The sequence below is a fragment of the Mesorhizobium sp. WSM4976 genome (assembly GCF_029625685.1).
In the GTDB taxonomy this organism is placed as follows: Bacteria; Pseudomonadota; Alphaproteobacteria; order Rhizobiales; family Rhizobiaceae; genus Mesorhizobium.
Genome location: NZ_JARTVT010000014.1, coordinates 110,348 through 167,195, shown reverse-complemented (window position 1 = coordinate 167,195; position 56,848 = coordinate 110,348). Strand labels below are relative to the sequence as shown.

57 protein-coding genes, 1 tRNA gene and 2 pseudogenes (2 of these 60 cut by a window edge) are annotated in these 56,848 nt (G+C 60.6%); 30 read left to right on the top strand and 30 right to left on the bottom strand.

Annotation, left to right across the window (positions count from 1 at the left end):
- The 6 genes from P9272_RS18855 to P9272_RS18830 form a co-directional block, all read right to left on the bottom strand.
- Positions 1–1,453, bottom strand: partial view of an ABC transporter substrate-binding protein gene (locus P9272_RS18855; protein ID WP_278161689.1) — the 5' portion only. The gene continues 188 nt to the left of window position 1, outside the view; the window shows 1,453 of its 1,641 coding nt (coding positions 1–1,453); it begins with the start codon at positions 1,451–1,453; its stop codon lies off the left edge, out of view.
- Between the two features lie 297 nt (positions 1,454–1,750).
- Complete coding sequence (locus tag P9272_RS18850) at positions 1,751–2,722, bottom strand: alpha/beta hydrolase (RefSeq protein ID WP_278161688.1); 972 nt, start codon at positions 2,720–2,722, stop codon at positions 1,751–1,753.
- Positions 2,723–2,727: 5 nt separating this feature from the next.
- Positions 2,728–3,405, bottom strand: coding sequence for an isochorismatase family protein (locus P9272_RS18845; RefSeq protein ID WP_128259381.1), 678 nt, complete (start codon positions 3,403–3,405; stop codon positions 2,728–2,730).
- A gap of 27 nt (positions 3,406–3,432) precedes the next feature.
- Positions 3,433–4,731, bottom strand: a complete 1,299-nt coding sequence (locus P9272_RS18840) for a Xaa-Pro peptidase family protein (protein ID WP_128259380.1) — start codon at positions 4,729–4,731, stop codon at positions 3,433–3,435.
- Positions 4,732–4,882: 151 nt separating this feature from the next.
- Positions 4,883–5,860 (bottom strand): GlxA family transcriptional regulator, encoded by a 978-nt coding sequence (locus P9272_RS18835; protein WP_128259379.1) that lies wholly within the window; start codon positions 5,858–5,860, stop codon positions 4,883–4,885.
- Between the two features lie 94 nt (positions 5,861–5,954).
- Positions 5,955–6,251 carry an NUDIX domain-containing protein gene (locus P9272_RS18830; protein WP_278161687.1) on the bottom strand — a complete coding sequence of 99 codons (297 nt, stop codon included), beginning with the start codon at positions 6,249–6,251 and terminating at the stop codon, positions 5,955–5,957.
- A gap of 123 nt (positions 6,252–6,374) precedes the next feature.
- On the opposite strand from P9272_RS18830, the gene P9272_RS18825 reads away from it, so the two are divergent.
- A complete protein-coding gene (locus P9272_RS18825) occupies positions 6,375–6,884 on the top strand; it encodes a GAF domain-containing protein (RefSeq protein WP_128259378.1) in 510 nt (169 codons plus the stop codon).
- Between the two features lie 20 nt (positions 6,885–6,904).
- Here the strand turns inward: P9272_RS18825 and P9272_RS18820 are convergent, their stop codons facing one another.
- Positions 6,905–7,966, bottom strand: a complete 1,062-nt coding sequence (locus P9272_RS18820) for a YeiH family protein (RefSeq protein ID WP_278161686.1) — start codon at positions 7,964–7,966, stop codon at positions 6,905–6,907.
- A gap of 364 nt (positions 7,967–8,330) precedes the next feature.
- Between P9272_RS18820 and P9272_RS18815 the strand changes: the two genes are divergently transcribed.
- From P9272_RS18815 to P9272_RS18800, 4 genes are all read left to right on the top strand, one after another.
- Entirely contained in the window at positions 8,331–8,798 is a 468-nt protein-coding gene (locus P9272_RS18815; protein WP_128259377.1) for a GNAT family N-acetyltransferase, read from the top strand.
- A gap of 20 nt (positions 8,799–8,818) precedes the next feature.
- On the top strand, positions 8,819–9,202 hold the full coding sequence (locus P9272_RS18810; RefSeq protein WP_278161684.1) for an ACT domain-containing protein: 384 nt from the start codon (positions 8,819–8,821) through the stop codon (positions 9,200–9,202).
- 164 nt (positions 9,203–9,366) lie between these two features.
- Entirely contained in the window at positions 9,367–10,800 is a 1,434-nt protein-coding gene (locus tag P9272_RS18805; RefSeq protein WP_278161683.1) for an aldehyde dehydrogenase family protein, read from the top strand.
- A gap of 243 nt (positions 10,801–11,043) precedes the next feature.
- Complete coding sequence (locus P9272_RS18800) at positions 11,044–11,802, top strand: TylF/MycF family methyltransferase (RefSeq protein ID WP_278161682.1); 759 nt, start codon at positions 11,044–11,046, stop codon at positions 11,800–11,802.
- Between the two features lie 420 nt (positions 11,803–12,222).
- Here the strand turns inward: P9272_RS18800 and P9272_RS18795 are convergent, their stop codons facing one another.
- From P9272_RS18795 to P9272_RS18770, 6 genes and pseudogenes are all read right to left on the bottom strand, one after another.
- Positions 12,223–12,456 (bottom strand): hypothetical protein, encoded by a 234-nt coding sequence (locus P9272_RS18795; protein ID WP_278161681.1) that lies wholly within the window; start codon positions 12,454–12,456, stop codon positions 12,223–12,225.
- A gap of 625 nt (positions 12,457–13,081) precedes the next feature.
- Positions 13,082–13,355: pseudogene (locus P9272_RS18790) on the bottom strand (ABC transporter ATP-binding protein); the annotation flags it as partial.
- A gap of 177 nt (positions 13,356–13,532) precedes the next feature.
- Positions 13,533–13,853, bottom strand: a complete 321-nt coding sequence (locus P9272_RS18785; RefSeq protein ID WP_278161680.1) for a transporter substrate-binding domain-containing protein — start codon at positions 13,851–13,853, stop codon at positions 13,533–13,535.
- Positions 13,828–14,454: an amino acid ABC transporter substrate-binding protein gene (locus P9272_RS18780; protein ID WP_278161679.1), complete on the bottom strand. Its 627-nt coding sequence runs from the start codon at positions 14,452–14,454 to the stop codon at positions 13,828–13,830. The genes P9272_RS18785 and P9272_RS18780 overlap by 26 nt, the downstream gene beginning before the upstream one ends.
- A gap of 188 nt (positions 14,455–14,642) precedes the next feature.
- Positions 14,643–15,614, bottom strand: a complete 972-nt coding sequence (locus tag P9272_RS18775; RefSeq protein ID WP_278161678.1) for an ornithine cyclodeaminase family protein — start codon at positions 15,612–15,614, stop codon at positions 14,643–14,645.
- Complete coding sequence (locus tag P9272_RS18770; protein WP_278161677.1) at positions 15,608–16,426, bottom strand: glucose 1-dehydrogenase; 819 nt, start codon at positions 16,424–16,426, stop codon at positions 15,608–15,610. The genes P9272_RS18775 and P9272_RS18770 overlap by 7 nt, the downstream gene beginning before the upstream one ends.
- 213 nt (positions 16,427–16,639) lie before the next feature.
- On the opposite strand from P9272_RS18770, the gene P9272_RS18765 reads away from it, so the two are divergent.
- The 5 genes from P9272_RS18765 (at position 16,640) to ugpC (ending at position 21,910) form a co-directional block, all read left to right on the top strand.
- Entirely contained in the window at positions 16,640–17,515 is an 876-nt protein-coding gene (locus tag P9272_RS18765) for an NAD(P)-dependent oxidoreductase (protein ID WP_278161676.1), read from the top strand.
- 303 nt (positions 17,516–17,818) lie between these two features.
- Complete coding sequence (locus P9272_RS18760; RefSeq protein ID WP_347404057.1) at positions 17,819–19,000, top strand: sugar ABC transporter substrate-binding protein; 1,182 nt, start codon at positions 17,819–17,821, stop codon at positions 18,998–19,000.
- 80 nt (positions 19,001–19,080) lie between these two features.
- Positions 19,081–19,992, top strand: a complete 912-nt coding sequence (locus P9272_RS18755) for a sugar ABC transporter permease (RefSeq protein ID WP_278161675.1) — start codon at positions 19,081–19,083, stop codon at positions 19,990–19,992.
- On the top strand, positions 19,982–20,812 hold the full coding sequence (locus P9272_RS18750; protein WP_128259369.1) for a carbohydrate ABC transporter permease: 831 nt from the start codon (positions 19,982–19,984) through the stop codon (positions 20,810–20,812). The genes P9272_RS18755 and P9272_RS18750 overlap by 11 nt, the downstream gene beginning before the upstream one ends.
- A gap of 27 nt (positions 20,813–20,839) precedes the next feature.
- Entirely contained in the window at positions 20,840–21,910 is a 1,071-nt protein-coding gene (gene ugpC / locus P9272_RS18745) for a sn-glycerol-3-phosphate ABC transporter ATP-binding protein UgpC (protein WP_278161674.1), read from the top strand.
- Positions 21,911–22,035: 125 nt separating this feature from the next.
- Here the strand turns inward: ugpC and P9272_RS18740 are convergent, their stop codons facing one another.
- The 8 genes and pseudogenes from P9272_RS18740 to P9272_RS18705 form a co-directional block, all read right to left on the bottom strand.
- On the bottom strand, positions 22,036–22,284 hold the full coding sequence (locus P9272_RS18740) for a hypothetical protein (protein WP_278161673.1): 249 nt from the start codon (positions 22,282–22,284) through the stop codon (positions 22,036–22,038).
- A 69-nt stretch (positions 22,285–22,353) separates the two neighbouring features.
- On the bottom strand, positions 22,354–23,940 hold the full coding sequence (locus P9272_RS18735; protein ID WP_278161708.1) for an IS66 family transposase: 1,587 nt from the start codon (positions 23,938–23,940) through the stop codon (positions 22,354–22,356).
- 92 nt (positions 23,941–24,032) lie between these two features.
- Complete coding sequence (gene tnpB / locus P9272_RS18730) at positions 24,033–24,380, bottom strand: IS66 family insertion sequence element accessory protein TnpB (RefSeq protein WP_278161672.1); 348 nt, start codon at positions 24,378–24,380, stop codon at positions 24,033–24,035.
- 230 nt (positions 24,381–24,610) lie between these two features.
- Positions 24,611–24,763 (bottom strand): annotated as a pseudogene (locus tag P9272_RS18725) (transposase); the annotation flags it as partial.
- Between the two features lie 248 nt (positions 24,764–25,011).
- Positions 25,012–26,196, bottom strand: a complete 1,185-nt coding sequence (locus P9272_RS18720) for an alanine racemase (protein ID WP_278161671.1) — start codon at positions 26,194–26,196, stop codon at positions 25,012–25,014.
- Positions 26,181–27,701, bottom strand: coding sequence for a M81 family metallopeptidase (locus tag P9272_RS18715; RefSeq protein WP_128259366.1), 1,521 nt, complete (start codon positions 27,699–27,701; stop codon positions 26,181–26,183). The genes P9272_RS18720 and P9272_RS18715 overlap by 16 nt, the downstream gene beginning before the upstream one ends.
- Before the next feature lie 93 nt (positions 27,702–27,794).
- A complete protein-coding gene (locus P9272_RS18710; protein ID WP_278161670.1) occupies positions 27,795–28,730 on the bottom strand; it encodes a LysR family transcriptional regulator in 936 nt (311 codons plus the stop codon).
- Positions 28,731–28,852: 122 nt separating this feature from the next.
- Positions 28,853–30,295, bottom strand: a complete 1,443-nt coding sequence (locus P9272_RS18705) for an aldehyde dehydrogenase family protein (RefSeq protein ID WP_278161669.1) — start codon at positions 30,293–30,295, stop codon at positions 28,853–28,855.
- Positions 30,296–30,757: 462 nt separating this feature from the next.
- Here P9272_RS18705 and P9272_RS18700 point away from each other — a divergent pair, with 462 nt between their 5' ends.
- The gene (locus P9272_RS18700; RefSeq protein ID WP_278161668.1) at positions 30,758–31,540 is read left to right on the top strand and encodes an SDR family NAD(P)-dependent oxidoreductase; all 783 of its coding nucleotides are present in this window, start codon (positions 30,758–30,760) and stop codon (positions 31,538–31,540) included.
- A gap of 53 nt (positions 31,541–31,593) precedes the next feature.
- Positions 31,594–32,676, top strand: a complete 1,083-nt coding sequence (locus P9272_RS18695) for a tartrate dehydrogenase (protein WP_128259362.1) — start codon at positions 31,594–31,596, stop codon at positions 32,674–32,676.
- Between the two features lie 271 nt (positions 32,677–32,947).
- Here the strand turns inward: P9272_RS18695 and P9272_RS18690 are convergent, their stop codons facing one another.
- Positions 32,948–33,628: a GntR family transcriptional regulator gene (locus tag P9272_RS18690; protein ID WP_128259361.1), complete on the bottom strand. Its 681-nt coding sequence runs from the start codon at positions 33,626–33,628 to the stop codon at positions 32,948–32,950.
- A gap of 188 nt (positions 33,629–33,816) precedes the next feature.
- Here P9272_RS18690 and P9272_RS18685 point away from each other — a divergent pair, with 188 nt between their 5' ends.
- From P9272_RS18685 to P9272_RS18650, 8 genes are all read left to right on the top strand, one after another.
- Positions 33,817–34,947 (top strand): sugar ABC transporter substrate-binding protein, encoded by a 1,131-nt coding sequence (locus P9272_RS18685; protein ID WP_278161667.1) that lies wholly within the window; start codon positions 33,817–33,819, stop codon positions 34,945–34,947.
- Positions 34,948–35,018: 71 nt separating this feature from the next.
- On the top strand, positions 35,019–36,551 hold the full coding sequence (locus tag P9272_RS18680; protein ID WP_278161666.1) for a sugar ABC transporter ATP-binding protein: 1,533 nt from the start codon (positions 35,019–35,021) through the stop codon (positions 36,549–36,551).
- Positions 36,551–38,620: an ABC transporter permease gene (locus P9272_RS18675; RefSeq protein ID WP_278161665.1), complete on the top strand. Its 2,070-nt coding sequence runs from the start codon at positions 36,551–36,553 to the stop codon at positions 38,618–38,620. The genes P9272_RS18680 and P9272_RS18675 overlap by 1 nt, the downstream gene beginning before the upstream one ends.
- A 25-nt stretch (positions 38,621–38,645) precedes the next feature.
- Complete coding sequence (locus tag P9272_RS18670; RefSeq protein WP_278161664.1) at positions 38,646–39,452, top strand: SDR family oxidoreductase; 807 nt, start codon at positions 38,646–38,648, stop codon at positions 39,450–39,452.
- Positions 39,453–39,505: 53 nt separating this feature from the next.
- Complete coding sequence (locus tag P9272_RS18665) at positions 39,506–40,453, top strand: 3-hydroxyacyl-CoA dehydrogenase (protein WP_128259356.1); 948 nt, start codon at positions 39,506–39,508, stop codon at positions 40,451–40,453.
- Between the two features lie 44 nt (positions 40,454–40,497).
- Positions 40,498–41,424 carry a 3-keto-5-aminohexanoate cleavage protein gene (locus tag P9272_RS18660; protein WP_128259472.1) on the top strand — a complete coding sequence of 309 codons (927 nt, stop codon included), beginning with the start codon at positions 40,498–40,500 and terminating at the stop codon, positions 41,422–41,424.
- Between the two features lie 10 nt (positions 41,425–41,434).
- A complete protein-coding gene (locus P9272_RS18655) occupies positions 41,435–42,307 on the top strand; it encodes an SMP-30/gluconolactonase/LRE family protein (RefSeq protein ID WP_278161663.1) in 873 nt (290 codons plus the stop codon).
- A gap of 29 nt (positions 42,308–42,336) precedes the next feature.
- Complete coding sequence (locus P9272_RS18650) at positions 42,337–43,215, top strand: SMP-30/gluconolactonase/LRE family protein (RefSeq protein WP_278161662.1); 879 nt, start codon at positions 42,337–42,339, stop codon at positions 43,213–43,215.
- A 331-nt stretch (positions 43,216–43,546) separates the two neighbouring features.
- Here the strand turns inward: P9272_RS18650 and P9272_RS18645 are convergent.
- The 4 genes from P9272_RS18645 to P9272_RS18630 form a co-directional block, all read right to left on the bottom strand.
- Positions 43,547–43,620: transfer RNA gene (locus P9272_RS18645), tRNA-Gln, on the bottom strand.
- 45 nt (positions 43,621–43,665) lie between these two features.
- Positions 43,666–44,748, bottom strand: coding sequence for a tyrosine-type recombinase/integrase (locus P9272_RS18640; protein WP_278161661.1), 1,083 nt, complete (start codon positions 44,746–44,748; stop codon positions 43,666–43,668).
- Positions 44,749–44,975: 227 nt separating this feature from the next.
- On the bottom strand, positions 44,976–45,665 hold the full coding sequence (locus P9272_RS18635) for a hypothetical protein (protein WP_278161660.1): 690 nt from the start codon (positions 45,663–45,665) through the stop codon (positions 44,976–44,978).
- Positions 45,662–46,177 carry a hypothetical protein gene (locus P9272_RS18630; protein WP_278161659.1) on the bottom strand — a complete coding sequence of 172 codons (516 nt, stop codon included), beginning with the start codon at positions 46,175–46,177 and terminating at the stop codon, positions 45,662–45,664. Before P9272_RS18630 ends, P9272_RS18635 begins: the two co-directional genes overlap by 4 nt.
- A 165-nt stretch (positions 46,178–46,342) precedes the next feature.
- On the opposite strand from P9272_RS18630, the gene P9272_RS18625 reads away from it, so the two are divergent.
- The 3 genes from P9272_RS18625 to P9272_RS18615 all read left to right on the top strand — a co-directional run bounded on the left by P9272_RS18625 (position 46,343) and on the right by P9272_RS18615 (position 49,333).
- On the top strand, positions 46,343–46,675 hold the full coding sequence (locus P9272_RS18625) for a hypothetical protein (RefSeq protein WP_278161658.1): 333 nt from the start codon (positions 46,343–46,345) through the stop codon (positions 46,673–46,675).
- A gap of 170 nt (positions 46,676–46,845) precedes the next feature.
- The gene (locus P9272_RS18620) at positions 46,846–47,097 is read left to right on the top strand and encodes a hypothetical protein (RefSeq protein ID WP_278161657.1); all 252 of its coding nucleotides are present in this window, start codon (positions 46,846–46,848) and stop codon (positions 47,095–47,097) included.
- Between the two features lie 400 nt (positions 47,098–47,497).
- Positions 47,498–49,333 (top strand): hypothetical protein, encoded by a 1,836-nt coding sequence (locus P9272_RS18615; RefSeq protein ID WP_278161656.1) that lies wholly within the window; start codon positions 47,498–47,500, stop codon positions 49,331–49,333.
- 520 nt (positions 49,334–49,853) lie between these two features.
- Here the strand turns inward: P9272_RS18615 and P9272_RS18610 are convergent.
- Both P9272_RS18610 and P9272_RS18605 read right to left on the bottom strand, forming a co-directional pair.
- Positions 49,854–50,609, bottom strand: coding sequence for an outer membrane protein (locus tag P9272_RS18610; protein WP_278161655.1), 756 nt, complete (start codon positions 50,607–50,609; stop codon positions 49,854–49,856).
- A gap of 45 nt (positions 50,610–50,654) precedes the next feature.
- Entirely contained in the window at positions 50,655–50,849 is a 195-nt protein-coding gene (locus P9272_RS18605) for a hypothetical protein (protein WP_095818283.1), read from the bottom strand.
- 111 nt (positions 50,850–50,960) lie between these two features.
- On the opposite strand from P9272_RS18605, the gene P9272_RS18600 reads away from it, so the two are divergent.
- Positions 50,961–51,395, top strand: a complete 435-nt coding sequence (locus tag P9272_RS18600; RefSeq protein ID WP_278161654.1) for a hypothetical protein — start codon at positions 50,961–50,963, stop codon at positions 51,393–51,395.
- A 331-nt stretch (positions 51,396–51,726) separates the two neighbouring features.
- Here the strand turns inward: P9272_RS18600 and P9272_RS18595 are convergent, their stop codons facing one another.
- Complete coding sequence (locus P9272_RS18595; protein WP_278161653.1) at positions 51,727–53,253, bottom strand: hypothetical protein; 1,527 nt, start codon at positions 53,251–53,253, stop codon at positions 51,727–51,729.
- Positions 53,254–54,330: 1,077 nt separating this feature from the next.
- On the opposite strand from P9272_RS18595, the gene P9272_RS18590 reads away from it, so the two are divergent.
- Positions 54,331–54,705 (top strand): hypothetical protein, encoded by a 375-nt coding sequence (locus P9272_RS18590; RefSeq protein WP_278161652.1) that lies wholly within the window; start codon positions 54,331–54,333, stop codon positions 54,703–54,705.
- A gap of 175 nt (positions 54,706–54,880) precedes the next feature.
- Here P9272_RS18590 and P9272_RS18585 read toward each other — a convergent pair whose 3' ends face one another.
- The gene (locus P9272_RS18585) at positions 54,881–55,585 is read right to left on the bottom strand and encodes a helix-turn-helix domain-containing protein (RefSeq protein WP_278161651.1); all 705 of its coding nucleotides are present in this window, start codon (positions 55,583–55,585) and stop codon (positions 54,881–54,883) included.
- 83 nt (positions 55,586–55,668) lie between these two features.
- Between P9272_RS18585 and P9272_RS18580 the strand changes: the two genes are divergently transcribed.
- The 5 genes in view from P9272_RS18580 to P9272_RS18560 are tightly spaced (at most 57 nt apart) and all read left to right on the top strand, a layout consistent with a single transcriptional unit that may run on beyond the window.
- Entirely contained in the window at positions 55,669–55,914 is a 246-nt protein-coding gene (locus P9272_RS18580) for a Cro/CI family transcriptional regulator (RefSeq protein WP_278161650.1), read from the top strand.
- Positions 55,911–56,120, top strand: a complete 210-nt coding sequence (locus P9272_RS18575) for a hypothetical protein (protein ID WP_278161649.1) — start codon at positions 55,911–55,913, stop codon at positions 56,118–56,120. The genes P9272_RS18580 and P9272_RS18575 overlap by 4 nt, the downstream gene beginning before the upstream one ends.
- A 57-nt stretch (positions 56,121–56,177) precedes the next feature.
- Positions 56,178–56,471 carry a hypothetical protein gene (locus P9272_RS18570; RefSeq protein WP_278161648.1) on the top strand — a complete coding sequence of 98 codons (294 nt, stop codon included), beginning with the start codon at positions 56,178–56,180 and terminating at the stop codon, positions 56,469–56,471.
- Positions 56,464–56,694, top strand: a complete 231-nt coding sequence (locus P9272_RS18565) for a hypothetical protein (RefSeq protein ID WP_278161647.1) — start codon at positions 56,464–56,466, stop codon at positions 56,692–56,694. The genes P9272_RS18570 and P9272_RS18565 overlap by 8 nt, the downstream gene beginning before the upstream one ends.
- Positions 56,691–56,848 carry the start of a DNA methyltransferase gene (locus P9272_RS18560; protein WP_278161646.1) on the top strand. 550 nt of this gene lie beyond the right edge of the window, so only the first 158 of its 708 coding nucleotides appear in the window; its start codon is at positions 56,691–56,693; its stop codon lies beyond the right edge, outside the window. Before P9272_RS18565 ends, P9272_RS18560 begins: the two co-directional genes overlap by 4 nt.

Sequence of the window (56,848 nt, the reverse complement as noted above, 5' to 3'; positions counted from 1 at the left end):
GCGCTTTGTCGAGAAGCTCGTCGAACTCCTTGTTCGAATAGGCGCTTTCGTTCCAGGCCGCGCCCGATTTATAGGCCAAGGCCAGCACCTGAACGCCGAGTGGGCGGCCGAGCCATTCGGTGCAGGAATAGGGGAACTTGCTCCAGTCGTTCCAGAAGGTCGCGGCCGGCAGCACTGTGCGCTTGATCTTGAAGCCCGCCTCGCGGATCTGCGCCGCGATCGCATCCGCGGTGCTCTTTTGCCATTCGATGTCGACGGAGATCAGCTCATATTCGTGGTCGGCCTTGCCGGATTCCGAAATCAGCTTCTTGGCTTGGTCGACATCGCGCACCGCAGGGCCGATATCGGCGAATTCCGGATGCATGGGGCCGACATGGTGGTTGTCGGCGGGTTTTCCGCGGCCGTCGAGCCCGAGCTTCAGCACCGCCGAATTGTCGACGGCAAGCTGTGCCGCGCGTCGTACCTTGACGTCATCATATGGTGCGTTGGAGACATTGAAGCGCGCGACGATGGTCGAGCCGGTGGCGATCTCCGAGTTCTGCAGGCCCATCTTATCCGTCTGCGACACTGCGTCCGACGCGGTCTCGTGGTCGGTGTCGATCTCGCCGGATTCGAAGGCCGACAACGTGGCGTTGGGGTCGGAGCCGTAGTCGACCCATTTGATGCCGTCGAGATGGAACTCGCCCTTCCACCAGGGCTTGTCCTTGCGCTTCACCTCAGCGCCCGTCTCGGCATCCCAACTCACCAACTCGCAAGGGCCGGTGGTGATCGCCAACGCTTTCTTCGGGTCGGCATCGCCTTCATAGGAGCGGTGCATGATCAGCGCCGGATAGTCGGCCATGCCGGCGACCAGCGAGATGTCGGGCTTGGGCAGGTTGAGCTTGACGGTGTAGTCGTCGACTTTCTGGATGCCGCCCTCGACCGGCTTCTTGGTGTCGGCGTTGACCAGCGCGCCCATGCGCGCCGCGACAGAATTGCCGGCCACGGAAGCATCACACCAGCGGTTGAGGTTGTGGATCACGTCGTCTGCGTTGAATATGTCGCCATTCGACCAGGTGATGCCCTTGCGCACGTGCAGCGTGATGGTCCTGGCGTCGTCGCTGGTCTCCCAGCTTTCCAACAGCCAGGGCTCGAAGGAGAAGTCGGTGTTCCAGCGCACCAGATATTCATTGCACTGGCGCGCGACATTCGACATCTCGACACCGTCGAAGGTGCGCGGATCCTTGAACCCCTTGACGTTCATCGCGACCCGCAGCACGCCGCCCTTTTTTGGCTCGGCGGCGCGGGCAGGCGAGGGGGCGATCCCGCCCAGCGCCATTGCGCCGGCGGCGCTGACTCCGAAGCCGGCCATAAGGGCGAGATATTCGCGCCGGCTGATCGCGCCCTTCTTGAAATCGTCGGCGATCGGCTCCGCACGCGGGTGCAGTTTCCTGTCGGTCAGCATGAATTTCATCGTCGTTCCCTCTGTTGTTGGCGTACGTTGCCCGCGCGGCGGTCTGTTGGGGCAAGGACTTGCACGAAGCCAACGATCGCCCCGGGATCGCCAGGCGCGGGGGCGGATGCGACCGCGGGGCGCCGTTGCCTGTGAGGAATGATAGGTCCGCTTTCCGCGGCGAAATGTTTGATTTTCCGCAGTTCTTGTGCGCTGTTCCGCAGACTGAAGTTGACTCAGACGGCACTGACAGGCTCCTGTCTCTCTTGGGGAGAGGTCAGCCATGCGAAGCGGAAGCCGGGTGAGGGGGAGCGCTATTCAATACGGCCACTCGCCCCGTCCGAGCGCGCCGATGTCGGCGACAATCCGCCCAAACGCCTCCGCCGCGCGCGGTACCGTCGGGCGTGCCCGAAGAAAACTGTGCACCAGCCGCGGCTCCTCGCGCCACCGCGCTTGTCCGCCCGCGGCAAGGATGCGGTCGCGATAGCTCTCGCCGTCCGACGACAGCGGATCGCATTCGGCGGTAACGATGATCGTCGGCGGCAGGCCGGAAAAATCGCCGTCCCGGAGCGGCGAAAAGGTGGGATCGTCGAGCGACTGCCCGGGCGCGGAACGGACGCGTCGATAGAAGTCGATATCGGCGAGCGTGAGCAGCGGTGCTTCGGCATGTTCGATATATGACCGCCCGCTCTCGTCGCCGCCCAGGCCGGGGTAGATCAACATCTGGCCCAACGCGTGCCGGGGATGGCGGCGCGTCGCCTGCGCCACGGCCGCGGCCAAATTGCCGCCGGCGCTCTCGCCGCAAAGTAAGATCGGCAGCGTGCTGGTCGCGGCAACCCATTCGAACATAGCCAGCACGTCGTCGAAGGAAGCTGGATGCAGATGCTCTGGCGCCAGCCGATAGTCGGCAGAGACCACCTCGAATCCAGTTCCGGCGCAGATCTCGGCACAGATGTCGTCATGGCTGTCGAGGTCGCCTAGTACGAAGCCGCCGCCGTGATAATAGACGACGACCGCCGCCGCCGGCTTGCCCGCCATGAGATAGCGGCGGATCGGGATCGGATGCGCCGCCGTAGCGACGATGCCGTCACTGCTGGTCACACCTTCAGGACGCCCCTGGTGAAATGCGGCGCACATCCGGTTGTAGACCGTACGCTGCTTGGGGATGGGGGCGGCCACGATCTCGGGCGGGTACCAACTGTTGACCTTGTCGATATAGTCCCACAGCTCCGGATCGAGCCGGTCGGCATATTTGCCTTGGTTCGCCGGATCGCTCGGGTTGCTGGCCACGGACGTCAGAGCTCGGCGTAAAGTTGCGCCGCATTCTCGAAGGTGAAACGCAGCGGTACCGAGCCCTCGACCTGCCAGACATTGACCGTGTCGCCGGCCATCAGCCGGCAGGCGTCGAGCGTGTTGGTGACGGCGCCGCCATAGAGGCGGTTGGCGAGGTTGAGGATGCCGGTCTGGTGCATGGCCGCACTTGCGCTGCCGCATGCATCCTTGACCAGCAGCACGCGGAAGCCGCGGGCCACCGCGTCCTTCACCGTGGCGTCGATGCAGGCCTCGGTCCAGACGCCGGCAATCACCAGCCACTCGATGCCGGATGCCTTGAGCTTGTCGCCGAAATCGTTCTTGCCGAAGGCGCTGGCTTCCTGTTTGACCAGCATGGCTTCGCCGTTTCGCGGCGCCACTTCGTGGCAGATCGCGGTCAGCGGATCGTCCTTGTCGGAAAAGGCAGACTTGCCGCTCTCGTCGACGGGATGGAACGGCCGCGCCTCGGCGAGGTCGACGATATAGGCCCAGTGGTAAAGGGGCACGAAATTGCGCCGCGCCGCCTCCTGTAGGCGCCGCACATTGGCGAGGATGTCGTCGAACCCCTCGACCAGATAGCGCTTGTCCTTACGATGCTCCTCCTGGAGATCGATGAACACCGCGGCCACCGTGCCGCGCCGGATGGAAATGGGCGTCTTCATGTGGAATGTGCTGTCGATGCGTCGAGGCTAATTGTCAAGAAACTCGTCTTCATACGGAAAGCGCGAGAGCAGTTCCGTACCGGTCTCGGTGATCAGGATCTCGTCCTCGAGCTTGACGCCCTCGCGGCCGCCTTTCTCGCCGATATAGCTTTCCACGCTGACTACCATGCCCGGCACCATGATGCCGTCGCGGCCATAGGTCTCATAGTCCATCGCGTGTGCGATGAAGGGCGTCTCGCCATGCATGCCGACGCCGTGCATGACCGAGGTGTAGCGCTGGTCTACAAAACGGTCCGGGATTTTCCATGCCTTCTCGGCGATCTCGCGGAAAGCCATGCCGGGCTTCACGATCCCGATATTGTGCTGCACCTGGTCGTGCGCCATGCGGTAGAGCGACTTCTGGTACGGCGTCGGCTTGCCCGGGCCGCAGCGGAAGGTGCGCGAGAAGTCGGAATAATAGCCGTAGCAGCCGATCGTATCGGTATCGAGCGCCACCAGTTCGCCCGGCCTGATCTTGCGCCCGCTCGCCTCGTTGAACCAGGGATTGGTGCGCTGCCCGGAGGTGAGCAGGCGGGTCTCGATGAACTCGCCGCCCTGGCGGATCACCTCGTGATACATGATGGCGAAGAGCTCGTTTTCTGAAACGCCGGGCTTGATCGCCTCGCGCACCGCCGCGACCGCGGCTTCGGCGCCTGCCATCGACGCTTGCAGGCACTTCACTTCCTCTAGCGTCTTCACCGCGCGCACGGCGAGGATCTCGCCCTGGCAGTCCTTCACCTCACAGCCGCGCTTTTCGAGCGCAAGCGCCTGGAGGTGGCTGCAGCGGTCGAGGCCAAGCTTCATCGAGCCGCCGCCATGCTTCTTCAGAAGCTCGGTGATCTCGTCGGCGAAGGGTCCCGCGGTCTCGTCGTCACGGCCGGAGACAGACGACCAGACCAACTTGGATGGCCGCGCCTCGTCGATCGTGTCGAGCACCATCGAGACATGGTAGCTCTGCGGATATTCGAAGAGCACGATCGGCCCTTCCGTAGGGATGAAGAAATAGCGGGTCGAGTTGCGCAGGAAATAGCCGAACATGTTGCGCGAGCCGGTGGCGTAGCGCTGGTTGTAGGGGTCGAACAGGACGACGCCGCCATAGCCCGCCTCGCGCATCCATGTGCGCAGCTTGGTGAGGCGTCCCTTACGCAAGGCGTCCGCATCGATGAAGGACGGCTCGGTGTCGGACAGCCACATGCCGCCCGCGGGATCGGCCGCCGCCGGATGGCGCATGCGGTCCTTGAAGTCCACATCCTCGGTGCTGTCGGGGTCGAATACGACGATGCTCATGAGCGTCCTCCTGTTCGCGCGAACATAGCCGGGTCGGCTTTTGAGCTTGTGCGGTATTCCGCAAATGTTGTGCTGAGTGCCGCGTCAGGGCTGCAACGCTAGCGGGCCAGGGAGGGGTGTGACGGAACTCAGCGTAATTGTGAGAGGCGCATTAATGCCTCCGCATCGCCTTCGGCGCATGCCCATGCTCTTCGCGAAACGCCCTTGCAAAGCTCGACATCGACGCAAAGCCGCACGCCAAAGCCACGTCGCGCACCATCAGCGTCGAATGCGCCAAAAGGTCGGCCGCCCGCTTCAGCCTGAGCCGCCGGTAATAGCCGTTGGGCGAGATATCCAGCTCGGCGCGGAAATTGCGCTCGAGCTTGTCCGGTGACACCCCGAGCCGCCCCGCGAGCTCCGCCATGCCGAGCCGCTCCTCGACCGCGTCCTCCATGATCGCGATTGCCGACAGCACGAGCTCGTTCTGCACACCGGTGCGCAACCTGAGCGGCATCAGCTTGCGGTCGACGCTGGAGCGCAGTGGACTGTGCACGAACCATTCGGCGACACCCGCCGCGATCTCGGCGCCACAGTCGCGCGTGATGATCTCCAACATCATGTCGAGGCTGCCGACGCCGCCGGCCGAGGTAAAGCGCTTGCGGTCGATGACGAAGAGGTCGCGCCGAAGCTCGATATCCGGAAAAGCCTCGGTGAAGGCGGCTTGGCTGGTCCAGTGCAAGGTGCAGGCATGGCCATCGAGCAGGCCGGCGCGGGCGAGGAAGAAGGCGGCGTCCGCCACCGCGCCGATATGCGCGCCACCACGCAGGCTTTTGCGGATCCAGCTCATCGCCTCGTCGGCCACGACATGATCGGCATCGCCACCGGAGCACACCACAATGCGGTCGACCTTCGGCGCGTCCGCCGCGGAAAAGCCGGGCTGGATGACGACGCCGTTGGAAGCTTGGACCGTGCCGGGATCGGCGCCGACGATTACCCAGCGGTAGCACTCGCGCCGGGCAAGCACATTGACGGCGCGAAGCGGCTCGATGACGGAAGAAAACGCCATCATCGGAAAGCCGGGAAAGACCAGCACCGCGAAGGTCAAAGGCGCGCCGCCCGCCGCCGGTTTTTCCTGGCTACGTGAACTCATGGCTGGCGGCCGTAGCGTGGCAGGACGAAGGTTGCGGTCAGCGGCGCGAGTTCGAAGCCGGCTTCCGCCTCCGGGTTGAGCCAGATCATCTCCTCTATCTCCGCCCCGGGACCGGTTCTCCGGCGATGGAGAACTCGAACAGCTCGGCCTCGACTTGGGTCTCCGGCTCATTGGCGGCGGGCGCCGAGAAGGAGCCGAGATGCGAAGCCGCGCCCGGATCGACGACGATGCCCAATTCCTCGCGCAATTCGCGCGCAAGGGCGACGGCCGGCAATTCGCCCGGCTCGATCTTGCCGCCGGCCTGCATGAAGGCTTTTGTGCCGCGCTTGCGCACCAGCAGCAGCCTTCCACCGTCGTCGCGGATGACCGCGGCGGCGATACGGATCGTCATGGCCGTCACTGTTCTGGAATGGCTGGAGGTCACGATAGGTTGTTTCCCGGCGGCGATTTTGGTGGCAGAGAGAGGTGGACTGTAGCTGGCCGCGCGGCCGGCTTGCAACGGAGAGATCAAGCGATGTTCGCGGCAACGGCAATCGATACGAGCAACAAGCAGGCCTTCTACGAAGAGTTAGCCGCGCAGTTGAAAGCGCTGCTGGAGGGGGAGGGCGATTCCGTCGCCAATGCCGCCAATACAGCGGCGCTGATCTACCAGATGGTGCCCGACCTCAACTGGGCCGGCTTCTATTTCCTGGCCTCCGAGGACGAGCTGGTGCTTGGGCCCTTCCAGGGCAAGCCAGCCTGCGTTCGCATCGCCGTCGGCAAGGGCGTCTGCGGCAAGGCCATCGAGCTCGACATGTCGATGCTGATCAAGGACGTCAACGAATTTCCCGGCCACATCGCATGCGATGCCGATTCGCGTTCCGAGCTGGTGGTTCTTCTGCGCGACGCCGAAGGCGCGTTCGGGGTGCTGGATCTCGACAGCCCGCTGCCCGGCCGCTTCGACAAGGAAGACCAGGCAGGCATCGAGAAGCTCGCCGCGATCTATGTCGCGGCATGCGAGTTCGAGGAAGATGACGAAGACTGAGAGGTGAGGCCCGGCCCGTCTCAGACGAGCTTTACCAGCGCCAGACTGAACGTGGCGATGAAAATGAAGGCCGAGCAGGCCAGCATCAGCGGCCGCAGGCCGCGCGAGCGAAGCTCCGAAATATCGGCCTGCAGGCCCATGGCGGCGAGACCCATGGTCAGCATGATCTGCGCGGCCAAGGCGATCGCCGAATGAATCTGCGCCGGGATCGCGACCAGGCTGTTCAGCGCCACGACGGCCGCGAAGGCCGCGACGAACCAGGGCATCGGCGCCTTGGCGTCGGTAGCGTGGGTGTTGCCACGGCGCGCTATCAGGCCGAGCGCAATCACCATCGGCGCCAGCATGGCGACACGCGTCAGCTTGGCGACGGTCGCGGTCTCGCCGGAGAGCGTTCCGTTCTGGAAGCCGGCGCCGATCACCTGCGCGACCTCATGGATCGAGGCTCCCGCCCACAGACCGAAGGCGTGCTGGTCAAGGCCGAAGACCGGCACCAGCAGCGGGAAGCCGAGCATGGCGACAGTGCCGAACAGCGTGATTGCGGCAACCGCATAGGTGACGTCCTCGTCGCGGGCATCGGTGACGATGTTGGTGGCGACGATCGCCGAGGCGCCGCAGATCGAGGTGCCGGCGGCGATAAGCTGGGCGAGCTTGCGGTCGACCCCGATCAGCCTGCCGAGCATGATGGTGAAGAGGAAGGTGGCAGCGAGCGCGGCGGCGACGATGCCGACACCGCCAAGCCCGATCCCCGCCACCTGGCCGAGCGTGAGCTGGAAGCCCAGAAGTACGATGGCAAAGCGCAGCAGGCGCTTCTGCGAAAAGGCGAGGCCGGCCTTGGCGTGGCCGGGCACGCCGAGCACGTTGGAATAGATCATGCCGGCGACGACGGCGAGGATCATCGGGCTGAACAAGGTGAGGCCCGAGAAGCCGCGCGCCGAGTAGGCGACGCTGGTGATCATCGCCACCAGGACCAACCCCGGCATAGTGCCGGCCGAGAGCGCCGTGAGGGCAGGGCGCTTGCGCTGGGGAGCGGCAAGGTTCAGGGGATTTGGAAGATCGTTCGCGGTGGCGGGCAGGAAAGACAATCGAATTCTCCAGGCATTCTCGTCGCCGAAATGCCATTCCAGAACCAATCTTTCCAACGAATTATTCGAGTTATAATGATCGATTTTTACGAACGGTTGGCCGCTGCCGATGGGTAGGTGGCCCGCCAATGGGTTTGGCCTAATGACCGACAGCGGCCGAGCCTTGACGCTTGCCGGTTCCTCCTCCAGCTTGCCGCCATGTTCGCCCGCGCGCCCGCCAATGCCAAGCGACGCCATCTTCGCCGAGTGCGGAGTGAGAGGCTGATTGCGCGACGATAGACCCGACACGATAAATAAGGTTCGTTCGTTTCCTGCCCCGCCCGCGATATCAGCCGGCGGGGTTCTTCATATCTGGAGCCTTGCAATGACCATCGAATCCTCCATCCGGTTTCGGGCGGCCGAGGCGGCGGACGCCGCCGCCATTCGCGACATCGTGCGTGCAGCCTATGCCAAATGGGTGCCGGTTATCGGCCGCGAGCCGCTGCCGATGCGCGCCGACTACGACAAGGCTGTCGCGGATCATCCATTCGACCTCGCCGTCTCGCGAGATCGCATCGTCGGCATGCTTGAGGCTATGCTCGCCGACGATCATCTCTGGATCGAGAATGTCTGCGTCGCGCCGGAGGCGCAGGGCAAGGGGATCGGCCGGCTGTTGCTGCAGCGGGCAGAGGGCAAGGCGCGTGAGGCCGGGCGCCACGAGCTTCGCCTGCTGACCAACGGCGCGTTCGAGGCCAATGTGTCGCTCTACAAGCGACAGGGCTATTCGGTCGACCGGGAAGAGCCGTTCATGAACGGCACGACCGTTTATATGAGCAAGAGGATCGCGGGATGACCGGCAATCGGAGCGTGGCAATGGCTGCCAGGATCAGGCTGAAGGAGCTGCCCGGTCTATACGCGATCGCGCGGCTGGAAGCCGGACATGGCATTCCCGACTGGGCGGACGGGCGGGGTTTCGTCAGCATCGCCAGAACCGAGGACGAGCTTTCGATCACCTGTCTGCAGGAGCGAGTACCGGCTGCCGTCAGGCAAGATCGCGACTGGGTCGCCTTCAAATTCGAAGGGCCTTTCGCCTTTGGCGAAACCGGCATCGTGTTGTCCGTCATTCGGCCGCTGTCGGAGAACGGCCTTGGCATCTTCGTGGTGTCCACCTTCGATGGCGACCACCTGCTGGTGAAGGCCGCCGATCAAGCTGTGGCGGCGCGGTTGCTGGCTGACGCTGGACATACGCTGCCGTAGTCCGCTCCAGTCGACTTCAGCCGACACGTCAGGCTCGACGGACGGTTGGCTCAATCGCCGGCGCTTGCGTTTGACAGGGCGCTTGCGGCATCGTTATCTCTGTCTGTATACGACGACCCAATCCGCTACAATCGAGCACCCACCGCTGGCCGAGGAGTAAAACCATGTCCCACAATCTGCAGTTCTATATCGACGGCGCCTGGGTGGACCCGGTCGTCCCGAACACGCTCCACGTCATCGATCCCTCGAACGAGGACGCCTTCGCCCAGATTTCGCTAGGCTCAAAGGCCGATGTCGACAAGGCGGTGGCCGCAGCCAAGCGCGCCTTCGCCACCTTCGGCTTCACCTCGGTCCAGGAGCGGCTCGACATCATCAATCGCGTCATCGACATCTACAAGAAGCGCAGCAAGGACCTTGCGCTCGCCGTCTCGCGCGAGATGGGCGCGCCGCGCCAGATGGCGCTGGACAGCCAGGTCGGCGTCGGCCTGGCGCATCTGGAAAAGATGGCGGAGGTCCTGAAGACCTTCCAGTTCCGCCACGTCAAAGGCTCGTCGCTGATCGTGAAAGAGCCGATCGGCGTCGTCGGCCTGATCACGCCGTGGAACTGGCCGCTGAACCAGATCACCTGCAAGGTCGGTCCCGCGCTTGCCGCCGGCTGCACGATGGTGCTGAAGCCCTCCGAGATCGCGCCGCTCGACGCCATCATCTTCGCCGAGATCATCGACGAGGCCGGCGTGCCGAAGGGGGTGTTCAATCTCGTCAACGGCGACGGTCCGACGGTCGGCCAGGCGCTGGCCAGCCATCCGGATGTCGACATGATGTCGTTTACGGGGTCGACCCGCGCCGGCATCCTGGTCGCCAAGGCGGCGGCCGACACGGTCAAACGCGTGCATCAGGAGCTTGGCGGCAAGTCGGCCAACATCCTGTTCCCCGATGTCGATCTGGAACGGGCCGTCACCAAGGGCGTCGCCGGCTGCTTCGGCAACAGCGGCCAGTCCTGCAACGCGCCGACCCGCATGTTCGTGCCGCGCGACCGGCATGACGAGGCGGCCGGCTATGCGAAGAAAGCTGCGGAGAAATTCACCGTCGGCCCGGCCGACGCGCCCACCTCGAAGCTTGGCCCAGTGGTGAGCCAGATCCAGTTCGACAAGATCCAGGACCTGATCCAGAGCGGCATCGACGAAGGCGCCACGCTGGTCGCCGGCGGTCCCGGCCGCCCGGCCGAGCTCAATCGCGGCTACTATGTCCGCCCGACCGTCTTTGCCAATGTCACGCATGACATGCGCATCGCAAAGGAGGAGATATTCGGCCCGGTGCTGTCGATCATGCCTTACGACACGGTCGAGCAGGCGGTCGAGCAGGCCAACGACACCGTCTACGGCCTTGCCTCCTACATCCAGGCCAAGGACATCGACAAGGCGCGCGAAGTGGCGGCTCGCATGCGCTCCGGCAATGTCTACATCAACTACCCGGCCTGGGACGCCGGCCTGCCCTTCGGCGGCTACAAGCAGTCCGGCAACGGCCGTGAATATGCCGAATACGGCCTGGAGGATTTCCTCGAGATCAAGGGCATTGCGGGCTATGAGGCGGCGGAGTAGGGCTCGCGGGTCGGCGTTCGGAGAACAGGCCTCCAAAGAAGTTTATGAAGGGCGCGGTCTGGGCTGCGCCTCTCTCATCTCAGTTGACCGCGCAGGTCAGACGTGGCCGTAGAAATCCCCGTGCACGGCGACGTGGGCGAGGTGATGGTAAGACGATCGCAGCATCTACAGTACGCGCGGCGATTGCCCCCGGTTTGCCGGCGCTGCTATCAGTCCGGCCATCAACGCGTAAGGAAATTCGACATGTCCGTCGACGGGAAGATGGCTGCCCGCCTCTATGGGGATCTTTTGATCCGCTGCATCACGAATACCATCTATCAGGACATACCGCAGGATCCCTGGTCGGGGGGCACCTATGCCGAAGCCCTTCGTACCGAGGGCCGAGACTGGCCCTCGCGTGCCCATTCCATGATTGGGGTGAAGCGGCTTGAAAACTTGCGCACCCTTACTGAAGCGGCACTCGCGGATGAGATCCCGGGAGATTTTATCGAGACCGGGGTTTGGCGCGGCGGTGCCTGCATCTTGATGCGAGGATTACTGGCAGCACACGGGGTATCCGACCGTAAGGTGATCGTCGCCGATTCATTCCAGGGCTTGCCGCCGTCAGACGACGTCCGGTTTCCGGCGGACGCTGGAGATACGCACCACAAGTTTCAACAGCTCGCAATCCCTCTCGAGTCGGTTCAGGGGCACTTCGCCGCTTACGGCCTGCTTGACGATCAGGTCGAGTTCCTTAAGGGCTGGTTCAGCGACACACTGCCAACGCTCGCCGACCGACACTTCGCCCTGATCAGGCTCGACGGCGATATGTATCAGTCGACTATCGAGGCGCTGGATAACCTCTATGACCGGCTCTCACCTGGCGGCTTCATCATCATCGACGATTATGGCGCCGTCCCTGCCTGCCGAGCGGCAGTCGAGGATTTTCGCGGCGCACGTAACATCACCGAACCAATGGAGCAGGTGGACTGGACCGGCGTCTGGTGGCGCAAACCTTGTTGATCCCCACTTCGCGCCCGCACCGGGACCTCGCGCATGTGAAACGTGACCGTAGAAATCCCGGTGCACGGCGACATCACAGAGGAACCAGCGGGCAGAGACTCGAATCCAAGCGATAAGGTCTATGTCGATATTGAAGACGTTGAATCGCATGGGTATGGGCTTGAATACGCCCAGGACGGCCACAGGTCAGATCGGATGCTGAATGGGTTGCTGCCCGGCGGGCCTATGGATATTTGCTGGCCGGTGATGCCGACAACCAAGCACCTGTCGTCGGACATGTGGGATGGTCCGCGATAACCGTCGCCAGGAAGCTGATCGACGAAGTGCCCCTGCAATCCACATCTTGCAGCCTTCGGCATTAGCGGTAAGCGCGCGTCTCGACACCTTCCAAGCTCAACACCAGCGTGTCGGCTTTGCGGCCTACCCCTGCTCCGCCTCGATGATACCGACCATCGCCCGGGTAAATTCGACCATGCTGTTTGCGGTGATGGCGGCGTTGTCGGGGGATTGACCGATGTGCTCGGCCGCTCCGCAGCAGGATCGGCGGATGCTGTCGTAATATGGATCTCTCTCATCGTCCGGCAGGGCTGCCAAATTCAGGGCGCGACGGTGAATCATGCGCAGTAGCTGCGCCAATGCTGTTTCGACACTCATGCGTTTGCTCCGCATCGGTCGAGCGTCTCGGCACACCGAGTGCCGGATCGCCGATCGGGAAATTCCCGATTTGAACAGGCTGGCACGTCAGGCATTAATATATCGTTGATTGCTAATAGATGGCCGACATTGAGGGTTGGCCAAGAGGGAGCGTTGGTGGTGGGTGCAACCTGTGCATGTGACATCCGTCACGGTTCTGTGCTGCAGCACATGGCATAACCTCGTGGGTGAAGGCGCGTCGGCACAGTCCGCTCGGCGAGGAGGGATGATGCCCCTTTCAAGTGACCTGCATGACAAGAACTTGATGTTCCAATGCCAACGCTGCTCCAGGACGATCGTCCGGAAAGGCTCCTGGATCAAGAGTATCAAAACCTTCAGATGCGAAGGGTGCCGATCCGAGGTGCCGATGACATACGGGCACAAACTGGCGATCTTCGAACGGCATCGGCACCTGGCAGGGAAAGACTCAAAATGAGCGGGTGAAGGCCGCCTAGGGAACGCGTGCGGATGGACAGCGCCAGCAGGCATTCCCATAATCTTCGATCGATGCCAAGGAACTGGCTGGGTTTTTTGGAAGCTTTTGGAACTTTCTGCGCCTCGCCTCAACCCGAATTGCGGCGCTGCGGTAGAGAACGCCAATCCGGTCTGCCTGCCATATAGCGCACAACTCTAAGATCATGGCCGATGAACAGATAGGTAGTCACCTTATCCCGCTGCAGGTCGTTCAGCAGGCTGAGCACCGTTGCCTGCACCGAGACGTCGAGTGCAGAGGTCGGTTGGTCCAGCACCACCACTTTCGGCGCGCCGGCGAAGGACTGCGCGATGGCCGCCCTCTGGCGCTGACCGCCCGACAATGAGCGCGGTTCGGCCAGCCGGACGGGCCGGAGAAGGTCAGCGACGGGGTTCCTCGCATTCTATACGGCCAAGGCAGGCCGTCGTGGACCTCGGTGGCTTAAACCAGGAATTCCGGCGAGCCATTGCGCGTACCGGCAAGAGGCGGCGTGCTCGCCACGACCTGGCGGCCCAAGCATATCTCCATCGACCTGGGTCCCTCCCCAAGAGCTTGGGTGGCGCATCTACTCAGGGATTGCTTGCAGTTCAAATGCAGCTTTGAGCGTTCCGCTGATGGGAACTGAAATTGGATCGAACCACCTGGCGTAGATGCCGAGGATCTCTCCCGAACGGAAGACCCGAGCCAACGCTCTGTTCACCACCAAACGGAAGGCCGAATCGTCGCGACGGAGCATGATCCCATAGGGATCATAACTCAGGTATCGACCAACGACCTCAAGGTCTTGCTTCTTGTCAGATTTGGCAAGCAAGCCATACAGGACGATGTCGTCCGTGGCGAACGCGTCGACCTTCTTCGTTTCAAAGAGCGGCAATACCCTGGGCATAATCATTCATGACCAGGAGTTGCACTCCGCTTAGCTGGCCCTTGTCGATGAGGCCTCTCACGGCCTTTTCATTTGTCGAGCCGCCGACGACAGCGATCATCTTGCCGGACAGGTTCTCGATCTCGCTTACCTTGCTGGCCTTCCATGTCAGCAGCCGCGTCCCGGTCGTAAAGTAGATAGGCGAAAAATCGACTTGCTGCTGGCGTGCGAGCGTATTGGTGGTAGTGCCGCACTCGAGATCGACGTTACCATCGACAACCATAGAAATGCGCGTCTTGGGTGTGACAGGGGCGTATTTTACGGCGACGTCTGGCCTGCCCAAAGCCGTCTTCACCTCGTCCACAATCTTGAGACACAACTCAATGGCATATCCAGTCGGTCTCTTGTTCTCGTCCAGGAATGAGAATGGAGCCGACGCTTCACGGTAGCCAAGAGTGATGGAACCGGTCTCGCTTACCTTCTTGAGGGTACCGGTCAACTCCTCCGCCGACGTTGCCCCTCCGATGGATACCACTGCTAACAGTGCCGCGCCGCCAAGCGTCAAGATCCGCGGGCATCTGGAAAAGATTCGCATTTCCGTCATCTCCAGCACAACCGGCATCGATGATACCGCGAAGCGCCTCGCCGGCTTTGCGACAGATCAAACAAGGCAGCTGATGAACGCCTCTTTCAAGCTCCGTTAGCTCGCCGCCATTGAGCTTCTTGCCGGCATGCGTAACACCAAAGACCTAAAACGCATGGAGCGAATCCGAAAGATCGCGACGTGCTTTAACTGCGGCGAAGGCGTGATCAGAACTCCACCTGGAATCCGAGGCCTTTTTCGATCGCGCGCCGCACAGCGAGATCAGCCACGACAAGATCTTGAAGGGCCACGCCAGTGCCGTCGAAAATTGTAATCTCTTCCACGGATTTCCGTCCGTCGGCTGTACCTGCAATGACGTCGCCGAGTGAACCGCGAATGCTGCTTTCATCGACCAGGCCCTGCGCGTAAGCATGCTGAAATTCGCCTATGGTGAGCGACTGCGCCATCTCGTCGACGAAGAGTGCGGCGGCGCAGACAAGCTGCGGATCAAGCTCCTGCTTGCCCCGCGTATCTGCCCCCATGGCGGAAATATGGGTTCCGGGCATAACCCAGTCCCGTTCGACGAGCGCTTTCGTGGATGGCGTGACCGTGACAAGGATATCGGAAAGCCGGACCGCGTCCGCGCGGTTTTTGTGAGCGCGATAGGCAATGCCAAGGTCGGTGACCGTCTTGCCGAATGTGGCCAGATTGTCTGGCGAGGGATCCCAAGCGTGGACCGTCTTAATGCTGCGGACAGCGAGCGTCGCCTTGAGCTGATAGACGGACTGGGTGCCCGTGCCGATGATGCCGAGTGACTCGGAATCCCGGCGCGACAGATGCTTCGTGGCGATCGCGCTTGCCGCCCCGGTGCGGATCCCCGTCAGGTAATTTGCGCTAACCAGAGCCGAGGCCCGTCCTGTATCGGGATCGAAGAGCAGGGTCGAGGACTGATGATTAGGCAATCCCCGTGGCAGATTGTGTGGCCAGTAGCCGCCGGCCTTGAGGCCGAGAAACGGCACAGAATTGTCGGCACCGGTCTTTACGCCGAATACCGCATCCGCGTGGCCGACCACTTCCCGCACGACAGGGTAGTTCCTGGCCAAGCCGCGGGCCATGGCGCAGAAGGTCTGCTCGACGGCCTCCAAGGCCTCCTCGATGGCCACCAGATCACGAGCGAGTATTTCGGGGATGACTAGCATGGGGCGCCATGGCGGTCTTGGGCTTCTAGGATGAATTCGTCGATCATGACGTTCATGCCTGCCAGCATGCCGCCGTCCACCGGCAGGACCACTCCCGAAATATACGCAGCATCGCTGGACCCCAAGAAGGCGACAGCCTTGGCGATGTCCGTTGGCTCGGCGACGCGGCCGAGCGGATACCAGCGGCCAAGTTTCTCGAAGACGGCCGGGTCCTTTTGCTGGCGAATGGTCCAAGTGATGTTGTCGGTGCGCACTGAACCGGGAGACACGGCGTTACAACGAATGCCGTCACGGCCGAATTCGGAAGCGACCGCCATGGTAAGGTTGATGATGCCTGCCTTTGCAGCGCTGTAGCCCGGATTGCCGAAATAGCGCATCCCGTTAACCGACGCGATGTTCACGATAGCGCCACCGCGCCGGGATCGCATGCGCGGGAGGACGGCGCGTATGCAGTGATAGGTGCCGTTGAGATTGACATCGATTTCGCGGTGCCAGGCGTCGAGACTCATGCTCTTGAGATCGCCTGCGTCGGTAAAGGCTGCGTTGTTGACAAGCAGGTTGACAGGACCGAGCGCGTTCTCTGCCGCGGCGATGGCACTCTCCACCTGATCGGCATTTGTTATGTCGGCCTTTACAAAAGTCGCGCGGCCGCCGACCTCGACAATCTGGCTGACCGTCTCGCTACCCTTAGACTCGTCGATCTCGAGAACTGCCACTCCAGCGCCTTCGGCGACCAATTGGCTGGCGATAGAACGCCCGATGCCGTGGCCTGCTCCCGTTACGACCGCAATTGTCCCGTCATGGCGAGCCATGTCTCATTCCCCGGTCGCCTTGTTCAGGCGGTTCTCTTCTCAACGATCAACCACTATCGGCCGCCGAGGCGCTCTTCCAATGCAGAACAAGCATGGCAGGATCAGTATTTCGCATTCGTCTTTCGATACACCGAAGCCGTAGGGTCTACCCGATTGGCTGGCCGGGTGAATTCCAGAAAGGTCGGCCGGTGCGGTGGACACAGGGAACATTCAATGAAGAACATTGTCGTTACGGGCGGCAGCGGCAAGGCGGGCAGGGCAGTCTGCCGTGGTCTGGTGGAGCACGGTTACACCGTCTTGAATGTCGACGTGCAGACATCAACAGATCCTGTCTGTCCGTTCTACAAGGTCGATCTCAATGATCTCGGCCAAGTGATTGACGCTTTGCAGTGGAGCGGCGGCAAGGATCACCCTTTCCGCAAGTTCCGCACGCCAGATGCTGTGGTTCATCTGGCAGCGATTCCGGCACCCGACCTGATGCCCGATGACGTTATATTCCGCAACAATATCGTGACAACCTATAATGTCTTTGACGCAGCCATCCGCGTGGGCGTCAAGCGGATCGTTTGGGCATCGAGCGAGACCACCTTGGGCCTGCCTTTCAGCGCATCGAACCCGCCAGCCTACGTGCCGGTTGACGAAGATCATCCCATGCGACCCGAAAGCGCCTATTCACTGTCGAAGGACCTTGGCGAGGAAATGGCACGACAGATGCAGCGGTGGAATCCCGGGACGACGTTCATCGGGCTCAGGCTGTCCAATGTCATGGAACCGTCGGACTACGAGCGTTTCTCCTCCTGGCAAGAGGATCCGCATGTCAGGGAGTGGAACTGCTGGGGCTATATCGACGCGCGCGATTGCGCCCAGGCGGTGCGCAAGGCGCTGCATGTTGAGCTCGTCGGTGCGGATCATTTCATCATCGCTAACGCCAATACCGTGATGGAGCAAGAAAGCGCTGAGCTCATGAAAACGGTCTTTCCGAACGTACAATTCAAGCGCGAGATCGGTGGACGCGAGACATTGTTATCGATTGATAAAGCGCGGCGTGTCCTCGGTTACGAGCCGGAGTGCAATTTCGGGCGAATCTAAAAATATCGTCACAAGTATAAAATCGCAGCACAACAGAAGGTGATCCAGTTTGCCTTCTGTTGTGATGATATTGTTGTGACAGGAATCCGGGAAGCATTCAGGCGCCCCTATGCCGCATCTTCATGCCCCCATGCGATAATTGTATTTTAAACGATCGCTTTGCCGGCGCACAGTGGCTTGGTCAGCGCGGCGTCTCAGTGCCGCCGCTTCGGGTCGAAAAGAAGAGAAACAACTCATGAGGAGAACAAGTTCATGACTTTCAGCATTCGCAAAGCGATGGCTGCGTCAGCCCTCGCTGTTGGCATGGCCTGGGCGGGCAGCCCGGCCTATGCCAAAACGCAGGTCAACTTCACCGTGGCGGAGTATAGCTCCAAGACCGGCCCGTACTTTGAGGAAGTGGCGGCCGCCTTCGAGAAGGAGAATCCCGACATACATATTAATATCCAGGTGGTTCCGTGGGACACGCTCCTGCAGCGGCTGACCACTGACATCGCCGGCGGCCAGGCCCCCGACATTTCGATCATCGGCACGCGCTGGCTGGTTGACTTCGCCTCCCAGGGCATCGCTGAGCCGGTCGATTCCTACCTGACGCCAGAATTCAAGTCGACCTTCATCGATACTTTCATGGCGCCATCCGTCATCGATGGCAAGACTATGGGTCTGCCGGTCGCCGCTTCTGCCCGCGCCATGTTGGTCAACACCGAATTACTCGACAAGGCAGGTGCCAAGGCTCCGGCCAACTGGGACGAATTCTATACGACTGCCGAGAAGCTCAAGGCTCTTCCCGACACCTTTGCCTTCGGCCTGCAGGGCAAGGAAATCGAGACCGACGCCTATTTCTACTACAGCCTTTGGACACATGGTGGCGACATCCTGAAAGCTGATGGGACGTCGGGCCTCGATACGCCCGAAGCACTGCAGGCTGTGACACTGTACAAGAAGATGATCGACGAGGGACTGACCCAGCCTTCTCCGACCAACTACACCCGCGAAGATGTCTTCAACCTCTTCAAGCAAGGCAAAGTCGGGATGGTCTTCACCTTCCCGATGCTCATTCCTCAGATCAAAGCCGAGGCCCCGAACCTGAAGTACAAGGTCCTTCCCTTCCCGGAAGGTAAGGCCAAGGCGACCTACGGGGTGACCGACACGCTGATGCTCTTCTCCTCGTCGCAAGTGAAGAAGGAGGCCTGGAAGTTCATCGAATTTGCCTACAAGGATGAATGGCGGACCAAGTTCGACCACGGCGAAGGCTTCCTGCCGGTGACGAAGAATGTCGCGGCCGAGAAATACTACAGCAGCGATCCTGATATTGCCGGCTTTGCAGCGGGTCTGCCCTATGCAAAGTTTGCTCCGACCATCGCGAATTGGGAAGAGATCGCCGACACGACAGTTCGCGCCTTGCAGCAGATCTATCTTGGCCAGGCCAAGCCAGACGAAGCTCTAAAGGCTGCGGCTGCCGATATCAACAAAATTCGCAGCAAGTAGGCGCTGCCGCAAAAGATGGGCGGGTGCGGGGTAGCCCGCCCATTTCCCTGAGCGAGCCTCAATAGCCGTGGAATGGGACAATGAAATCGCGGACGCGCATACCGACGACACCGCTGTTGATGATTCTGCCGAGTTTCCTTCTGGCGATGTCCATCATCGGCTATCCGATTCTCGACCTAGCCTGGACGTCAATGCAGGAGGTCAGCCGCTTCGGAAAGTTGATGGGTTTTATCGGTTTGGCGAATTTCGCCGAAGTGTTTCGTGATCCGCTTTTTTATTCATCATTGGTGCGCACCCTGATCTGGACCGTCGCGGTGGTAGGCGGAACGCTGATCATATCACTGCCGATCGCGATAATGCTCAACGACGATTTCTACGGTCGGGGCCTTGCCCGCGTAATTGTCATGCTGCCCTGGGCAATCTCACTGACGATGACAGCCGTACTCTGGCGCTGGAGCCTCAACGGTCGCGCAGGACTCATAAACGCGACCCTGATGGATTTCCACATCATCACTGAACCGATCGAATGGCTGGCCACCGCTCCACTTGCCTTCACCGTCGAGATCCTTGTCGGTATCCTGGTTTCCATTCCCTTCACAACGACGATCTTTCTTGGCGGCCTATCCTCTCTGCCGCAGGATTCCTACGAGGCCGCGGTTGTGGACGGGGCCAAGCCCTGGGAGCTGTTCCGCTATATCACGCTGCCGCTGATGAAGCCCTTCATCAACATCGCGATCGTGCTCAACGTCATCTATGTCTTCAATTCGCTTCCAATCATCTGGGTCATGACGGAAGGCGGACCCGCCAACGGCACCGACATCCTGGTGACCTATCTCTACAAGCTCGCTTTTCGCTTCGGCCAACTCGGTAAGGCGTCCGCGATCTCGCTGATCATGTTCTTCGTCCTGTTCGTCTTCACCATCGCTTATGTCCTGATGGTCATGCGCCAGGAACACGACAGCACCGCCGAGGAGGTGAAAAATGACGCCTAAGCTGAAAAAGAGCCTTCTTTACTGGCTTTTGCTGTCGCCGCTTTGCGTTGTCATCCTGCTGCCATTCGGCGTCATGTTCGTGACCGCACTGCGACCACGCGACGAACTCTTCGTCTATCCTCCGACCTGGACCTTCAGCGAATTTCGTTGGGAAAACTTCGTCGAAATGTGGGTGAAAACCAATTTCGGCGGCGCGCTTCTAAACAGCCTCTATGTCAGCCTGACCTCGACGATCATCGCCATCGTGCTCTCCATTCCTGCCGCTTACGCGCTGTCGCGCTACCGCTTTTCCGGCAAAGGGCTCTACAGGAATTTCCTTCTGATGACACAGATGATGTCGCCAATTGTGCTTGTCCTGGGCCTTTTCCGGCTGATGGTGCATCTCAACTTGGTCAACAGCCTCAATTCGCTGGTCGTCACCTATGTCGCCTTCAATATGGCTTTCACGATCTGGATGCTGCAGAGTTACTTCAACACGATTCCGCGTGAGCTCGAGGAAGCATCGTGGATAGACGGCGCAACCAGCTTTACCAGCCTGGTAAAGATCTTCTTGCCGCTGGCAGTTCCAGCCATGGTCGTGACCGCGATATTCACCTTCATCAACAGCTGGAATGAATTCGTGCTGGCGCTCACCTTGATCCGTAGCCAGAACGATTACACGCTGCCTGTACAGATATTCTCCCAGGTGGCTGGACGCTACCAAGTTGAGTGGCATCACGTCATGGCTGCGACTGTGCTGGCCACGGTCCCTGTCGCCATCGTCTTCTCCTGGCTGCAGCGCTATCTCATCCGGGGCATGGCGCTCGGAGCGGTCAAATAGGCCTAGGAAACATAAGGACCTCTCAATATGGCATCGGTTACCATCAGCGGCGTGGAGAAGTGGTTTGGCACCCTGCAGATCCTCCATGGCATCGATATCGACATTGAGGACCAGGAGTTTGTGGTGCTGGTCGGGCCGTCCGGCTGCGGCAAATCCACGTTGCTGCGCATGATCGCCGGACTGGAACCGATTTCGGACGGCGAGATATCGATCGGGACACGGGTGATAAATAACGTGCCGGCGCGCGACCGCGATATCGCCATGGTATTTCAAAACTACGCCCTCTATCCGCATATGAGCGTCTATGACAACATCGGCTTCAGCCTGAAGTTGAGGAAAAGGTCGAAGCAGGAGATTTCGGAAAAGATCAGCGAGGCCGCCGAGATACTCGATCTTACGCCATATCTGGAGCGCTCGCCGCGACAGTTGTCGGGCGGACAACGACAGCGTGTTGCCATGGGCAGGGCTCTGGTGCGCGATGCGCAGGTCTTCCTCTTCGATGAGCCGCTTTCGAATCTGGATGCCAAGCTTCGGGTCGTCATGCGCACTGAAATCAAGGCCCTTCACCAAAGGCTCAAGACCACATCGGTCTATGTGACACATGATCAGATAGAGGCGATGACGATGGCGGATCGCATTGTCGTCATGAACAAAGGGCGTGTGGAGCAGATTGGCACGCCGATGGATCTCTATGACTTTCCGGCCAATCTGTTTGTAGCGGATTTCATTGGCTCGCCCTCAATGAATTTTATCGAGGGCGTCGTTGCTGCTGACAACGAGGGGCCTTTTGTGATGGCCAAGGATAGAACCCGGCTCGCCATCTCACGTGATTCGTCTGCCGAGCTGGGCCAACAGGTGGTCTATGGAGCAAGACCCGAACATCTTGTTTTGTCCGGCGGAAGCGAAGGGTTCGGTGCAACTGTGGAAGTCATCGAGCCGACCGGCCCCAACATACAGATCTTTGCAGACGTCGCGGGACAACGAATTTGCGCGCTGTCTCCTGAACGTCGTACCCACAAGCCGGGACAGAAGATCAGATTGCATTGCCCCGAGGCGTCCGTTCACCTTTTCGATGCATCGTCGGGCGCAAGGATTTGAGAGCTTCTCTGCCAACCGTTTAAGCGAATGCCATGCCGAAGTGCGTTGCCCCGAACGCCTTCCAGCGCGGATCTCGGTAACCCTCCGGCAAAGGCCGCGGTGGCTCCGATATTGGACGAAGGCCGTTAGTGGTTGCCGAACTCAGGTCGGGAACTCACCAGAAGTTTGGCGACCCGATCGCTTTTCTCAGCTAGCTGTCCGCGGTCCGTTAGTCCCATATGCTCGGTAGCTACGGCGAATAGATAGGCTGCGATGTCACTCGCGGTGGCGCTTTCGTCCATCAACATCACGTAGACCATGTCGGCGTAGGCGTCATATTCGCCGGTGGCATCTGGTATGCCGGAGACGCCGATGGGATCCCAATCGTGCAGCAAGATCTCTCGAACCCGAGCCCGGTTTTCTCGTGACTGATACTTGTTTCGCCGGTGAGCCATTCTCTTGTCCTATGCAGCGACGGCCTTCGATGATCGACGTTTCCAGTTCCACGGCAGGAGTTCGTTCAGCCGGCCTTGCGGCGTGTCGGCGATGCGGGCGAGCACGTCGCTCAGCCAGGCCTGTGGATCGACGTCATTAAGCTTCGCCGTGCCAATCAGCGTATACATGATGGCAGCGCGGTCGGCGCCACGGTCTGAGCCGGCGAAGAGCCACGACTTTCTGCCGAGAGCCAGACCACGCAGTGCCCGTTCAGCAGCATTGTTCGTGAGACAGATGCGCCCGTCTTCGAGGAAACGGGTGAAGCCTGCCCAGCGCTTGAGCATGTAGTCGATCGCCTGGGCAACCGGCGCGTGGCGCGAGAGCTTGGCCCGCTCGCCACGCAGCCACTCTTCCAGGTCGGCGACGAGCGGCGCGGCCCGTTCCGACCTGACGGCGAGGCGCTGCTCGGCAGCCATTCCATTTATGTCGCGCTCGACGTCGAACAGGAGATCGATGCGTTTGACGGTCTCGAAGGCGATCGGCGAGATCGGCGGCGCCGTCTTCCCTCGACGCGCACTGGCGGCGATGTCGGCAAGGACGAAGAACTTGCGCCGCGCATGGCTCCAGCACAGCGCTTCCGTGACCGGTCCGGGTCTCCGGTCGGGGAGATAAAGCCCGTTGTAGCCGGCATAGGCATCGGCCTGCAGAATGCCGGTGAACTGCCTTAAGTGCCGCTCGGGATGATCGCCCGACCGGTCGCGCGAGGCATAGAACAGCGCCGCCGGCGGTGCGGTCCCAACAAAGGGCCGGTCATCGCGGACATAGACCCAGGCTCGGCCGGTATCGGTCTTACCCTTCGCCAGGATCGGCACTGTGGTGTCGTCGCCGTGAAGACGCTCTGCCGAGAGCACATGGTCCTCGATCAGCGCATGCAGCGGACGCAGCACCGATGCGCACGTGCCGACCTGATCGGCCAGCGTCGACAGGCTCAGCTCGATGCCTTCGCGGGCGTAACGTTCGCTCTGCCTGTTGAGTGGCTGGTGTTGGCCGAACTTCTCGAACAACACCATGGCAAGCAGGTTCGGACCGGCAAAACCGCGCGGCGTGACGTGGAAGGGTGCTGGCGGCTGGGTGATCACCTCGCATTGTCGGCACGAGAACTTCTCGCGCACCGTCTGGATGACCTTCCACTGGCGCGGGATCACTTCAAGCGTCTCGGTGACGTCCTCGCCCAGCTTCGACAGCTTGGTCGAGCCGCAGCAAGGGCAACTCTCAGGAGCGGCGATCACGACGCGCTCGCGCGGCAGATGCTCAGGAAAGGGCTTGCGCGACGGGCGCCGGCGCTCGAACGAGCGAACCGTCTGTGTTTGGGATGCCGCCTTGTCCGCCGCCAATTCGTCCTCGGTTGCGTCGGCCTCCAACTCCTCAAGCTGCAACTCCATCTGCTCGAGTAGACGGGCCTTGCGTTCCGAGCGACTGCCATAGAGTTCCCGCCTGAGTTTCTCGATCTCCAGTTTCAGCCGCGCAATCAGTGCCTCCGTCCCGGAACTGACAGCCGCTGCGCGGGCGGCAAGCGCTTCGGCCTCGACGCGCGCGGCGCGCTCCGCGAGGATCATCGCGTGGGCGGTAGCCAGGTCGGAAGGGAGCGATTCAGCAGCGGACACCGGGCGATGGAATCACATCCACCGTCATGCGCAAGGCCAAAATCTCAACCTGTCGCTGTCGGCCGCCAGGTCTTTTGCGGCATACGCCAGTCGATGCCTTCGAGCAGATAGCCGAGTTGCGCCGGCGTGATGGTGATCACGCCATCGGCCGGCGACGGCCAGATGAAGCGGCCGCGCTCGAGCTTCTTCGAGAACAGGCAGGCGCCCTGGCCGTCGTGCCACAGAACCTTGATCAGGTCGCCGCGCCGACCGCGGAAGACAAACAGGTGACCGCTGTGCGGATCGCGCTTCAACGTCTCCTGCACCACCAGCGCAAGGCCTGGAAAGCCCTTTCTCATGTCGGTGTGGCCGGTTGCCAGCCACACCCGCACGCCGCTCGGAACCGGGATCATCGGGATCCAAGCGCGTCCAGAACGCGCCGCAGCGCCTCGGCATCCACATCGCGGTCGACGCGGACGCGGCGTCCGCTGCCAAGCTCGATCTCGATGATGCCGTTCTTGCGGCGACGTCGACCGGGAGACGCTGATGGCGCCGGCACCTCGACGGCAGAGGGCATAACTGCAGGAACGATCTCGACCGGGACTAACTGCGATGAACCGGCATCGACCGGATCGCACAGCTCCTTGCGCCATCGGAACAACTGGCTGACGTGAATGCCTGCCGATCGCGCGACCTCCGACACCGACACGCCAGGCTCAAGCGACGCCGCGACAAGGCGCTCCTTTTCCTCGCGTGACCAGCGCCGGCGTCGCTCAACCGACGTGATCACCTCCACCCGCGGCATCGTCATAGGGCTACTCCTAGGATTACCCCTAGGACTTCCGACGTTCGCCCTCAGCCTACAAGGCGGCACTCACCGGAGGGATACGGATCTCGTCAACAGATCGGCTGATCTGTTGCACGTCCGAGCGACATGCACCTAGCCCCTGACGCGAGATTGGCGCAGGGGCTTTCTTTTTGCTAGGCGCGAGGCCTGCAACCAGATCGGCGCGGAGCGGCAGCAGCGGTATCCTTAGCAGTTTCTCACCAGCCGTTGATGCGCGGCCACTCCACGACATCGCCATCATGGTTCCCGGCAACGGCATGATATCGATCAAACATCGCCGCGGTCATGCAGGCATGATTGGGCAGGATCCGCACCTTGGAACCGACTGGCAAGGCCTCATAGGGGAATGGCCCCTGGCTCACAAGAAGGCCGTGTTCCTGGTAAACATGGCCGACAGTGACCCCGGAGATCCGTTCCTGGCAATTGATGTCCATGACCATGCCGAAGCCGATGTCCTCCGCCAGACCCGAAGCCGCGGTGCTGCGATCCTTGGACAAGGCAAGCGCGCCCGCATCGACGAGGGCAGTGTTGAACTGAGGCCGATGGCCGATGACCGTCGCGAGAACCGAAAGCGAAATGTCCTCCCGCCCACAGGAATAGATTTCGGACTGCATTACATCGCCGAACATGTAGACGCCGCAACGCACCTCCGTCACGCCGGCGAAGTTCACGCCGTGGGTCGCTGTCGGCGTCGAGCCTACGCTAACGACCGGAACGGCCAGGCCGATCGCCCTTAGTTGTTCAGCAGCCGACACCGCCACGACACGCTCTTCCTCCGCCACCTTGCGGATGTCTTCGATTGAGCGTGAATGATAGGAATGACCGGCATGGGTCAGCACGCCCTCAAGCCGGGTTCCCGGCAGTTCAGTCAGCGCCCGGCCGATATCCAGCAACTCCTCAGAACCGCTTAGAACACCGGCACGCTTCTCGCCTGAATCGAGTTCGATGAGAACGTCAACCACAACGCCCAACTCGAGGGCTTGGCGATTGACTTCCCGCACGAGGCCTATCTGGTCGAGGATGACGCTCACCTTGATGCCGCGTTTGACGAGCTCGGCGATCCGGGCCAGCTTGTCGGGCAAAACGGTAACACCATAGGTGATGTCGGAGATTCCGTGGCTTGCGAAATATTCAGCTTCCTTGAGGGTTGAGACCATGACCCCGCCGAAATTGCCGGCGATCGCCACGCGTGCAACCTCAATGGATTTGGCCGTTTTCATGTGAGGCCGAAACCGGACGCCATGGTCTTTGAGCCTGCGGGACATCCGGCGCGTATTTGCCTCGAGCAGTATCCGGTCCAGGATCAGGCTGGGTGTGCTGAGATTATTCAATTTCATGGTTTCACTTGTGCGATTCGCGTGGGATTTCAGGCGCGTGGCCACACAACGTCGCGATCGATCGGGAAAATCGGACGCGGCAAGAACTTAAAATCGAAACGTGTCAGAACCGGAGATGACAGGCCGGGCGCGTCCACCTCGATCACCTGGTCTGGTCCGAAGAATTCGTCAAAGCCGGCACGGAAATGGCCACGTGATTTTACAACGATTGAACGCGCCTTGCCGATGTCGATCCCCATCATCTCGAAGAAGACCGGGTCGGCACACTGCGTACGTATGGAAATGACGACAACCTTCACGCCTTCGACGTCGAGAAGCACTGTCGTGCCGAGATCGAGCCTGCGACTGGCATAGAAGCCCCGTCGGCCGACACAGTCGCCATCGCGGATCCGCATCACGGTCGCATTGGCTTCAAATCGGCGGGAAAACTTGTCTGGCTCAACCCGGTTGAAGACCGCCCGGAACCGAGCGCCTTCTCCCAATTCCATGGCCTCTCGCGCCAGCGCCGGATCATTGAAAATGCCAAGCGCGGCTCCATTGGCTCGCGCCTTGATCAATGCTTCGAGAAGCCATGTCGTGTTGCCGTTCGCGCCGCCGCCGGGGTTGTCGGCGACATCGGCGAGGATGACGGCTGGGAGACTCGGATCTTGTCCAGCCGCAACCGCCTTTGCCACCGCCTCGTCGAGCGGGGTAAGGTGTGGGTCATAGCGCCGGTAGTCACGCCAGGCAAATTCTGCAATGTCCCGGGCTACCGCTTCGGCGAGGGCGTGGTCGCTGCGGGCGGTCACGATGATGCACAGGCCGTTCTTTGCGGTGTCGGCATAGGCAAAACCGCCGAGTATCGAAACGTTCATGATCTCCCCGCCGGACCTGGCCTGGCCGTATCTCATCAAATCCGCGTAGGGTCCCTTGTCGGTGAGAAGCGTCACGGTCGGCGGGCAAACTGGCAGACGGATGATTGCAGACGCCGGTCGCAATCCAGAAAGCATGGAGCTCATTGCAAAAGCCGCCTCGCGACCCCGAGCTACCATGTCGACATGCGGGTTGGTCTGGTAGGCCACTACCAGATTGACTGCCGCAACCATCCGATCGGAGACGTTTCCATGAAGATCGAGAGTGGCCACGATCGGGCAGTCCTTGCCGACCACGGAACGGGTCATTTCGAAAATCTCGCCGTCGGGATCTCGGTCCCGTGTCGTGATCATGGCGCCGTGGTTGCATATGTACACCCCGTCGAGCGGCATTGCCGCTTCGAGCCTAGCTTTCATGTCTTCCAAGGTCTGGGCGAAGAAGTCATGGTCGATCGGTCCACCTGCCTCAACTAGGCCGATCAATATCGGAGCGGCTTCCCATTCGACAGATCTGTCCATCGTGGCGCAGAAGCTGTGCATTTCCGCGGGGATCTTCGATTCGTCCTTACGGAGCTCCTCGGCCATTTCGAGGCCGGCCACGTAGAGCCGGCTAAGAAAATCGTCGCGCCCAGTTACCGGAGCGAAGCTGTTGCTCTCAAGCATAAGTCCCAAAAGGGCGATTTTCTTTTTTCGAAACATAGACCGGGCCCTCTCTTGCACCTGTAGAAAGGATAGACCGGTATATCGGCCTCCTCCAATGCAAGCTTGGCCTTGTTCGATGCGTGAGGGGTATCAGCAGTTCTCGGGTGAGGGGGCGTCTGCCGGCACGGCCTCACCCTCCAGGATGGACCACAACTCTTCTGCCATCGCGGGCAGCCGCTCGCGCGAGCGGAAGATCCGGATTTCAACGGGGATGAACCATTTCTCGCCGCCGGCCAACACAAGGCTGCCGGATGCCAGTTCGTCCGAGATATTGCTCTCGGGAAGCCAAGCCATGCCTCGTCCCTCGCGGCTTAGCGTTTTGAGCACAGCCGCCAACTGGCTGACGAAAACCTTATCCAGATAGACCGGTTCTTCCACATTGTTGATCATGTGTTCGACAGCCTGCCCGATCGCAGACGTCTCGGTATAGGCTAGATAATGAACGGGCTCGTCCTCCGTGCCAGGAAGTTTATCTAGAGGGGAGCCGGCGGAATCGGGTAGTGTAACGGGCAACAGGCGGTCGGTGCCGACAAGCTTCGAGGTGAAGTGCATCGGGGGCAAATTCATCTCTACCTGCGGGTGAGCGTGACTGATGGCAAAATGGGACTCACCCTTGATCAGCGACTGCATGCAATCGTTGAACTGACACGAATCCAGCCTGATGTTGAAGGTATGGGTCTTGGCCTCGATCGACCTGATCCAGCTGGGGAAGAAGGTCAGTGAAAGGCTGTGCGTGGCAGAAAAGCGGATCAGATTGGCCGAAGTCTCACCGACCCGGCGTGCATCCTCACGTCCTTGAAGGAGTCTTCTAAGGACCTCCTCGGCGACAGGCCGGAACCGTTCGCCCGAGGGCGTCAGACTGATCGGTTGGGTGGTCCGATCAAAGAGCTTGGCGCCGACCCAATCCTCCAGGCTCTTGATACGTCGGCTGAAAGCCGGTTGGGTTGTGTATCGCGCCTCGGCCGATCGGGAGAAATTTCGAGTGTCCACCAGGCTGAGAAAGTCCTCAAGCCAACGGCTTTCCATTTCACACCCCGGTCACTTGCTTTTGGTCGCAGTATTGTCAAAACGAAAGGCATGTCCAGCCAAGTGATGGCGTCCTTGCCCGTCATGCCTAAGGCGCACCGGCCGGAAAGCTCGGCGATTTCTTACAGCTTGATCCCGACATTCTTGGTCTGCACATAGCCCAAAAGAGCTTCCTGGCCTTTTTCTCGACCATAGCCGGAACGTCGCGTCCCGCCAAAGGGCGTTTCGACACCACCTACCCACCAGTCATTGACATAGACCTGGCCGGCAACGAGGCGATCGGCCGTCCAAAGCGCCAGTTTGAGGTCACGGGTGAAGATCCCAGCCGCGAGCCCATAGTCGGTGCCGTTGGCAATTGCGATAGCTTCTTCGGGGGTGTCAAACGGGATAACAACCAGGACCGGTCCGAAAAATTCCTCCTGCGCGATGCGCATATCTGGCCGCACGTCAGTGAAAATCGTTGGCGGTAAGAAAAAGCCCTCGCGCTCCAGCCGCTTCCCGCCCGCCGCCAGGGTGGCTCCTTCGGCAACTCCAACCTCGCACAATGCCTCGATGCGCTGCAGTTGGCGCTCAGAAATCACCGGTCCCATATCGCAGTCTTCAGCTCCTGGGCCGACAGTACGTCGAGCTGCCTCGGCCTTGAGCTTCTCGACTAACGGCCCGACGATCGAACGATGCGCCACAAGCCGCGAGGCGGCTGAACATATTTGGCCGGCATGATGCAGTATCCCGCGGGCGACGTCGCGCGCCGCATTGTCAAGGTCTGCGTCTGCATAGGCAATGGCGGCTGATTTGCCACCAAGTTCCATCACGCACGGGATAACCCGCTCCGCCGCCGCGCGTAACACGCTCTTTCCCGTTGCCACTGAGCCGGTGAAGACGATGTGGTCTATATCCTTATGCGAAACGAGAGCTGCACCCGCCTCGGAGCCATATCCGCAAACGATGTTGACGGCGCCCTTGGGGACGCCTGCGCGTTCGCAGGCTTGCGCTAACACGAACAGGCTGAGGGGAGAATCTTCCGGCGACTTCAGCACCACTGTGTTGCCTGTAACCACTGCGCAGGCGATAGATCGAGCCCCCACCGGAAGCGGTCCATTCCAGGGCACGATCTGGGCGGAAACCCCGTACGGCATTCTGATCGTATAATCGACGATGTTGTCTCCGAGCGGGATCTGCCGTCCCTCCAGCTTGTCGGCCATGCCGCCGTAATAGCGAAGATAGCGTTGGGTGAGCTTCACCTCGTTGTAGCCGGCGGCGCGTGTCTTGCCGTTGTCGTGGATTTCCAACTCCGCGATTTCATCGGCGAGGGTTTCGAGCTCCCCGGCAATCGCAAACATCAGTTCGCCTCGAGCCGCGGGCGTCAGTGACTGAAGCCGGCGTTCCTGGAAGCAACGCCTTGCCGCGGCGACCGCCAGGTCAATCTCAACGGCTCCCCCGCACGCAACCCTGGAGATGAGCTTCCCATTGCCTGGGTCGACGATCGGGATCGAGCGCCCATCCGAACTATCCAGCCATTCACCGTCAATAAAGTTTCGCCAGTAAGGTCGAATTTCCGCAACCACGGTGCACCCGATTTTTTTGCTCGCTGATTACATGCCAGGGTAGGTCTTGCACGGCGAGGAGGCCAATGTCTTTCGTCGATGACGTGATGTAAATTTGGAATAGGGTATCCGCCCACAAAGGACCTCCCTTGCTGAACCAATTCGGTTCCAACCTTCCGTGGCGGGCGCCAGGAGAAGAGGCGAGGACGGGTTCCGGCGATGGTTATTGCCGGAAGTCCAGTCCCACCGTCGGCAAAAGGCCGATCCGCTGGGCGGCGGCGACATAGCCGAAAACCGTCCGCTCCTATCGCGCTGGCACCCTGACTTTGCTGATGTATTCAAGAAAGGGCCTAACACCGACTGCTGCCACTATGCCGCAGATGCATGGGAATATCCGAGCTTGGCATTCAACATCGTGTGCGAGGTCGCGTAAGCAACGCGCAGCGATCCTATTTCGATGGCTGCGCGTGAGGTGCAACAGCAATGGGCGTATTTGATCGGCTTCGCCTTGGTGGCAAGCGCGCGTTCATCACGGGCGGCAGTCGGGGGCTCGGGCGGGAGATGGCCCTCGGGCTCGCCGAAGCTGGCGCCGACATTACGATGGTCGGCCGCACGGTGGAAACTCTGGAGGAGACCGCAGCCGACATCCGCGCGCTGGGCCGCAAGGTCGCGACCATCGTTGCGGATATGAGCGATCCTTCGGCATGCGAAGCAGCCTGCCTTGAGGCGGTGTCCGTGCAGGGTGGCTTTGACATCCTCGTCAACAATATCGGCGGGCGGCGGATAAACGTACCTGTCGAGGATATTCCCTTGGACCAGTGGAAGGCGTTGGTTGACCTGAATCTGACCTCGACCTTTCTGTGCTGTAAGCACATCGGCGGCGCGATGATCCGCCGGGGCCGGGGCGGACGCGTGATCAACCTTGCCTCGATAAACGCCATGGTAGCGGGTCGTAACATCCACGGCCGGCATTACGAGACGGCCAAAGCGGGAGTGCTGATGCTGACCCGAAGCCTCGCAGTGGATTGGGCGCGGCACGCAATAACCGTCAACGCGATCTGTCCTGGCATCTTCGCAACCCAGCCGAACAGGCTTTGGGCACAGAACAATCCGGAAATCATCGAGGCCTATGTGCAGACCATTCCGATGGGCAAGTTGGGAGATCCCGAGGACCTCGGCGCGCTGGCGGTATATCTGGCCAGCGATGCCGCCCGCTATATGACTGGCGCGGCACTGGTGATCGATGGCGGTTATGTGTGCCTTTAGCCGGACGAAAAATCGGGTGGGGGGATTGCCTTTGCGTCCCAGGGAGATTGACAGTGCGCGAATATTCGATTGCCGCAATTCCTGCAGACGGAATTGGCCCAGAAGTTATTAATGCCGGCATCACTGTGCTCCAGGTGCTGGCCGATCGGCGCGGCGACCTCAAGCTGGAATTCAGCCACTTCGACTGGGGATCAGACTATTACAAGCGCAATGGCGTCATGATGCCGGAGGATGGGCTGGAACGGCTCGAGAAATTCGACGCAATCTATTTTGGCGCGGTCGGCGCCGTCGACGTATCCGACCACGTCACGCTTTGGGGCCTGCGGCTGCAAATTTGTCAGGGTTTCAATCAATACGCCAACGTGCGGCCGAGCAAGATCTTGCCGGGCATCGCTTCTCCGTTGCGTGACGTCCGGGCTGGCGACCTGGACTGGGTGATTGTGCGCGAGAATTCGGAGGGTGAATATTCAGGAGCCGGCGGGCGCGTGCATCGCGACCTGCCGGAAGAAGTTGGCATGGATGTATCCGTTTTCACGCGCGTCGGCGTGGAGCGCATCATTCGCTACGCCTTCCGGTTGGCCCGGTCCCGACCGAGGAGACTCTTGACCGTTGTCACTAAATCGAACGCTCAGCGCCATGGCATGGTGATGTGGGACGAGATCGCCGAGGACGTGTCACGCGAATTTCCCGACGTGACCTGGGACAAGATGCTGGTGGATGCTATGACTGCGCGGATGGTGCTGAAACCGCAGAGCCTCGACACGATCGTGGCGACCAACCTGCATGCCGACGTGCTTTCAGATCTCGCAGGCGCGTTGACTGGAAGCCTTGGCCTTGCACCTACCGCCAACATTGATCCCGAAAATCGTTTCCCGTCGATGTTCGAACCCATTCACGGAGCGGCGTTCGATATAGCCGGCAAAGGCATCGCCAACCCTATTGCCGCATTCTGCACAGCGGTGCAGATGCTCAGCCACTTGGGCGAGCAGGGCGCAGCCGATCAGCTCATGCACGCGATCGAGCGGGCTGGCGAAGCCGGCATAATGACGCCCGATGTCGGCGGTAAGGCAACCACGCGCGAAGTCACCGAGGCCGTCAGCAACGCCATACGAGAGCGCAACGTTTTGATGGACTGACTTCGCGCTGCTGCTTTTTGAGCGGCCGGCTGCGAGCCTCGTGTCCTTTCCGGGAGCAAAGGACAATGCACTACATCAATTTGCGCATAATCCCGTCCGAGATGTATTTCGGGTCATGCACCCGAAAGCGATTGGCCAAACGGCTCTTGCTCGAAGTCAAGGCTTTTGAGGTCTCTGCCGTGGACAAGCCTTCGCCGCCCTGAACTCACCACAGCCCCGCCGAGAACGTGCAATGGTGAACGTCTCCCTGCGGGTTCAGGTTTTCACGCTATCAGTTTAAGAGACCCATGAGCACCCGATAGGCGGCGTCGATATCTGCTTGGACGGCTTTCTTGATGGATGCACTGTCGCTGTCGCGAAGGGCTCCAAACATGGCTTGGTGCTGTTCGTTCGCCGTCGAGTAGTTGCCAGATGCATGCAGCATATTGAAGTACGGGCTGATCTGGAGCCAAAGATTCTCTATGATCTTCAAAAGATTGTCGGATTCTGCCGCGCGGTAGATGGTGAAATGGAAGGCGTGGTTGGCGCGCAAGTATGCCTTCACATCGCCCGCAGCATTTGCGTTCTCGAGCGCTTGAAGGTGTGGCTGGATTTCCGCCAGAACGTGGTCCTTGCGGCGCTCGGCGGCCCAGGCAGCGGCAATTGCCTCGATTTCGAACCGCACGTTTCTAAGATCCGTGAGGCGGGAACGGCTCAGTGGCGGAATGCCGATCGAGCGTCCTGAAACGACTGTCAGCGCATTGGCCGCGGTCAACCGACGCAACGCTTCGCGCACCGGCATCGGGCTGACCCCGAAGGCGTCGGCGAGGCTTTGCACGGTGACCATCTCCCCGGGCACGATGCTGCCGTCGAGGATGAGCTCAGTGACCTGCCGGAAGACGCGGTCCTGCAGTGTATCCCGTGACAGCGGCGCGATTTCTGCACCCTGCCGCCAAAAGGCTGTCATCGTCATCCGACCTTGCCTCGCCCCATTGGGCACCTGTCCTTGAGCGCAATGGCGCCGCCACAGCCTCCTGTCAAGCCTGCGGTCGCCTGCCTTTCATCATTGATCTTTGATCAAAAGATGATACGGTCGGCGCCATCGGATGGCAAGCGGACCCCGCTTGGGAGGCATCCGACATTCTCTGGGAGGAGTTTCTGATGGGTATCGTCTCGATAGCCCGGCGCATTGCGCTGATGGCGGGCCTTGTCGCGTCCGCAGCTTGCGCCGGTTCGGCGGCCGAGGCCGCCGACAAGTACAAGATTTACCTGAGCATGAGCTTCATCGGCAACGACTGGCAAGCCGAGGCGGCCAACATGGTCAAAGCGATGGCCGCTCACAAGAGCATGGCCGATAAGGTCGACCTGCAGGTCCAAGTCGCCGGCCCCAACGCACAGCGTCAGATTCAACAAATCAATGCCATGGTGCAGGCCGGCGCTAAAGCCATCGTCATCTTCCCGATCTCGCCGACGGCTCTCAATCAGGTCGTCAAGAATGCCTGCGACAAGGGCGTCAAGGTGTTCGCCTACGATGCCGAGATCACCGAGCCCTGCGCCTACAACATCCACATTGACCAGGAAGAGGCCGGCCGCGTCACCGCCGAATGGCTGGTCAAGAAACTCAGTGGTAAGGGCAATATCGTCATCTTAACCGGTGTGCCGGGCACCTCCGTCGATGACCAACGCACCAAGGCAGCCAAGGCGGTCTTTGCCAAGTACCCCAATATCAAGATCGTCGGCGAGGCGGTCGGCATGTGGAGCCAAGCGGTCGCCCGCACGGAACTGTCGAAGATCCTGGCCACTCGCAGCTGGGACGACGTCGACGGGCTGTGGCTGCAAGTCGGCTGTTTTACCGCAAACGCCATGCAGCTCGAAGCCGGCAAGAAGCCGAACGAATTAAAACCGTGCGCAGGAGAGGGCGCGAATGGCGGGCGCATCCAGATGCTGCCCCAGAACACGAAGGTCGAGGGTGCCTCGCCACCCTACGCGCCGCTCGGTGCGCCACGCATTTCATACGCTTCGCCGCCCTATTCGGGCGCTCTCGCGCTCAAACTGGCTGTCCAGGCGCTGGAAGGAAAGGACGTGCCGAAGCTGACCATCCTGCCGCTACCGGTCGTCACCAGCGAGACGGTCAAGCTATGCGAGGAGGGTACCTGGGAGGAAATGAAGGCCGGATGCAATGCCTTCAACCCGGCACTGGTCAGCAATCCCGGATGGTTCGCCTCAATCTTTTCGGAACAGACGCCGGAGATCGGCCTCAACGCCGCACTGGTCGGTCAGCCAGAAAACTGATGGTCGCCCAAAGCGCCGCGCGAGTTTCTCGTCGCGGCGCCTCTTCCACGCGCTGCCGCAGACAAGGCCCGATGACTACGCACACGGTGATCCCCGCTATCGAGGTCGACAGCATCGGCAAGGCATTTGGCCCTACCGTTGCGCTCAAAGATGTCTCCTTCGCTGTGCGGCCGGGCAGCGTGCACGCACTGCTTGGTGAGAACGGAGCCGGTAAGTCCACGCTCGTGAAGCTGCTGTCCGGCCTGATGCGCCCGAACAGCGGCCGCATACGAATCTTTGGCGAGGAGTGCCGGCTGTCGTCGCCGCGCGAGGCGCATGCCTCCGGTGTGCAGACAGCATTCCAGGAGATGACGCTGATTCGCGACCTCAGCGTCCTTGACAATATGCTTCTGCCCTACGCATCGATGGGCCCGACGGGGCTCGTCCGCCGCGTCGCCGCGCGCGCTGCGCTGCGCCGTCACGTCGATGAGCTCGGCTTCTCGGTCGATCTCGACGCGGAGGTAGCGAGCCTCGAGCTGGCTGTGCGCCAGAAGATCGAGATTGCCCGGGCCGTTTATCGCAAGCCGCGTATACTGCTGCTCGACGAGCCGACCTCGACGCTGGCTGGCCGTGACGTCGACTGGCTCGGCGCAATCATCGCCCGCCTGAAGGCCGCCGGTACCACTATCGTCTTCATTACTCATCGCATGCGCGAGGTTCGCGCGTTCTGCGATACGTTGACCATTCTGCGCAACGGCCGCCACATCACCACCGCGCCGGTCGGCGAGGTCAGCGACGCGCAGGTGATCGAGAGCATCATCGGCCGTTCCATCGAGCAGACTTTCCCCCCCAAGCCAGATGCCGGGCAGCCTTTCGGGTCGCCGGTGCTCGGTGTGCGCGATCTGAAGGTGGGGCACAAGCTTGACGGCGTCGGCTTCGACCTCCGCCGCGGCGAGATACTCGGCGTAGCCGGTCTGCAGGGGATGGGGCAACAGGACCTGTTCCTGGCTTGCTTTGGCATGGCAGAGATCGAGCGCGGTCAGGTGCTGGTAGATGGTCGGGCGGTTCGACTGAGTTCGCCAGCCGATGCGTTGCGGCCGAACATTGCCATCGGTCTGGTGCCGGAGGATCGTAAGACCGAAGGCCTCTTTCTCAATCTCTCGGGCCGCGAGAACGCCTCTCTCCCGGTGGTCGACCGCTTCACGCAGTTCGGGCTGATCGACGCTGCTGCCGAGGGCGTGGCGGTGGAGGCTGCGTTCCGCACAGTTGAGGTGGACCGTCGGGCCTTGTGGACCAGTGCCCGCTCCTTTTCCGGCGGCAACCAGCAGAAGATCGCCATCGCCAAGTGGCTGGTCGCCCAGAGCCGGATCCTGCTGCTGTTCGATCCGACGCGCGGCATCGACGTCGGCACAAAGCACGAACTCTATGTAATGATGCGCCATTACGTCGAGTCCGGCGGCTCCATCCTGTTCCACTCGACCGAGATTCCTGAACTGGTCCACCTCTGCGACCGCGTTCTCGTCCTCTATGACGGTCGTCTCGCGGCCGAGCTATCAGGTGAACGCATCACCGAACCTGACATCATGAGGCCAGCCCTTGGTCACGCTGCCGCGGAGATCGCCTGATGAGCCTCGTCTCGGCGCGCGGACGCAGCGCAACCGCTCCTCTCGCACGCTGGCTCGCGCGCAACCGCGGCGCGCTGATCGCCGCTATCGTATTCGCGCTCTCGCTTGGGGTGGTCGACTGGGTTGGTGCCGGGCCGCTGACCTATTTCGACGTCTCCTTCCTGTCCAGCGGCGGCGCCACCTCGGCGATTGCAGCAATGGGCCAGACGCTGGTCGTGCTGTCCGGTGGCTTTGACCTCTCAGCGGGCGCAGTGGTGTCGCTGGTCAATGTCGCGCTGGCCTCAAGCATGGATCCCATGGCGCCGGGTGCCAACATTGTCCTGTGGACGCTGGCCGGTATCGGCATCGGGATGACGGTCGGCGCCTTCAACGGCTTCTTTATTGCGTGGCTGCGCATGCAGCCGATCGTCGTCACTTTGTCGACCATGTTTATCCTGCAGGGCGTCACCCTGCTGGTAATGGACAAGCCGGGCGGCTTCGTCTCCCCAGACCTAGGCTCGTTTTACCTCGGCGACGCGCTGCCCAACCTGGTGCCGATGCCCCTGGCTGTGATCGGCGTCGTGCTGCTGATGTGGCTGTGGCTGAAGGGCACCCGCTTCGGCACCGCGCTGTACGCGGTTGGCAGTGATCCGGATTCAGCCGCCGCTGTCGGCGTCGGTGTCGTGATGGTGCGTTTCCTGGTCTACGTGATCGCCGGCGGTTGCTACGGTCTGGCCGGAGTGTTCATCAGCGCCCAGACCGGTAGCGGCGATCCGCTCGTCGGCAACCCGCTGCTCTTATCGATGTTCGCCGCCGTCGTGGTCGGCGGCACCCGGCTGGGCGGGGGGCAGGGCGGCCCGGCTGGCACCGTTTTCGGCGCCTACATCCTGATGATGGTCGTCAACATACTGCTGGTACTTAACGTCTCGGCCTACTATTCGACCATTGCCGAGGGCACCATCCTGATCCTCGCCGTGCTTGCCGGCTCAATCTCGCACGGCTCGGTGCTGGCGGTGAAGCTACGCGCCGCGCGTGCTCAGTTCGCCGCTTGGCGCGCCGGTATTCTACCGGCCCAGCTCGATCGCGCCGACCGGCGCATGCAGATCGCTCCGCGCACGCCGTCGCGCGCCGGTGCCGCACCTCCTTTGCACGTCCGCTATGCCGAAACCTTCCGCTACGCGTTACCAGCCTATATCTGTCTGGTGGCGATCGTCATCGCCACCCAGCTCTGGCTCGGCCACGCCATTCTCAATCCCGGCTACTGGAACTCGCTTCTGGTCCTGTCGTCCTTCCTCGCGGTGTTGGCGCTGGGGCAGGGCACGGTCATCCTCACCGGCGGCCTCGACCTCTCGGTGCCGTGGACCATTGGCCTCTGCGGCATCATTCTCGCCGGCACGGTCAACGGGTCCGATGCCGCGCTGGCCTACGCGCTGCCTGCGGTATTGGTGATGGCGCTGGCGATCGGCTTCGCCAACGGCGCCGGAATAGTCTATCTCGGCATCTCACCGATCGTCATGACGCTTGCCACCAACGGCATTCTGCAGGGCTTTGCGCTGCTCTATTCGCAGGGTACACCGGCCGGCTTTTCCTCGCCAATGCTGCGCTGGTTCATGACCGGGCGCCTCGCCGGCGTCACCCCAGTGGTGCCGTTCATGCTCGCCTTCGTTGCCGTCGCGGTGTTGGTGCTCGGGCGCACGCCCTTCGGACGCCGCGTTTACGGCATTGGCAACGGCGTCCGCGCCGCGCAGCTCTCCGGCATTCGCGTCGAGCGCACGCTGATCCTGGTCTATATGCTGTCGTCGCTGTGCGCGGCCGTGGTAGGCGTCATGCTGACCGGCTTCTCCGGCCAGGCCAGCCTCGGCATGGGCGACGACTACCTGCTGCCATCCATCGCAGTGGTGGTTGTCGGCGGCACGCTGATCACTGGGGGGCGCGGCCATTACTTGGGCATGCTCGGCGGCGTGCTTCTGCTCACCGCGCTGCAGATGCTGCTTGCCGGCACCACGCTGCCTTATGCCACCCGCGCGATCCTATACGGCCTTGTCGTGCTCGGTGCCGTCATGGCCCTGCGCGAGCGGCGCGTCCAATAGAGGGAACGACGAAGGGAATGACATCATGAGATCGAGAGCGCCGCGTTCGGCCGATGACTATCTCTCCGGCCTCGCCGGCCAACGCGTGCTGGTCACCGCCGGCGCCGGCGGAATCGGCCTGGCCATCGCAGAGACGCTTGGCCGGCTCGGCGCCCGCCTGGTCGTCTGCGACGTGTCCGACGCCGCGCTGGCCGCGGTCGGCAACACCGTCGCGGTTGAAGCGGCGGTCAAGGCGGATGTCTCCAGCGAGGCTGACGTTGACCGGCTGTTCGAGAAGGTGACCGAGACACTCAGGGGGCTCGATGCGCTGATCAACAATGCTGGAATCGCTGGTCCAACCGGGGGCGTCGACGAAATCGCTCCCGAAGACTGGCGCCGCTGTATCGACGTCTGCCTGACGGGCCAATTCCTGTGTGCGCGGCGCGCCGTGCCGATGCTCAAGGCCGCCGGAGGAGGTTCCATCGTCTCCATGTCCTCGGCCGCGGGCCGCCACGGCTACGCCTTCCGCACCCCATATTCGGCCGCCAAGTTTGGTGTCGTCGGCTTTACCCAAAGCCTCGCCAAGGAACTCGGACCGAGTGGTATCCGCGTGAATGCAATCCTGCCCGGCATCATCGAAGGGCCGCGAATCGAGAGCGTCATCTCGGCGCGCGCCCAGCAGCTTGGCATCACTTACGAGGAGATGACCGGCCGTTACCTGCAAAACATCTCGCTGCGGCGGATGACCAGCCCCTATGATGTGGCGTCCATGGTCGCGTTTCTGCTCTCGGACGCGGGGTTGAACATCTCGGGTCAGTCGCTTGGCGTGGATGGAAATGTCGAGACCCTGTAGCTCCAGCATAAGAAAAAAATCCAATCCTGTCCTCACAATGTCCGGAGAATAGCATGACTACGGTAGCCATTGTCGGCAGCGGTTTCATTGGGCGAGGTTGGGCGATCAGCTTTGCTCGCTCGGGCCATGCGGTGCGCATGTGGGACCATCTCCCCGAAGCAGCCGAAGGTGCCCGCAATTACATCGCTGGCGTGCTCGGTGACCTCGCGGCGAACGACCTTCTGCGCGGCCAAGTGCCCGACGAGGTGCTTGCCCGCATAACGATCGTAAATGAACTCGCCGAGGCGGTCCGCGACGCGGTGCATATCCAGGAGAACACCCCTGAGAAACGCGAAATAAAGCGCGAGATTTTCACGCGCATTGATGCCGTCGCCGATCCCGGTGCCGTCATCGCAAGTTCGACGTCGGCTCTCCTTCCCTCGACCTTCACCGATCATCTTGCAGGTCGCCACCGCTGCCTGGTCGTACATCCGATAAACCCGCCATACCTCGTGCCGGCGGCGGAAGTGGTGCCGGCGCCGTGGACCTCCCGCGAGACCGTCGACAAGACCCGCGCCTTTCTGGTTTCGGCGGGCCACGCACCACTCGTCATGACAAAGGAGCTCGACGGTTTCATCATGAACCGGATGCAAGGCGCGCTACTCGAGGAGGCGTTCCGGCTGGTTGCGGGCGGCTATGCGAGCGTCGAGGACGTGGACGTCGGCATCAGGGATGGGCTGGCCCTCCGCTGGTCGTTCATGGGGCCATTCGAGACGATCGACCTCAATGCACCGGGCGGCGTGCGTGACTATGTCGAGCGGTACCAGTCGATCTATTCGAACATCTTTCCGCAGATGCGGCATCGGGTGGATTGGGCTGGCCAGGTCCTCCAGACGGTGGAGAGCGAACGCCGCCGCCGACTGCCCCAAGAGGGATTGCTGGACCGCCAGGTCTGGCGTGACCGTCGCCTCATGGCGCTGGCGGCGCACAAGAAGAAGGCGGATGAGGAGTTCGGCCAATGACGCAAGCAGGCGCCACCACGACACGCAAATCAACCGGCCCGCAAATGACGGGCAAAGTCATCATCACCTGCGCTGTGACGGGGGCGATACACACCCCGACCATGTCGCCCTATCTCCCGATCACGCCGGACGAGATCGCATCCGAGGCGATCGCGGCAGCCGAGGCGGGCGCTGCGATCCTTCATTTGCATGCGCGCGATCCTGAGACTGGCAAGCCCGACCAGACGCCGGAAGCCTTTGCGCGCTTCCTGCCCCGGATCAAGCAGGGCACGGAAGCGGCGATAAACATCACTACCGGCGGCAGTCCCTACATGAAAGTAGAGGAGCGAGTCAGGCCAGCTGCCCAGTTCAAGCCCGAGGTCGCCTCGCTCAACATGGGCTCGATCAACTTCGGCCTCTATCACCTTGTCGACAAGTACAAGACCTTCAAGTTCGACTGGGAAAAGCAACATCTGGAGGCTACCAGGGACCTAGTCTTCCGCAATTCCTTCAAGGACATCGAGTACATCCTTTCGACCTGCTACGACAACGGCACCCGCTTCGAATTCGAATGCTACGACATTGCGCATCTCTACAATCTGTCGCATTTCGCCGACCGCGGTTTGGTCAAACCACCCTTCTTCGTCCAGTCGGTGTTCGGGCTGCTTGGCGGCATCGGAACACACCCTGAGGATGTCGCCCACATGAAGCGCACCGCCGACCGTCTGTTCGGCGGCCAATTCCGCTGGTCGGTGCTCGGCGCGGGTGCCAGCCAGCTGCGCATCGCGGCCCAGGCGGCTGCCCTGGGCGGCAACATCCGCGTCGGTCTTGAGGACAGCCTGTGGGCCGGCCGCGGCAAGCTCGCCAAGTCGAATGCCGAGCAGGTTCAACTCGCTCGTAAGATCATCGAGGGCTTGGGCATGGAAGTTGCAACGCCCGACGATGCACGCGAGATCCTGTCGCTGAAAGGCGGCGACAAGGTTGCCTTCTAAGGATCTCGCCATGCTGAGGATCGAAGTGCTCTCCGACAGGCCAGATCAACTCGGCGAAGGACCGTTATGGGATGTGCGCGAGCAGCGGCTCTACTGGATCGATTCCTACAGACCCTCGATCCATTCCTCAGATTGCGCGGGTGGCGATCGCAAGAGTTGGAGCGTGCCGGAACCGATCGGCTCGATGGCTCTGCGTGAGCAGGGGGGCGCGATCTTGTCGCTTCGCGACGGCTTCTACACCTTCGACTTCGACACTGGCCGCGCGGAGCGTATCGTCGAGACGCAACCAGGCGAACTGCGCCCGCGGATGAATGACGGAAAGGTCGACCGGCAGGGACGCTTCGTCGCCGGATCCATGGACTTCGAGGAACGCGAGCCCGTCGGAAAGCTGTTCCGGCTGAATCATGACCTGTCGCTCAGCACGCTCGATGCCGGCATCATCTGTTCCAACGGACCCTGCTGGAGTCCGGACGGCGGCACGTTCTATTTTGCCGATACGGGCAAGCGGGTCATCTGGGCATACGCATACGATGTCGTGACTGGCAACGTACGCTCTCGGCGTGTCTTTACCAGCTTCGAGAACCTACGAGGTCTGCCGGATGGCGCGACGGTCGATTCCGAGGGTTACCTCTGGAGCACGGAAGTCTATTCAGGACGCCTTATCCGGTTCGATCCAAGCGGGGTAGTTGACCGCATCATCGGTCTGCCTGTCCAATCGACGACGAGCGTCATCTTCGGCGGCCCCGATCTCGACATCGCCTATGTGACCTCGATGGCCAGGCCCTTCCAGTACCAATATCATCGCGAGCGCGAGGCGGGGTTCGTCTTCGCAATCCATGGCGTGGGCGTTCGAGGCATTGAGGAACCGCGGTTCAAGGGTTGACGGTTCGCAGGACGAATGGAGGATGTGCCATGAAGATCGACGTCGTCGTTGACGTTAAGACAACCCTTGGCGAGGGGCCGCTTTGGGATGTTGGGCAACAGCGCCTTTACTGGATCGATTCCTTCGACGGGCGGGTGTTCCGCGCCACGCATGATGGCCGCGAGATCCGCTCTTGGGACGTGCCTATGAAGATCGGTTCCATGGCGCTGCGCAAGGATGGGGATGGAGCGATCGTCAGCCTCGCGCGCGGCTTTCATCTCCTCGATTTCAAGACGGGCGATGTCGAACTGATCCACGATCCGGAACCAGACAAGCCATCCAACCGCATCAATGACGGCAAAGTCGACAAGCGCGGCCGCTTCGTGGCCGGCTCGATGGACACCATGGAAAATGGGCCCAACGGCGCGCTGTATCGCGTCGATCCTGATCTCAGCGTGCACAAGCTCGACGACGGCATCATCGTGTCCAACGGCCCCTGTTGGAGCCCTGATGGAAGCGTCTTCTATTTTGCCGATTCCTGGTCGGGCGAAATCTGGGCCTATGACTACGATCTTGAAACCGGAAACGTCTTCAACCGGCGCACCTTCGCCAAAGTCGACATCGCTAGAGGCGGCGCCGCCGATGGCTCAACCGTGGACGAGGAAGGCTGCCTCTGGAACGCGCAGGTCTACGACGCGAAAATAGTTCGCTACCGGCCGGACGGTACCGTCGACCGGGTCATCGACATGCCGGTCAAGAAAGTCACTTCAGTGATGTTCGGAGGCCCGAACCTCGACATCCTCTACGTGACTTCGATGGCAAAACCTCCGCTGCCACGTTTTCCAGGCGACGGCGTCTTGCGCGGCAGTCTTTTCGCCATCAGCGGCCTCGGCGTTCGCGGCATTCCCGAGCCGCGCTTCGGCGGCTGAACAGCCACTTCCATAGATCGCATCCGAAGTCGCGCCAAGCCGCGTCGCGAGGCAATGGGCAGAGGTGCAACTTGGTACTCGCAGAGAGGAGACTTTCCTTGCCTCGATTCAAGAATGTCCACAAAGCGACAATGAAGTCGATGACCGGCTTTCGGGATTTTCGTACGACCGCCAACGCTTGAGCTCTTCAGTCGTTGGAATGACGCCTCCCCAGACTGGCCGGTTCCGATATCAGACTGTCCGCTATCAACCGCAAAGAGCCACGACTGCTTTGCGCCCACATCAGGAATTGAACTTCATCTAAGTTGTTGTTTTATTGAAAAAAGAATGATGGCTGGGGAACCTGGATTCGAACCAGGACTAACGGAGTCAGAGTCCGTGGGTCTACCGTTAACCTATTCCCCAAAAAGCCTCTGATTTCAAGGCTTTGGCCGAACGAGCGAAAAGCGGTTAGACACTTTTCTTGCGGGAGTTAGACAAAACCCGTTCTCGTTTCGAGCCGGCTTGTATCACATTCGCCATGTCGATCAAGACCCCTGATACGTCCGCGCTCGAAGAATAATGCTCGGCCATCTCGATCGTCTCCTGGCCGAGGAAATTCTTGATGTCCTCGAGCCGATAGCCTTGTTCGCGCAGGTCGGTAGCAACTGAGTGGCGAAGGCCGTGCATGGTAAGGCCCTTGCCGGCGAGTCCGCGGGCACCGCAATCGTCGAAGAATTTCCCGATCGATGCGGAAAAGCCCATCTCGGTCCAGGGTTTCTTGTGCGAATTGAGGCAGAGCATCGTGACGTCGATCTCTGAAACCGGCCATGCCTCCAGCGCCTCGTCCAGGATCTTGCGCAACTCGCCCAAGGCCGGCAGCTTCATGATCTTGCCGTTCTTCGAGGCGCGGAAAGAGATATAGCCGTCCCGATAAGCCATGCGGGGCAGGCGCAGAATATCGCCGCGCCGCATGCCCAGGAAGCGCGCAAGGGCGATCGGGACTTTGTAGTGGAGTGGTGCGGCAGCCAGCACGTTGACCCGCTCCATCTTCGTCCATGGGCGATTCTCTTTGCGCCTGTCCTTTGCGATCTTCGCCTTTTCCAACTCGAGGCAGGGGTTGGATGTCACCAACCCATACTCCTTGCCGTGTTTGAAGGCGGAAGAGAGCATAGCCATCATGTGGTTGGTGAACGCGCCGCGACGCTTCTTGACGGTCTTGTCGCGCAGCTTCGCCATGAATGCGGTATCGATCAAAGCCAAGGGCGTGCCCGAGATCGGCTTCAAATGATCCATGTAGTGCTGGTAGTCGGACCTGGTGCGCGGAGCGAGATCGGTGAATTTGGGCGATTTCTTGTAGCTTTCGAGCAGCGCGCCGAGCGTGCCGGATTGCGCAGCCTTTGGAGCATGCAGCTTGTCTAGACGGTCGACCTCCGCAGCCAAAGCTTGGCCGGTCAGCTTCGGATCTATGGGCGTGCCGCTCTTGCGGTGATAGACGCGCTCGATGCCGAGCCGGTCCTTGTATCGTTTGAGCCCTGTGATTTTAACTCTCATCGAGCAACCCCAGCCATTCGTCTCCAGTTGCCGGCTCCGATTGGTTCCGGCTGTCCAGCCACCTGTCAAGCGCACGCACGTCGTACCGCACCAGGCTGCCTATCCTGGTCGGCGTAACCCGCACATGCGTCTTCAACCATTCCACCGACTTGCCGCCGCAATATTCGGCAGCCTCGGCCGGCGAGAGCATTCGTTTGGACGGCAAAGGCACTGCGCGCTGCCCTCGTTCAACCGGCTCGCGCGGCAATGCCGAGATAGCGCTGCAGGCGGTCGATGAAGGCGAGCTCCGCCTTCATCGCGCCCCACGGCACTATTGCCCCGACCAGCTTTGGTGGAGGGAGCGAGACGCGCGGCAGGCATGCGCTGCGCGAACTGGCGCCGAACAGAGCAGTGGCCTCCGCGATCAGCATGCGATCGTCCATCTCGCGGATCTGCCGAGCGTATTGAGGCACCGCATTGACATCGGGCAGCCCAGCGGCCTGATAAATCGCTACGTCGATGCTGCGCTTGACCGAGGCGAGCGCCCGGTGCGCCAGCCGGTCGACGAACGCCGCACTTTCCAGTCCCGCCTCTTCTGCCAGCCGGCCAATGTGATGCTGGATCAGGTCCACCGCAGGCCTGGTTATGTCGCCCAGCGCGTATTCATGCCCATCATGCAGGAGGAAATAGCCCGCGGCGACGCCGTCGCCGGTCTCCCGGTAGAGCGCATCAGCACCCATCACGGAATGTTGGGCCACCGAGTAGGCGGGGCAACGGTAGAGCCCGTTGAACCGCGCCAGCTTGGACAGCGTGTTGGCCATGTCGGCTAAGCTGATATCGGATGATTTGGGATCGACCAGGTCGAAAGCGGATCCGTCGGGCTTGAAGGTAGGGATCACCGTTGCTTTGCGGTCGCGGCTTGTTTGCTCCTGCATCATTGCGTCACCCGCGGCATGGTGGCTTCCACCGCATGCAGGACGCTGGTCCGGATAGCGGGGAAGATGGGGAGGGACTCCAGATAGCTCGACAGCACCGCCATGCAGCGTTCCCGCTGACCGGGCCAGGGGTCAAGCAGGAGGGCGCCCCTGGCGGCACAATATTCGCCCCAGGCTTGGATCAGTCCTCGAGTGGGTTCCGCGTTTGCCGGGAGCGGCAGGCGGTTGGGCGCAGCATGCCTGGCCTTCTCGATCATGTCCTCGGCCAGATCGGGACGAATGGACAGTTGCTTGGTGCTGGTGAGCACCGCCAGCCTTGCCGCATTGTCGCGGAATTCGACTATTTCGGAGCTGGTAAAACCCGCCCGGATGAGGTCTTCGGGCTTTACCCCGCCGCTGACAGCGTAGAGGTCTCGCATGGCCTCCGACATTTCGAGGCAACGCGGATGCGTTTCGACAAATGCATCCGGGAAGGGCGGACGGCTGTGTGACGACGGTCTGATGAATTGCTGCAATGTCGGTCTCCTTTGGGCGTGTTAGAAGGCGCCCAGCGTGACAGCGGCGCAGAACAGAAAGGCGGCGAAAAAGGCAGCGCGTGGCAGCCTGTTCGCGAGCGCTCCGGCCCTGTGATAGCTTGCCGAACGCGAGGCAGGGGGCAGGGGGACTGAGTGAGAAAATTGGTGTGTGCTGCGATTTTCTGGGTCGCCGTTGCGGGGCAGGCGCTCGCCTACAGCGACAAGCAGATGGCCGTGATGTCCCATCTCGGGCAGGCGATCGCCGGCACGAAGATCTGTTCGGCCCTGGAGATCAGCGCAGGCGAGGTGGCCGTGATGCTTGCCGCCTATAAGGTCGATCTCGGCGATCCCACCGTCGCGGCGGTCATCCGAAGCAAGGTCGACGAGACCGTCAGCGCTTGGGCCGGCAAGGGAGAGGACTTGGCATGTGCAGGCGCGCTTATGCTCTATGGCCCGAACGGTTCCAACGTGCCAGGGTTGCTGCGCATCAAGGGCTGATTTCATCTGCCTACTCCTGCGCCTATGGTAGGTAACGCCTACCTACTTTGTCAAGCGCGGTAGGTTGGCGTTGCTGCTGCGCCCCTGTGGAATGAGGGGCAGCCAAGAGCGGGTTTGTACTTGTTTTGTTCTCAACCCTGAGTCACACTGTCGCGGCACAGGAGGCAGTGTTGCTGACGTATTTTGTTGTCCAGAGTTTCATCTTCACGCCGAGGGGAGCCGTCACCGCCGGAAAGGCGGTGGAGGTGCAAGATGCCGAGCACGCTTTGCGACTGGCCGAGAAACTGGCGGGTTGCTCGGCCGGCGTTGTGGCTTTCAGCCGGACCGGCGAACCCTTAAGCGGGGAGTTCGATGACGCCGTTATTCTCTATGCGAACGGAATCGTTCCGGTGCTCGAGGCTGAATTGGCGATGGCCTGTTGAAGCATTTTGCGCCGCTATTTACTCGTTGTCGCCGAAGGTCCGATTTCCTCGAAGCAGACATCTGCATCGGCTATGAAAATGCCAAAGATCATGGGCAGTAGGTCTGATAGGTGCCAAGGGAACTCTGTGATTCCATCCCAGTTATGGAGAAGGATGTCTGGGGATCTTAACGTGTTGTTCACCAATCCTATAAAGGTCTCTGAAGAGAATAGATATACGATCTTGCTAATGTGTATTTCGCATGGTCACGTTGCCGCATAATCCGACCTGACATTTGAACTTATAGGTGCTCAGTAATTCATCGGGGGGGTACTCAGATGACGGATGCAGTCCCTGTTTACGTGTTCTATCGGCACCAAGTGAGCACGACTGACCGCTTCCAGGCAGCTGGATTATCGTCATGACTTCAACGATCGAGCTTCAGGTCAGCGCCAAGAAGTTCACCGACCAGGTGCTCCAGACGCTGCTCGCGACACCGCGCCCGCTCCCCGACCCCTACCTCGGCATGCAGCTACAGCGGGTACGCTACCGCGGCGCGAGCCTCCGCCGCGACGTGATCACGTCCTACCAATTATTGCACGTCAACTCCGGGCACGACCAAGGTCCCGGCTACAACGAAATCAAAGCTCGGCAGACGCAGTTGGCTATCGACGTTACCGTCGAGATAACGGCCGAGGCCAACATCGCAGCGCAGCCGAACCGTCTCGCGACTCCCGACCTGACCGTTGGCGGCACGCTCATCTTCGACCTCGAGGTCAAGCAGTCCTCAATCGGCGTGCTGGCGCTCGAGACGAGATTCCGAGACCTCGAGGTCGGCATCGCGTTCCCGTCGATCGCGGGCGTCGTCGACCCGAAGCAATGGGCGATGGACAAGCTAAAAGCGCTTCTCAACCTGAAGCCTGTCAAGTTGGACCTCTCGGACACGCTCGCCAAGGGCCTGCAGTTCTGGAACCAGGGGATCGCCCTCGACGCGACGGGCAGCGCGCTGGTCATCCGTGCCGAGGTGGCCAACGACGGCAACCCCTATCGCTGGACCGACTTCTACAACGGCGCGATCACCGAGAGACTCAGTGGCGCTGACTGGGCCGTTGTCGCACTCCCGCAGGACCTGAGCCTCACGATCCAGACGCAGATCTGGGGGCGGCTCACGCAGGCGCTCGGCCAATACCGGGTGCGGACTGTCGATGTACAGTATTCCGGCCACGGCGACCGCGCCTCCTTCACGATCACGCCGTATCTTAATGTGTGGGAGGACGGCGCCGAGGTGCTTGGCAACGTCGTCTCCGCCTCGTTCGGTGTCTCGGTCGGATACGAGGCCGGCAACGTAGTAGTCGAAATCGACGCCTCCGCGGCCGACGACCTTGCCGACGGGATTCGTGCCGTGATCGCTGGCCTCGTCGCAGCGTTCGTCCCGCTCGTCGGCTGGTTGGCGGCAATCGTGCTCAACGAGGTGCTCGGCGTGTTGCTCGACGAGGTGTCCCACACCATCGCCGAGATCGCCTCCGGGATCGACGGTCTCCCGGAGGGTACGACGGTCGAGGAAATCGAACGATTTAAGTACCGCGCCCGCATTCCGTTCACAGCACCGAGGGCCCTCCCTGGCGCGATTACGACCTTCTCGGCCGATGCCGCAGCGGTGACAGTCGGCGGCACATGGAGCGTGACTAATCTAAGCCCCGGCGAGTTGAAGGTGACGGCGTCGCGGTTTGCACGAAATGCTCCATTCGTGTCGTGCGGCGTGCTGGGCTACTCCACGCTCAAGGCATTCGACGACGACCCAGCCGGCTCGATCAGCATGCATGCCGAGGCTGAACTGACGTCGACCGGCACGGCACCCGTAGCGGTCGACAGAGTCATTCCCGTGCGTATGCCCGCCACGGATGGCAGCACCGGGCTCACCTTTGTCCCCGGCGATAGCGCGCTGCCCTCGAAGCTCGAGCTCGACGGGCCAGGCTCGCTACAGCTCGCCGAACCGATCGTGGTCGAGGTCCGTACCAGCATCGGCGTGGTGCGGCTGAAGTTCGACCAGGTCGCCAGCACGGTGATCACCGTGCAGGAATTGAAGCGGCTGCGATCGCAGATCAAGGCGAACCTGGCCTACTGCGACGCCGAGGAGCTACCGATCTGGTGGCTCAAGAAGCACGATCTGATTACGGGAGGCCCCGACCTCACACCCGAGGAGATTAAGGCGAAGCTTCAGGAGGAGACCGTCACCACCATCCCCGCCTTCAACTAATCGCTCCTGGTGCGGGCGCTGTTCCGTCTCGCACTCTGCTGAGCACATGATACGGATCGGTCCCTTTTCCTTCGCTGCAACCGTCTCTCGCCGCTTTCGAAAGGCGGCCACGCCGCCTTGAACGCGTGAAAGAACAGTCGGAACGAAACGGCTCCTGCTACCGCTGCACCGCGCCGGGTGATAGCGACCTATACAATGGTGCAACCTGCAGAACGGCCATCTATCGCAAATCTCGGCCGAACCTGCCAGGAGAGAAGTAGCCGAACGATGCCGCTGATATGGCGCGCGTGACCGCTTCAAATTTCAGCTGACAGGCCACCGCGGGTTGACATTCTGGGTTCGCTCGCCATGCTGCAATGCAGCATGAAGAGAAGCCTTACCGAGTCATCGCGCATCGAATGCGGAGGGGTTGGGAGGTCCACGACCAGGGTCCGATCGGCGAATTGCCGTCTCGACCCTGGCCTTAACGAAAAACGCCGGGGCAATTCCCGGCGTTGTCAGTTGCAACAGTTCTAACGGCTTAAAACTTGAGGCCGATGCCGACGCGGAAGTCGTGTGTCTGGGCGGTGTGCTGGAGCACGCAACCGCCGCCGCAATATTCGAAGGTCTTCTTTCCGAAGAACGAGAAATCGTACTCGCCACGAAGGAACACGTTGTGGGTCAGCGGCACGTCAACGCCGGCGCCGACAATCCCACCGACTGCCGTTCCGTTTCGTTCCGCAAAGCCGATCGCATTGGTCTTCAACTGAGACGCGGTGACACCCGCCGTCAGGTAGGGGAGGACTCCGCCCATCTCCACGCCGACCCGGCCTTTGACCGAACCGAACAGGCCGAGCGACTCGTCGACATCACCAGGGCCGGGCACGTCATGGAAGTGGCCCTTCTTGAAACGGTAGCCGAGTTCGCCTTCGACGCCGTAGACGATGTTGCCCGACTGGAAATTGTAGCCGGCGAATCCGCCGATCGTGGGCGAGCCCACATTGTGCGTCACATCGGCGCCGATGTTGGGCTCGCGGATCTTGTAATGCTCGAGGGTGCCAGCACCGAAGGCGCCAGCATAGAATCCCTGCCAGGTCCACTCGGTTGTCGGAGCCGCTTCCAGGACGTCGGCCGCCATGACCGGCCCGCACAGGCCGAGGGCAAAGGCAGAAGTAAGCAAAAGCGATTTCATGTTTTCCCCGCACACAATCTTACGTTGACTCGCAATCTGCCACAGAGGGCGCGGGATTGCTGTTGCGAAAACATCACAGACGCCGCCGTTCTGCGCGCTGGCCACTGGATCGATATCGACGGGCTTTTGCGCTGACTGAAATCCGGAATGTCAGGTCTTCGGAGGCCCGCAACGCCCTTTCAGCACGGCGATCTCGGTCTCGTGGTCGCCGCCGGACATCGACGCGACCGGCACGCCGATAAGGAAGACGCCAAGCGCGTCGCCGTTTGCAGCCTTGTTCTGCTGGTTTGTCAGAGTCGCCAGGCGCTCTTTGTCGGCTTGCGTGCAGGGACCAGCATTCGGCACGCCTGCTATTTTGTCCGGTGGTGTCGCGCAGCCTGCAATGCAAACGAAAGCAGCGACGGTTAAAACAAACCGCTTCATAGTCCCCCCAAAATCCCAAACCCGCCCCTAACGTTGCTTACCCTGGCACGGATGGCAAGCGGCCAAATTCGGATTCGACAACAAATTTCAAATGGAGCATTATGCCAGACGGTGTCGGGGGATGCCTCTGTGGATTTGCGATCGTATTTTGCCGTAGCGACTGCGGTGCTTTTGTCGGGCTGTGCTGCCGATTATTTGAACAGTTACGACACGATGACGCTTGCGTCCGGCGACGCAAACAACACCAATTCGCTTCTGCAAACGGTCGATCCGTTCAATCCGAACAGCAACAACACGCATATCGAAGGCGACGGGCAACGCAGCGTGGCCGTGATCCAGCGCTATCGCTCGCCCGCATCGGACGGAGGCGGCTACACGGGCAATTGTCCGACCGATGAAAACAGGGCGGCAGATGGATCGCGCTGCGGCGGCCGCTCAGCCGAAAGCCGCCCGGGCGGCGCGCCATGATCGGCATAGACAAATCGCGATACAACAATCGCTCTTAAACTATTGGTCGGGGGTTCGAGTCCCTCAGGCGGCACCACTCGCCAGCGTGGTCCAATTTGGCGCGCCCTTTTGCGGTAACAAAGCATTGGCAATAGCAAAATCATGTGTCGCGCAAAAGTGTCTCGAACAGCGCTTCGCTCCTATTCCGCAAACCCTTTATTGTCGAGCGCGTGGCCGAGCACGTGTGCCTCGGATGGTGTTTGCGGAACCGATCCGCTTAATCCAAGGTTCTGATATGACGCCATCGCAAGGTTGCGCTCGAGGCGCATCTACTCGCCCACGGAACGACCGTCTAAACGCCTGTTTTCGCGAGCATCGCGCCGTTCAGCGCGACTGCCAACCCTTCACTGCTCCACTGGATCGCGATCTTGTTCGTCTCGCCCGGCACGATATCTGTCATATCAAAATCCAGTATGTGATGGCCGCTTTCTTCATGCCAGAATTCTATTCGAGACCTGTCAAAGAAATCTTGCCAAATATTTAATTGTCTGAATCCGTCACTTGAAACGTAACTTACCATATACCTCCCAGTCTGCTTTTCCATCTCCTTATATATGCCGAAGTTGAAGCGCATCATTCCCTGTTTTGTTAACTCAAATTCGTTCTTATCTTCGCCCATAATCCGCGCAACAGGCCTCGAACCGAGCAATCGGAAGCCATCTGGTAATTTAGCCTCCGCACTATAATTTGGTATGACATAGTGAAAAGATATTATGGGGTCGCTACCGCTTTCTCGATGCTTATCGAGAAAACGACCTGTTATCACAATCGCGCATATGTGCTTCCTCCTGTTTAAATCCTCCGCAAGGGCATCCCGACAGGCATCAAGTGCATTTTGAAAATGCTGTGCATTCCGATAGGGAACTTGAAAATGGACCACCCCAGGATAATCCGAAGGAAGTTGGTCTCTGGCTTTCTTAAATAACGCTTTCAGACGATCCAATTGATTTAAGCTTGAGAAAGCCCGCATCTTGGCCATCCAGACCTTTGAGGCATATTGTGAATTGTGTTCAGCGCCGTACACCATGCTACACTCAGGGTCACTTTTAAAATTTATCGGAAGCGGCACAAACTCGCCGTCTTCCATCAGCTGACGCTTACTCACAAAATAGCCATCTCTATAGATTTGAAAGTCACGAATTTGGTTGTCTATAATTCCAACTGCGTCGTCAATCAGGCAGACGGCGTCTCGCGACTCTATTGCCCTATGCGCGATTATTTCGATCTCTAAGCTTTTTTTTGCCTTCTCAAGTTTACGGACTATAGCCTCTCTTATTCTGACCCATGTCCGCTCCTCTATTCGGACGTCATCCAAGAGGCTCTTGCATTCGAGATAGACCCTTCCGGCGCCTCTGAGGTCCGAAACCAAATCAGGCTGCTTGTCTTGCCCTGTCGGAACAAACGAAATCGGCAATTTCAGTTCGTTAGCGTACATTTGAAACACGAAGGCTTCAAAAGCAGCCGAGAAATATTCGTCGTCGCCTCGAAGGCGACTGAGGAGTTTTCCAAACTCCGGGTCACGCGCCGCTGCGACAAGCGCGAAGCGCATATCGAGCAAAAAAAATGCTTGCTCGGACAGCTGTATCGAGCCTGCCTCTACCGATCCTTGGAGGTCATGCCAAGCTGCAGCGAAGGGATGAGCGCGTGCAAGGCGCTCGAAATATTGCGGAAGCCCATTGGCTGATGCGAGGTCGTCGTAACCGCGATTAAGTTGTGTAAAAATTTCATCCGGTATGAGCTTCTTTAGCGCTGCAGCGTGCTCGCCAATGTTGCTACCGGTGAGCCTGTTCGGCGGGACGCTACCGTCGTCTGCAGCCACTTTCGATCCTCGCTGATAGGAGCTTCCAAGTCTACGACATCGTTGAACACTAGCAGTGAAAATCTGACGCTTGCTACCCTGGCAAAGGACCGGATCGGGTGGTGAGCTGGATGTGGTTCTAGCGTGCGGCTTGATAGCGGGCTAGCCTGGCGTTCGATGTATGGCTCGCTTTTTATCTGATCTGGACAAAGCACGTTAAATAGGAATGAGCCGAACCCTAGAAAGCACAGTCCAAAATATATAAAGTATATATTATTCGCATAGAAGCCGGTGCCTTCACCATTTGATCCTTCTGACCCACCGATGTCATTTATGAACTTTGAGCTGAAACGAAATAAGTTGTGAACGTTTTCGTTAAATAAAATGATCGTCCCTATCAGCGGTATCAACACCGTTAGTCTTACCGCTCTGGACCTTCCAATGATCGCCAGCTGCGACCACAGGAACCGAGGCGAAGATGCTTCGGCAAGCTCCTTTCTACAAAGCGGATCATTAAACAACCTTGGGATGGCGCGACATCCTCGTAGAATTGACCGTACTAGCATTTCAACGCTATGCCTCCCGGCTTTTCAGGTGCACTCAGCAAGAGACTCTGACTGCCGAATCCTGCGGATTGCATGGAATTATCTTATACTGCGGTTGTGCTCAAAGGTGATTCGCGGCGATGATTGCAGAAAAAATTCAGGGCGTCCTCGATAAGGAAAAGCCGTGGTTCGACTTGGCTCGAATGACTCTTACGGCCTTAGGGTTTTCAATCGCGACCGCTGTCGGTATTCGGTTTGTGTTTCAGCGACACGGGTCATCGTATTGGGAAATTGCACTGTATATTTTTTATCTTGTCGGACCCGTATTTTTTTCAATTTTCCTAATTATAAGGATGATTGTTGTTCTGGAGGGTATCGTCCAAGTAGCCTTTCCTCGCGTCGATACCAATGAACGTCCAATGTATTCCCGTATCTTTTGGGCTATATTAATGTCGTTCGTTACATGGTCGGGGAGCGGCCTTATCTACATGATCGCTGGCGCTTTGCCCCATCCGTGATTATGTGCGTCCTAATTTGATATGGGGAGACCGAGATGAAGCGGGCCAGCAAAGCGGTGCTAGTGGTGATGCTAGCTCTCACTGTCGTTGCGATCGCTTTCGCCGTCTGGGGTGTGATCAGTGGCGATCCTCGAACGTCGAGATTTTTCCAAACGGCATCCACATTCGCCGCGATCGTAGCGGCCGTTCAGCTGGACGTTGCGGGGGTCTTCGGAAGGCTCTTTGATGAGTACTCCGACGCGACGAAATACCCCTTCGGACCGCCGTCGCATATCACTCGTGAGATAATCGATCATCCGGACTGGATGCTTTTTGGCGGTTTCCGAGAGATACTTTTTTACGACACGCGTTTCGCATTCTGGATCGCGGTCCTAAGCTTCGTATTGTCGCTGATTGGCATTTGGGTGTGAACAGAAGATGCCCCTCACGATGCGCCTTGCCGACCAGTCGCCGCTTTGTCGCTCTGGTCATTTAAACCCGTGCTTGCACCCCCAAACAATTAGTGGCCATCCTTGATTTCATTGCGATTTGGCCGTGCCGGCTTCAATTCGGGTATTTGGTACTCAGGCAGCAACTCGCCTCGGTTCACCGAGCGTTGTACTTCCCCACAACCCGATGGCAAATCGGCCAGTCGACACGGCTTTCGGCAAACGTCTTCGCTGGCCGGTACTGCTCCAGCGTCCACTCACGATCGTTCATGCCGACGAGGCGCTTTATGATGGCTTCCTCGTCGCCGCGCTCCTTGGGCGGGGTGTGAAAGAACACGGCGTCGGAGTCCCGCGCGGGCTGCAAATGCGGGTTCACCAGCGCGGTATCGCCGGGCCAATAGGCGGGGATCATGGATTCGCCGCGCACCAGGATGCCGTAGCCGCCGCGGACATTCTGCAGCACCGCCGGCCGCTTCACCCAGTCGATCGCCTCGAAGGTGACGATCATGTGGCCTTCGCCGCCCATCGCCGCGGCATAGATCGGCAGGTCGCGGCCGCCGACCAACTCCTCGCCGGGGATGATCGGCGTGCGCGAAGCTCGCGGCCTCGGCTCGCGCACGATCGGCATCGGTGCGGCGCCTGAGGCGTCGAGCAGCCACGCGACATCGGTTTTGATTAGGGCGGCGAGCTCGGGCAGCCGTTCCATCGAGGGGCGGGTGGTGTCCGCCTCCCACTGCGTGACCGACACGCGCTTGATTTTGAAATGATCGGCGATGTCGTTCTGCGTCAGGCCGGCGGCCTCGCGCGCCTGGCGCAGGCGCTGGCCGAGTGTCGTCGAGTCGGTGCGTATCGTCGCGATCATGCCGCAGCATAGTAATTATTGCTTACTTTTTTGCAAGCGATTGCCTGTTGACAGGGTAGGTAGGTAATACCTACCATCATGCCATGATCGAAATCGTCAGAATCGCAGCCGCCAAGGTTGGCGGATTGGGCGCGCTCGCCTCGCATCTGGGCATCCGCCACCAAGCCTTTTACTCGTGGAAGCGGGTGCCGGCCGAGCGTGTGCTCGACATCGAGCGCGCCACCGGCATCTCGCGCCATGCGCAGCGGCCCGACCTGTTCGGTCCCGATATGCATGCCGGTCCCGCATCCTCCCAAGCCGGGACCGGCAGCGAGGAGGCGCCGCGATGAGCCGCGCCTCCTCGGTCAAAGTGCCGGCAAATGGGCGCAAAAACCGGAATGCGCCGGTCGATTTCACGCTTTTCGCGCTCTTCCTCGAAGCCCGGCGCATCCATCGCGGCAAGTCGCCGACCCGCGTGGCGCGGGAGGCCGACGTAGAGGTCGACGCTGTGTTTCGTGCCGCGCGAGGCCGCGATCGGGCGTCGACGAGTTCCTAGCGCTTTGCGCCTGGATCGGCGAGGAGCCGGCTTTGTTTCACAAAAAGGAGGTCAGGCATGGTCAGGCTCGCTGCCTATGACTATCGCGAATTGGGCAAGCTCTTGCGCTCGAAGCTGGAGGAAGACGGCCGCGGTTGGCGGGTCTGCGCGGCCGACATCGGGGTAAGCGCCTCCGACCTTTCCCGCATCTGCAATGGCCAGAGCGTCTCCGCGCCAAAGGTCATAGCGGTTTGCGACTGGCTGAGGCTTTCCTTCCGGGCCTTCTACCTGCCGCCGCCCGTGCCGAGGCCGAACATCGGCGAAATGTTTCACGGGAAGAGCACTGAAACGGAAAGGTCGGTCGATGTCTGAGAGGCCGGCAATTTTCGGCAGGCCGGAAGGCATCTGCCCGCGCAAGCTGTTCCGCCTGCCGATGCCCATGCAGGCCGAAGGCGTTCGGCTGCTGTTCGAGAGGGGTCAGAGCATGGCGCAGGTGACGGCGAGACTCGGGCTGTCGGCGCAACAAGTGCGCGCGCTGTTGAGCGCCGAAGGCAAGTTCACACGCGGCGGCGAGGGGATCGGGCAGAACGAATGATCGAGCGTGAGGAAATCATTGGCGATTGCCGCCTACTGCTCGAGAACTGCCTCACAATCTTTCCCTCGCTGACCACGTTCGATGCGGTGGTGAGCGATCCACCATACGGCATCGGCTTCTCGCATGGGGCCGGTGGCGATGGGATCGGGAACGG

Coding starts and splice junctions, on each gene's coding strand:
- P9272_RS18845 (WP_128259381.1), bottom strand. CDS start 3,405: ATGAAGACGCCCATTTCCATCCGGCGCGGCACGGTGGCCGCGGTGTTC.
- P9272_RS18840 (WP_128259380.1), bottom strand. CDS start 4,731: ATGAGCATCGTCGTATTCGACCCCGACAGCACCGAGGATGTGGACTTC.
- P9272_RS18835 (WP_128259379.1), bottom strand. CDS start 5,860: ATGAGTTCACGTAGCCAGGAAAAACCGGCGGCGGGCGGCGCGCCTTTG.
- P9272_RS18830 (WP_278161687.1), bottom strand. CDS start 6,251: ATGACGATCCGTATCGCCGCCGCGGTCATCCGCGACGACGGTGGAAGG.
- P9272_RS18825 (WP_128259378.1), top strand. CDS start 6,375: ATGTTCGCGGCAACGGCAATCGATACGAGCAACAAGCAGGCCTTCTAC.
- P9272_RS18815 (WP_128259377.1), top strand. CDS start 8,331: ATGACCATCGAATCCTCCATCCGGTTTCGGGCGGCCGAGGCGGCGGAC.
- P9272_RS18810 (WP_278161684.1), top strand. CDS start 8,819: ATGGCTGCCAGGATCAGGCTGAAGGAGCTGCCCGGTCTATACGCGATC.
- P9272_RS18805 (WP_278161683.1), top strand. CDS start 9,367: ATGTCCCACAATCTGCAGTTCTATATCGACGGCGCCTGGGTGGACCCG.
- P9272_RS18800 (WP_278161682.1), top strand. CDS start 11,044: ATGTCCGTCGACGGGAAGATGGCTGCCCGCCTCTATGGGGATCTTTTG.
- P9272_RS18795 (WP_278161681.1), bottom strand. CDS start 12,456: ATGAGTGTCGAAACAGCATTGGCGCAGCTACTGCGCATGATTCACCGT.
- P9272_RS18785 (WP_278161680.1), bottom strand. CDS start 13,853: ATGCCCAGGGTATTGCCGCTCTTTGAAACGAAGAAGGTCGACGCGTTC.
- P9272_RS18780 (WP_278161679.1), bottom strand. CDS start 14,454: ATGCCGGTTGTGCTGGAGATGACGGAAATGCGAATCTTTTCCAGATGC.
- P9272_RS18775 (WP_278161678.1), bottom strand. CDS start 15,614: ATGCTAGTCATCCCCGAAATACTCGCTCGTGATCTGGTGGCCATCGAG.
- P9272_RS18770 (WP_278161677.1), bottom strand. CDS start 16,426: ATGGCTCGCCATGACGGGACAATTGCGGTCGTAACGGGAGCAGGCCAC.
- P9272_RS18765 (WP_278161676.1), top strand. CDS start 16,640: ATGAAGAACATTGTCGTTACGGGCGGCAGCGGCAAGGCGGGCAGGGCA.
- P9272_RS18760 (WP_347404057.1), top strand. CDS start 17,819: ATGGCCTGGGCGGGCAGCCCGGCCTATGCCAAAACGCAGGTCAACTTC.
- P9272_RS18755 (WP_278161675.1), top strand. CDS start 19,081: ATGAAATCGCGGACGCGCATACCGACGACACCGCTGTTGATGATTCTG.
- P9272_RS18750 (WP_128259369.1), top strand. CDS start 19,982: ATGACGCCTAAGCTGAAAAAGAGCCTTCTTTACTGGCTTTTGCTGTCG.
- ugpC (WP_278161674.1), top strand. CDS start 20,840: ATGGCATCGGTTACCATCAGCGGCGTGGAGAAGTGGTTTGGCACCCTG.
- P9272_RS18735 (WP_278161708.1), bottom strand. CDS start 23,940: ATGATCCTCGCGGAGCGCGCCGCGCGCGTCGAGGCCGAAGCGCTTGCC.
- tnpB (WP_278161672.1), bottom strand. CDS start 24,380: ATGATCCCGGTTCCGAGCGGCGTGCGGGTGTGGCTGGCAACCGGCCAC.
- P9272_RS18715 (WP_128259366.1), bottom strand. CDS start 27,701: ATGTTTCGAAAAAAGAAAATCGCCCTTTTGGGACTTATGCTTGAGAGC.
- P9272_RS18710 (WP_278161670.1), bottom strand. CDS start 28,730: ATGGAAAGCCGTTGGCTTGAGGACTTTCTCAGCCTGGTGGACACTCGA.
- P9272_RS18700 (WP_278161668.1), top strand. CDS start 30,758: ATGGGCGTATTTGATCGGCTTCGCCTTGGTGGCAAGCGCGCGTTCATC.
- P9272_RS18690 (WP_128259361.1), bottom strand. CDS start 33,628: ATGACGATGACAGCCTTTTGGCGGCAGGGTGCAGAAATCGCGCCGCTG.
- P9272_RS18685 (WP_278161667.1), top strand. CDS start 33,817: ATGGGTATCGTCTCGATAGCCCGGCGCATTGCGCTGATGGCGGGCCTT.
- P9272_RS18680 (WP_278161666.1), top strand. CDS start 35,019: ATGACTACGCACACGGTGATCCCCGCTATCGAGGTCGACAGCATCGGC.
- P9272_RS18675 (WP_278161665.1), top strand. CDS start 36,551: ATGAGCCTCGTCTCGGCGCGCGGACGCAGCGCAACCGCTCCTCTCGCA.
- P9272_RS18670 (WP_278161664.1), top strand. CDS start 38,646: ATGAGATCGAGAGCGCCGCGTTCGGCCGATGACTATCTCTCCGGCCTC.
- P9272_RS18665 (WP_128259356.1), top strand. CDS start 39,506: ATGACTACGGTAGCCATTGTCGGCAGCGGTTTCATTGGGCGAGGTTGG.
- P9272_RS18660 (WP_128259472.1), top strand. CDS start 40,498: ATGACGGGCAAAGTCATCATCACCTGCGCTGTGACGGGGGCGATACAC.
- P9272_RS18655 (WP_278161663.1), top strand. CDS start 41,435: ATGCTGAGGATCGAAGTGCTCTCCGACAGGCCAGATCAACTCGGCGAA.
- P9272_RS18650 (WP_278161662.1), top strand. CDS start 42,337: ATGAAGATCGACGTCGTCGTTGACGTTAAGACAACCCTTGGCGAGGGG.
- P9272_RS18640 (WP_278161661.1), bottom strand. CDS start 44,748: ATGAGAGTTAAAATCACAGGGCTCAAACGATACAAGGACCGGCTCGGC.
- P9272_RS18635 (WP_278161660.1), bottom strand. CDS start 45,665: ATGATGCAGGAGCAAACAAGCCGCGACCGCAAAGCAACGGTGATCCCT.
- P9272_RS18615 (WP_278161656.1), top strand. CDS start 47,498: ATGACTTCAACGATCGAGCTTCAGGTCAGCGCCAAGAAGTTCACCGAC.
- P9272_RS18590 (WP_278161652.1), top strand. CDS start 54,331: ATGAAGCGGGCCAGCAAAGCGGTGCTAGTGGTGATGCTAGCTCTCACT.
- P9272_RS18585 (WP_278161651.1), bottom strand. CDS start 55,585: ATGATCGCGACGATACGCACCGACTCGACGACACTCGGCCAGCGCCTG.
- P9272_RS18580 (WP_278161650.1), top strand. CDS start 55,669: ATGATCGAAATCGTCAGAATCGCAGCCGCCAAGGTTGGCGGATTGGGC.
- P9272_RS18575 (WP_278161649.1), top strand. CDS start 55,911: ATGAGCCGCGCCTCCTCGGTCAAAGTGCCGGCAAATGGGCGCAAAAAC.
- P9272_RS18570 (WP_278161648.1), top strand. CDS start 56,178: ATGGTCAGGCTCGCTGCCTATGACTATCGCGAATTGGGCAAGCTCTTG.
- P9272_RS18565 (WP_278161647.1), top strand. CDS start 56,464: ATGTCTGAGAGGCCGGCAATTTTCGGCAGGCCGGAAGGCATCTGCCCG.